Source organism: Legionella qingyii, from assembly GCF_003990155.1.
Lineage (GTDB): Bacteria > Pseudomonadota > Gammaproteobacteria > Legionellales > Legionellaceae > Legionella > Legionella qingyii.
Genome location: NZ_RZGX01000012.1, coordinates 57,672 through 115,342 on the forward strand (window position 1 = coordinate 57,672; position 57,671 = coordinate 115,342).

Genomic DNA, 57,671 nt, shown 5'->3' on the forward strand with positions numbered 1-57,671 from the left:
TTTGTATTCACTTAATCATAAATAAGCGGAGATATGAATGAGTCAAGATGCTGCTCTAGATGGGCATATATTAAATATTGTGCAAACAGAGAAAATTGCAGAACAAATCGATTTGCAAAATAGCTTAAAGGAACGCGGCTACACTATCCCCCAGGCAACTCTATCGCGAAGGTTGAAAAAACTTAAAATTGCAAAAATAGGCGGTACTTACCAAGTAGTAGATTTCAGTATGCCTAACCTACCTTTGGTATTGAACATGCAAGTATCAGATTATGGACTTATCGTGCTTCATACACACCCGGGGAATGCGAACAGCTTAGCATTTTTTATTGACAGAAAATTTGTTTCTTATTCACCTCAAGGTACCCAAAACTCAGGTATATTAGGTACCATTGCAGGTGATGATACTGTGCTTCTTATTGTAAAAAGTAAGGAACAATTACACCATGTAATTAATTTATTGCAAAATGAATTCCCTTATCTAAAAAAATAACAAACATTATCATTGTAGTCTGAGTGCAGCGTAGGCTACACATATAATTGTATTTATAAGTTATAACATCCTCGGTATAATGAGATGTTAACTCTTTGAGGTACCATTTTTATGACCATCTCGGTAAAAGAATTAGAGAAAATTTCTCAGCTGGCCTATCTGGATTCAGATATAGCGCACTCACCAAAACTCATTGAAGATATTAACGCGATAATGAATTTTGTCGATCAACTATGCTCGGTTAATACCCAAGATGTAGAACCACTTTTTCATCCCCTTGCTTTAAATCAACGTTTAAGAACCGATGTGGTTACTGAAGGAAAATGTCTGTCTGAACTAGAAGCCCTCGCACCACAATTTGAACAGGATCTTTATTTAGTACCTCAAGTTATAGACCAGAGTAAGTAATCATGGAAAATTTATCCTTAAAACAATTATCGCAAGCGTTGCATCAGGGCAAACTATCTAGCACTGAATTAACTCAGCACTACCTAATGCAAATCAAAAAGCATAATGATTTAAATGCTTTTATCAGTTTAGATGAAGAACATGCTCTACTTGAAGCTCAAAAAGCGGATCAAAAATTAAAAAAAGGCCATGGGAAAATTCTTACTGGAATACCTATGGCATTGAAAGATTTATTTTGTACCAAACGTATGCCGACTACCTGTGCATCAAAAATGCTGGAGCATTTCCAATCCCCATATGAAGCAACCTTGGCCAGTAAATTACTCGAACAAGGCTCCATTCTAATTGGTAAAACCAATATGGATGAATTTGCCATGGGATCTTCCAATGAGCACAGTTACTTTGGTGCTGTAAAAAATCCATGGGATAGAGAACGTGTTCCAGGGGGTTCCTCTGGAGGCTCAGCAGCCGCTGTAGCTGCTGGCTTAGTTCCTTTCGCCATAGGCTCCGACACTGGGGGCTCAATACGGCAACCTGCTGCCTTATGTGGAATTAGTGGAATTAAACCCACTTATGGACTCGTTTCACGCTACGGCATGATTGCCTATGCATCCAGTCTGGATCAAGCAGGACCGCTCGCTCGAAGTGCTGAAGATCTTGCATTAGTACTTCAAGCTATGGCAGGTTTTGATCCCCAAGATTCCACTTCAGTTGAGACAACAATTCCCGATTATTATACGGAACTCAATAACCCCCTGTCCAAACTAAAAATTGGTCTGCCTTCGTGCTTTTTTCAACCCCAGGTAGAACAAGAAATACAACAAGCGATTCACGAGGCAGTCAAGGTTTTTCAACAAATGGGCGCCGAAATTATCCATTTGAATTTGAATCTCCAACCTTTATGGGTACCCTGCTACTATGTAGTTGCTTGTGCTGAAGCCTCCTCTAACTTATCGCGTTATGACGGATTACGCTTTGGCTATCACAGTGACAATGCATCTACATTAACCGAACTGATTCGCAATACACGTAGTGAAGGTTTTGGTATTGAAGTAAAGCGTCGAATTCTGACAGGAACCCACGTACTTTCATCGGGTTATTTTGATGCGTATTATTTGCAAGCACAAAAAATCCGTCGTCTTATTCAGGAAGAGTTAGTTACAACACTGAAATCCGTTGATGTGATTCTCGGACCAACAACCCCAACATGTGCGTTTAAACTAGGTGAACAAGTTGCTGATCCAATTCAAAATTACCTGGCTGACGTTTTTACTGTCGCTGCTAATCTTGCTGGACTTCCCGCGATTTCGATACCCGCAGGCTTTGCTAATGGGTTACCTATAGGTATGCAACTGATGGGCAAACATTTTGGTGAAAACCGTTTGCTCCAGATTGCCCATCATTATCAACAACAAACCAGCTGGCATTTGACCAGTCCAAAGCAATAAAGGTGAATTATGGAATGGGATACAGTCATTGGCCTTGAAGTACATGCTCAGCTAAAAACAAAATCAAAACTTTTTTCTGGCGCATCTACTGCGTTCGGTTCCGCTCCTAACTCTCAAACCTGCTTTATTGACGCAGGATTTCCTGGAGTTTTACCGGTATTGAATCAGGAAGCAGTCATTATGGCAATTAAGTTTGGCTTGGCCATCCAAGCTGACATTAATGATCAATCCGTTTTTGAACGCAAAAATTATTTTTATCCGGATTTACCCAAAGGATATCAAATAAGTCAATTTCAAAAGCCTATAGTGAGCAATGGTAAATTGGCACTTACTTTGAATGATGGCAGTAAAAAAGATGTTTTGATTGTACGCGCACATTTAGAAGAGGATGCAGGTAAATCATTGCATGGAGTACATTCTGGGTACAGTGGTATTGACTTAAACCGTGCAGGAACACCCCTATTGGAAATAGTCACCGCTCCTTGTTTGTTTTCGAGCCATGAGGCAGTAAGCTACCTTAAAAAATTGCATCAGTTAGTCCAATTCTTGGGAATCTGTGATGGAAATATGCAAGAAGGCAGTTTCCGTTGTGATGTCAATTTATCATTAAAACCTAAAGGCTCTTCTGTTCTAGGAACACGAACTGAATTGAAGAATTTAAATTCATTTCGTTTTATTGAGAAAGCCATAGCTTATGAACAAGCGCGACATCAGGATCTCCTAGAACGTGGACAGCAAATAATTCAGGAAACACGCCTTTATAATCCTGATACGAATACAACCCATTCCATGCGCAGTAAAGAAAATGAAAACGATTACCGATACTTCCCTGATCCTGATTTACTGCCCATCCAAATCACTCGCTTCCTCATTGCGGAAGTAAAAAATAATTTACCTGATTTACCCGATAAAATTCATGCCGAATTAATAAACATACCGTCCCTGAATGAAGCAGACATTAATTTTATTCTTTCTTCACCTGCAGTTTATCAGTTTTTTAAATCGGTTAAAGCTCAATGTCGCGCTCCGGAAAAAGTAATTATTAACTGGTTAAAAGGTCAATATGCTGCTGCTTTAAACGAAGAGAACTTAACGTTTGATACCCCTCGTATATCCGCAGAGCTCATGGCGCATCTTCTTAATAAATTACATGACGCAGTCATTTCTTTAAACAATGCACGCGCCATTTTTGCTTTACTGTGGGCTGGTCAGAAGGATATTGAGGCAATTATCGAGCGTGAAGGATATCAACAAGTTGATGATACAGCGGCATGGGAAGAAATGATTATTAAATTGATTCAACAGTATCCTGAGCAAACAGCGGATTACAGAGCAGGAAAAGAGAAACTACTCGCATTCTTTGTAGGACAGATCATGAAGCAAACCAAAGGACAGGCGAATCCGGAACAAATCAATGCTCTACTAAAGAAACATTTAGCAGGAGATGGATAAGTTTGCATGAGAACAGTAATTTGCTCCTATCCAGCCCCACTACAATGATGTCAACTAAGAAAATCAGTGTAGCGTGGGTGAAGGCGCAAGCCGTAACCCGGGAAACTCTTTGCCAAGAAAACCCAGGTTTCGCTTCGTTACAACCAAGCTACAACCTTAAATCGATTTTACTTCAACTCGTTTAGTCGTTTATTGGTAGTGACTTCGGTAGGGAACGTTCTATTTTTTAGATCCTGAAATTCTACATCATTATCATCTATTGCCAGATAGAATTCCTTTATGGCCTTTTGTGCTTTCTCACCAACGACACCGGAGGTTTTGAGCCCATGAAAATCATCTCCAAAGAACTTGGAGCGTCCATTCTTCCAGGCTTCATCGATATCCAATAGTCGCTGTAAACTGAGCATGCGACTTGTACCAAAGTAACTACCCCCTTTAGTAATTTCCATTTTAGCGACATTGTTCTTGGTTGCGATTACGCTATTATGCGCCTTATTAATAATATCGTGTATGCTGCAGAGATCATCAATCGTTTTAATTTGATCAATCGTTGTAATTTCAAATTTGAGTTTACTTTCTAATGAAATGCAATAGTCAGACTTCGCATGATTTCGTGATTTATAGAAAAATAGAAAAGAACATGTTTTTTCCTCGGCTTCTAGTGTCTTTTTATATGTTTGTATTAATGAGATTGCTTCTTCCAGTCTATTTTTCAATCTCTTTTTCTTTTCTTCTGTGAGTGCTGCTTCTTCATTTCTTTTCTCTTTTTCTTTATGAGAACCTTGGCCTAGAAGATTTGCTCCATCATTTTTCTGCGCTTCACCGCCGAGATTACTCGATGCATCCTGTGACTCTTCGTCACTGGAATCTTTGCCTGAGGAGCTTTCTATTTTAGGTTGAGCTTCACTGCTTTTCGTTTTAATTTGCTGTAAACCAATTTCGACTTTTTCCTTTTTTTGCTGAAAGGCCTCTTCGAGCCTATCAATAGCCTGAACTGTTTGTTTATGCATATCTGAAGTGCCATGAATCTCTTTTTTGTACTTATGTAGTTTGCTTTTCTGTTCTTCAACAAATCGGATGAACTCTCGAAGCCCATGATCATCTGAAGGTATTGCTTTCTGTGTGACCTCGTTTTCAAGAGTTTTTATTTCTTCAAGCATTGTCCTTAAGCTCCTTAAATCTTTTGCTTGCTCCATAATTGACTTAAAGTTTACTTTAAGCTCGTTAAGTTTGGATTGTTCGCCCCTAATCTTTTTTTCAACAGAGGTTTCTTTGCCCCCCTCCAGGACTCCATCCATAATGAGATTTTTATCATTAAACCTCTCTTCTTCGAACGAAAGTACATTACTAAACAAAGGATTAAAATTCCGATCAAATTCCTCAAATGATTTTGGCGATTGATTTGAATTTAAAAGCGTACGATAATGGTTTTGCATTAACTCCAAGTTTTTCTGATTTGCAACCAAATCATCGGTTGCTGATTTTACTAAAGACTTAGCTTGGAGAACCAGTTCTTGATTTCGAGCGTCCTCTAACTCTCTCTGCAAAGATTCAGCTTGTTTCTTTTTTTCCTGAATGGATTGTTCAATTTCCCCAATAGCCTGACGAGTCTTTGTATGTATTTCTGAGGTACCATCAATCTTTTGTTTTATAAGCTTTATTTCTTCTTCTTTAGCTGCAATAAATTTGATAAGCTCTTGAAGTTTAGGAGCATCTGAAGATACTAATAACTCCTCAGCTTTTTTTGCGACCTCGGCTTCAATAGTTTTTATTTGTTTAAACTGAGTCGTTAAACTCATTAAATCTTCCGCTTGTTTCTTAATCGATTCAAAGTTCTCTCTTTGTTTAACGAGCTCAGATTGCTCCTTCCGAATCTCCTCTGCTGTAACAGAGCTTGCTTCACATTGCTTCATGATCTCACCCATGATACGTTTTTTTTCAGCAAAACTCTGTTCAAATTTTGAAATATATTGGCCACCAAACCAATTATTGAAGTTCCGATCAAACTCTTCAAATAATGCTTGTGAATAATCTGATTTTTTAAGCAACTCAAGGTACCGGTTTTGTATTGATTCCAAATTTTGCTGATTTTCAACCAATTCATCCGTTGCTGATTTTACTAAAGACTTAGCTTGGAGGAGCAGTTGTTGATTTCGAATAGACTCTAACTTTTCTCTAAATGCACCCAGTCGTTTGATAACGTTCAAACGGAGAGTCGAGTCAGCGGGAATTTCTTCAATTAACTTATAATCATTCTTAGTGGCTGGTTGTTTTGACTTAAAATTATGATCCGCACGTTTTCCTCGAATAGGCACTGTATCAATATCTTTTTCTTCTAATGACAAGACCCGAATCATAGAATTTAGGAAAGCCAAATAACTCTTGCTGTATTCAGAGGTATCAAATGTCATGTATAACTGAATTTTAGCTTTATTTGATTCAATTCGTTTCTTGAGTTTTTCATTAAACCCTATTTCAGAAAACTCGACAATTTGCTCTAGGAGCTCCTGTTTAGAAGATATTTCAGTGGGGTTGGTATAAATGAAAGGAATCTGCGGAATTTTCATATAAGCTTGGCAATTTAAAATCATTGTGATCATATTATAACCGATTTGGATTGTTTTTTGTATACCGATTGGTTTAATTGAAAGTTAAATATACATTAAAAGCAAAATTGAGGATTTTATTTGAGAAATTCGATATAAGGCCGGTGATCTACATAAATTTCGATCTATCAGCCTGGTTAAAAGGGATAATCATACTTTTTTGCTGTCTGAAAACATTTTTTAAGAACAAAACTTTGTGGGACATGGGTCAACACCCAAGTCTGACTTTAAAAATTATTGAAATTTAACGGATATGGGGATCAATCATCGAGCGCGTAATAAAGTAAAAAGAGTCGGTCGATAAGCCGGGTTCTGTCATGGACAATCATTCATCTGGGGCATGCGTCACCGCATGCCTCAAGCGACCTACCCGAGTCCCGTGCGGGTCACACGTCATGGCTTTTCAGCCAAATGGACTCCTATTTGGTCTTGCTCCGAGTGGGGTTTTCCCTGCCACGTCTGTTACCAGACGCGCGGTGCGCTCTTACCGCACCATTTCACCCTTACCTCAAAGAGGCGGTATATTTTCTGTGGCACTTTCCGTAGGTTCACACCTCCCAGGCGTTACCTGGCACTCTACCCTTTGGAGCCCGGACTTTCCTCCCTTTGTAAAACAAAGAGCGATTGTCTGACCAACTCTGTTATCAATGGTAGCAGAGTGCCTAGTCAAAGACTACTATATTGGAAAATTTAATATGAAAAAAACAGTGAAGATAGATTGCTTTAATCAATTAGAAGTCACGAGTCCCAATAAATTCATCATCGAAATAACGCTTTAATTTAGTACGCAAAGTACCACGGCTTACACCAAGAACACGCGCAGCTTTTGATTGGTTGTAACGAGTTAATTCCATAACAGTACGAAATAACGGCGCTTCAACCTCTTCAACGATTAATTGATATAAATTTAAGTTAGAATCTTTATTGCTAACACTGTTTAAATAACCCTTAACTGCATGAATTACTTGATGAGTAAGTGCTTCGCTGCTTTGCACCATTGTTTCTGTGCTCATTTAAGTCTCCTAGTACAAATTAATTAAATAAAATTATGCCCAGTACATACACTCACCGAACACTATGGACTATATAGTACCAAACATCTCAAAGAGTGTAAATATTGTTTTAATGATATTCATTTCTTAAGGAAATATTAAGAAAAAAAATTTTACCACTTTACAAGTTAAATGGACAAGGTGATTTTATTAATTAATTAGTGTATCTCAGCTATTTCTTGCCTGTTAGCGTAAAATAATCAGAAAATTCGCATATCTTCTTTTTTAAAAATTATAATTTTCTTTTTGTTTTTGAATTATTCCAATAAACTGAGGTATTTGATTTTCAAGGACAAGTATGACAAAAAAACATACAAGTGACTTGCATTGTCACCTCAATGGAAGTTTTAGTTTGGCGTATTTAGCGCAATTTTAACTGCATTAGAACAGTGGAACTCTCTACAACCTTGTGAAGACAAGAATCTATTGCATGGCAAAGTACGCTTAGGTCATTGTATTTTTCTTACCCAGGAACAAAAAGAACGTATTAACAAACTTGGAGTACCTATAGAAGTATGTCCCAGCTGTCACAGTAAATTGAATTGGCATCTCGAAAAGGAACCTCATCCAGCGACATTAATTTATCAGGATCTCAGCGAGCCTGTGGTTTTGGGTACCGATGATGAGCTAATTTTTGATGAGCCAATCAAAAATGAATTTAATCGATTGTTAAGTTTTTTTTCAAATAAAAAAGAATTGAGCAGGAAACAACTTAAAGAACATCAACCCAGTTTTCGTTTTTCCAATAATTAACTGAATAATTTCAGTCATCCCGGATGCACTTTGTTGCACCCAGGCTTTTTATTCTAGGCTCTGTTGACAATTGCCTCATTAGGCTAGGTTTCGCGCTTTATGCACGCAATCCAGTAAAGGCAGCATTAAAAATGCGGAATTAAATGAAATCTCAACAGACTCTAATCTACTGTAAAACTTTCTCCACATCCACATTGCCCTGTTTGATTGGGATTATTGAAAACAAACTTATAATTTAATCCCTGCTTTACATAATCAACACTCATATTTTTTAGAAAAGGATAACTGGATTTATCAATGCATACGCTGTAGTGTTCAGTCAAAGCAAGCACCAAATCACCTTCCTGAGGAGCGAGCACATAATCAACTACATAAGATAACCCCGAACATCCAGTTTTCTTAACTGATAAACGAATCCCAGTATATTCAGAATTTTTCTGCAAATATGACACCAAGTGCTTTATCGCTGCTTCAGTAAAACTGATTTCAGGCACTGTACTTTCTACATGATGTACTACTACACTCATTTGTTACCTCTCGATTCGATTTATCTTCTTCATTAAAAGCAATACTTCTTTATAAACGTCAACAATCCTTAATGCTATAGGATACTGAGCGACAGGGATATTTAATTCGTTCACAATGGACTGATAATCAATTTGTGGTGCAGTCATTATGGTCTTCCCTTCCAGCTGTCTACATAACCATTCCAGACTAGCAATTACATAAGGATTACCATTGGTTTTAAAACAAGCTCGTACAATTGTATCATCTGGATTGCACTGCATGTAGAGTTCAATAACTCCCTGACCTTTTTGGTTGTTTTTAACAACAACAGCAAAATGATCATTTAAATCGACAACACCGACATGTTTCGGTGAAAAAAAACAATCTCGTACAATTTTATTATACATCATGATGGTGACATTTCATGCAGCCGGGTTACTTGCGTACAAATAACGTTTATCGCATGCTCCACTTCTGCTTCCTTAGTAAAGCGCCCAAGAGACAATCGAATCGTGCTTTGTGCTAACTCATCACTTAATCCTAAAGACCTCAATACATACGAAGGTTGGATACTGGCGGAACTACAGGCTGACGTAGTAGAGACAGCTAAATCACTTAATGCCAGCAGTAAAGAATCCCCATCCAAACCGGAAAAACTTATATTCAGATTACCAGCGATTCGCTTTTGTTCATCCCCATTAATCTGAATGCCTGGCAAATGTTTAATGCCGTTCCATATTCGCTGGCGATACTTTAAAAGTCGTGCTTGCTCTTCATCTCGTAAGCGTTCGGCTAATGCGAATGCCTCTCCCATACCTACAATTTGATGTGTAGCCAAAGTTCCTGAGCGCAACCCCCCTTCATGCCCGCCGCCAAAACTTTGCGGCTGCAGACGAATGCGTGGTTTATGTCTCACATAAAGTGCACCTACACCTTTGGGGCCATAATTTTTATGTGCTGATAACGCCATCAAATCTACAGAAAGATGGGTGAGATCAATGGGAATTTTTCCGGCACTTTGCGCTGCGTCAACATGAAAAATAATTCCTTTATTACGTAATAAAGTCCCAATAGCCTCAATGTCTTGGACTACACCAATTTCGTTGTTCACATGCATGATGGATACCAAAATAGTATCAGGTCTTAAAGCTTGGTTCAGTTTTTCAACATCGAGTAAACCATTTGCTTCTGGTGGTAGATACGTTATTTCGAATCCGTCTTTTTCCAAGCGGCTAAAACTATCGAGTACTGCCTTATGTTCGGTACTCATGGTAATCAAATGCTTCCCTTTATTCTTATAAAAGTGAGCTGCACCTATAATTGCCAAATTATTCGCTTCAGTAGCACCTGAAGTAAATACGATATCTTGTGTCGACGCATGGATCGAATCCGCAATTTGTAAGCGTGCATGCTCTACTGCAAGAGATGCGACTCGACCGTATTCATGAGTTACTGAAGAAGGATTACCGTAATCCCCATCAGGTCCTAAATAACGGATCATGTGCTCCACTACACGCGGATCAACCGGTGTTGTTGCCATATAATCAAAATAGATTGGTATTTTAATTATCTCGCTCACTCCCACCCCTTTTGCTTGCCCATTCGAGAGATTTCTGTACCTGACTCAACATACCACGTAATAAATTAACTTCCATTTTTTCCAAATTGACGCGATTGAATAATCTTCGTACTCGTTGCATTAAACGACGAGGATTTGACGCTTTTAAAAATTGAATCTCAATAAAAACATCCCTTAAATGCTCATAAAATTGTTCAATTTCATCCGCTGTAGCATATTCATCCTGGCGTAATGCTACTTCGGCTTTCGGGGCCAATATCTTCATTCGCAACTCATAAGCAACAATCTGTACTGCTTGTGCCAGGTTCAGCGAACTATATTCAGGATTGCTTGGAATATGAATATGATAATGACATTTTAGGAGCTCTTCATTAGTAAGGCCCGCATGTTCTCGTCCAAAGACTATTGCAATTTGTGTATCTTCTGCTTGCTTACTTACCAAATCGGCACAAGATGCAGGAAGTAAGCCAGGTAACGATAGTCCTCTAGGTCTCGCACTAGTCCCTAAAATTAGCTGACAACCAATTAATGCTTCGTCTAAAGTCTCAGTAACTATAGCACTCTCCAAAAGATCATCGGCCCCAGCGGCCATTTCTTTTGCTTTATAATCGGGGAACGATTTGGGCTTAACCAGATATAATGAATTTAATCCCATAGTTTTCATTGCCCTGGCTGTCGAGCCTATATTACCTGGATGAGATGTAGCCAATAGAATAATGCGAATTGAACTTAACTTCATATACAAACTTTTATTAATGCATTGAGATCTCTATATCATATCATCGAACTTACTTTTTTACGATTTTTGCTTTTTTCATAATTAACTCTATTTGCGCAAAAAAAATATGATAGAATCACCGGTTTTGTAGATTAAAGAGTATATTCATGGAACCACTTTTAAATATAGCAATTAGCGCAGCACGACAAGCCGGTGATATTATAATTCGACACATGGAGCAAGTGGATCGTCTCAAAATTACTGCTAAAAATAACCATGAATATTTTAGCGAAGTAGACATCAAAGCAGAACAAGCTATCATTCATACAATTCATAAAGCGTATCCAGACCATGGAATCCTCGCTGAAGAAAGCGGTGTTCAAGACGGTGATAACGAGTCGATCTGGATTATTGATCCATTAGATGGAACATCTAACTATCTACATGGCTTCCCCTTCTTTTCCGTTTCAATAGCAGTGAAAGTTAAAGGAAGAATAGAGCATGGCGTTATTTATGATCCATTACGGCATGAATGTTTTGCTGCAAGCCGAGGACGTGGGGCACGTTTGAATGATCGAAGAATACGTGTTTCCAAACAAACTCAACTGATGTTCTCCCTTTTAGGAACAGGTTTCCCATCTCGTGACATCAACGTAGCACAAAGATACTTACCGACATTTGAAGCATTATTTGGCAAGTGTGCCGGAGTCAGAAGAACTGGATCTGCTGCACTTGATTTGGCCTATGTTGCTAGCGGACGCCTTGATGGATTTTGGGAGTTTGGTTTACGGCCCTGGGATATTGCAGCGGGATCTTTATTAATTAGAGAAGCGGGTGGCTTGATTAGCGATCTACAAGGTGGCGATGATTTCCTCAAACATGGAGACATTGTTGCTGGAACACCTAAAGTGTTTAAATCATTATTACAAACCATTTCTCCTGTTTTGAAATAAATCGAAGCGTACATACTTCGTAGCCTGGGTGAAGCGTAGCAGAACCCGGGCTACGAGATATCAAGATTACTCCTTATTTAAACCCCTGCTTCACTCCAAAACTTAAAGGAAGCTCATCAGCCAGAGCAGTGCCTAGATTTTTGGTCACTCGATCAAAAAGATTTTGCTTATGGGTATAATCAATAACATCAGAAATCTTAATTATTTCACGCGCTAGCTGCCCACTGCTCGCAAAACCATCAATTAACCCCATTGCTAAAGCTTGTTGCCCAGTCCAAAAAAGTCCAGAGAATGTATCATTATCAATATGTAAACGATCTCCGCGACCTTCTTTTACTCGATTAATAAATTGCTCATGAACCTGATCTAGCATGGCCTGTAGTTTTTGCTTCGCAAAATCTGTTTCAGGACTAAAAGGATCCAAAAATGACTTATTTACACCAGAAGTTTGTAATCTTCGTGTAATGCCAACTTTGTTAATTAAATCAACAAAGCCAAAACCATTATACAAAACACCTATAGAGCCAACCATACTTGCCGGGCTGGCATAAATATTTTCTGCAGCAACAGCAACGTAATAAGCAGCGGAAGCACATGCATCGACACAAACAGCATAAATTTTTATATCAGGATATTTTTTTTGATAAAACTTTATCATGTTATACATGTATTCAGCCTGGACAGGACTACCGCCAGGACTATTAATACGTACAATTACAGCCTTTAATCCAGAGTTTTTATAAGCTGAATCTAATCCCTTGGCGAAATCATCGGCATTGGCTTTCGCTTCAGCCATTTCTCCAGTAATATCGACTATACCAACATGAGGCTTAGTATTAGTGCCTATGTCTTCATTAGTACTCATTGATACTTGATATACAACGTAAGCAATGATAAGTAAATAAATAACACGCATAAACCACTTCCATCTCCGCTTCCTTTTTGCTTCTTTCATATAATCAATAATGATTTGATTCAGCAAAGCTTGAGAATCCGAAGTAGAGTTAGGGGAATGGTTGTTTGTCATAATCATCACTTGAAATAATTAAAATAATCCCCATTTTACGGTAGATACAAGAAAATTAACACACCCATTAACCCATTAGAAGGTTATATATCATGAGAATGGATAAGCTTACATCAAAGTTTCAAATTGCCCTGGCAGATGCCCAATCTCTCGCTTTAGGGAGAGATAATGGCTTTATCGAACCAGAGCACTTAATGAAAGCCCTTTTGGATCAACAAGGAGGCAGCTGCAGACCCCTGTTGAGTAAAGCCGGAGTCAATATCCCTTTATTAAGGACTCTCTTAGATCAAGCATTAGATAAACTTCCTAAAGTCTCTGGTATGGGTGGTGATATCCATATTTCCAACGGATTAAATCGTTTATTAAATCTTACAGATAAGCTGGCACAGCAAAAAAAGGATAATTTTATTTCCAGTGAACTTTTTGTTTTAGCGGCAATAAGCGAAGAAGGCAGTCTTTCTCGCATGCTTAAGCAAGCTGGCGGCGAAGCCAAAGCAATTGAAAATGCAATTATTGAGTTGCGAGGTGGAGAAAGCATTAATGACGCTAATGCCGAAGAACAGCGCCAAGCCCTGGAAAAATATACCCTTGATTTAACCGCCCGAGCAGAACAAGGTAAATTAGATCCGGTGATAGGACGCGATGATGAAATTCGTAGAACTGTTCAGGTGTTGCAAAGACGTACAAAAAACAACCCCGTTTTGATTGGTGAGCCCGGTGTAGGTAAAACTGCGATTGTTGAAGGACTGGCACAACGCATCATTAATGGTGAAGTTCCTGAAGGTTTAAAAAATAAGCGATTGCTTTCTTTAGATATGGGGGCATTGATTGCAGGGGCAAAATACCGCGGTGAGTTTGAAGAGCGCCTTAAAGCAGTTCTGAATGATTTAGCAAAACAAGAAGGTCAAATTATTCTCTTTATTGACGAACTTCATACTATGGTTGGTGCCGGAAAAGCAGAAGGTGCAATGGATGCAGGAAACATGCTAAAGCCAGCTTTAGCACGCGGTGAACTCCATTGCATCGGTGCAACCACTTTAGATGAATATCGACAATATATTGAAAAAGATGCCGCTTTGGAGCGACGCTTCCAAAAAGTTCTGGTTGATGAACCCAGTGTGGAAGACACTATTGCTATTCTGCGTGGTTTAAAGGAACGTTATGAAGTACATCATGGGGTTGAAATTACGGATCCGGCTATAGTCGCAGCAGCTACTCTATCACACCGCTATATTACAGACAGACAACTGCCTGATAAAGCAATTGACTTAATTGATGAAGCAGGAAGTTTGATTCGTATGGAAATAGATTCAAAACCTGAGAGCATGGATAAATTAGAGCGACGTTTGATTCAATTAAAAATCGAACGTGAAGCACTCAAAAAAGAGCATGATGAGGCCTCTAAAAAACGACTTGACGATCTACAACATACAATTGACGAATTAGAAAAAAGCTATTCTGATTTAGAAGAAGTATGGAAGGCAGAAAAAGCAACAATGCACGGAGCTACTCAAATTAAAGAAGCGCTTGAACAAGCAAAACTTGAAATGGAAACTGCACGTCGAGCTGGTGATTTGAGTCGAATGTCTGAATTACAATACGGACGCATTCCAGAACTTGAAAAGCGCTTAGCTCAAGTAGCCGAAGTAGAGTCGCATGAGAACAAATTAGTCCGTAACAAAGTGACTGAGGATGAGGTAGCAGAGGTCGTATCGAAGTGGACCGGCATACCTGTAGCGAAAATGATGGAAGGTGAAAAAGAAAAATTACTCCAAATGGAAGATGTGCTCCATCATCGACTTATAGGTCAAAATGAAGCAATAAATGCTGTATCCAATGCCATTCGTCGTTCACGTGCCGGTTTATCAGACCCTAACCGTCCTATAGGTTCGTTTTTATTTCTCGGTCCTACGGGTGTGGGTAAAACGGAATTATGTAAGGCCTTGGCCTCTTTTCTCTTTGATACTGAAGAAGCAATGGTACGCATTGATATGTCTGAATTTATGGAAAAACATTCTGTTGCCCGTCTGATTGGTGCCCCCCCTGGGTACGTAGGTTATGAAGAAGGCGGATATTTGACAGAAGCAGTCCGTCGCAGACCCTACTCCGTAATTTTACTTGATGAAGTAGAAAAAGCGCATACGGATGTGTTTAATATACTTTTGCAAGTTATGGATGATGGGCGCTTGACTGATGGCCAGGGACGTACCGTTGATTTTCGTAATACCATTATCGTCATGACTTCAAATCTTGGATCCAATCTGATTCAAGAAATGGGCAACAAATTTAAATACGACCAAGTTAAAGATGCTGTTATGGAAATGGTACGTCAACACTTTCGTCCTGAATTCATTAACCGGATTGATGATACAGTGGTCTTCCACGCCCTTGCTCAAGATCAAATTGCAAAAATTGCATCGATCCAAATTGGCTACTTGCAAAAGCGCTTGAATCAACAAGATATCCATCTTGATGTAACTCAAGAAGCTTTATCACACTTGGCAGAAGCAGGCTTTGACCCAGTATATGGTGCAAGACCTTTAAAACGCACTATTCAACAACAGCTGGAAAATCCTCTAGCTCAAAATATACTGACAGGAAAATTTAAGTCAGGAGAAACAATCAAGGTGACTTATAAAGATGGAGAGATGAAGTTTACGAGTCATTAATCTAATATTTGACCTGGGTGCACTGCACCCAGGCTACAATGCCCACAAACCACAAAACATTCTAACGATCCGCTCCTATCTGGTCTAATCGTTTGCATCATTAGCTGGATGACGCAAACTCTCATAATGACTTAAAGTAAGAGGTTCCACTTGAACGCTTTGACCAATAAGGTTCTCAGGCACAAACGCACTGACTTTTGTTTTATTTTTAGGCATAATAAGGGCGTCAGACCTTATCATTTCTCAATATAAAAACTATGATCAATAAATTATTTCATCGAATAAAACAACTGCATCAAACACCAGCAGGTAAAATTATTTCTAATGCATATCGGATTATTTCAGTTGATGAGAATTATCAAAATACCGCTCAAATTTACGTTAAAGTCCAAGTTACTGGTAAGGCGGCAAATTTTGATAAGCCAATAAGTGAACTGTATCAAAAAAAATGGCTGGATAATTTTTCGCATGAAGATGTAGTGCATATTGCGGCTTTATATTCTGCCGAACAAACCAATAATATGGATTTAATTAAAAGATTTCCCAAACAAACATCCGCAAACAAATCCAGTGTCATTAGTGTAGGTATATTGTTTACAACTTTTTTAATCTTATCGAACTTAGCTGCTTTTAAAATAGCTGCATTTGGTTCCATCAATTTTGCTGCTGGTTTAATTTTTTTCCCTTTAACCTATGTCTTTGATAATATTTTGACTGAAGTATATGGATTTAAAGTAAGTAGACGGATCATTTGGATGGCATTACTTGCGAATACTATTGTATTTTTGGGTACCTGGCTTACCATTTATCTGACTCCATCACCCTACTGGCCTCATCAAGAAGCTTATGCAACAATATATCAAGGAACATTAAGGGTTTTCACAGCTTCCGTCATTAGTTACTTCTTTGGTGAATTTGCCAATTCAATTATTTTAGCCAAACTCAAAGTGCTGACATCTGGAGAGCGGCTTTGGCTGCGCGCGATTACAAGCACGATGATCGGCGTTGGTATCGATACACTACTTTTTACTCATATTGCCTTTTTGTTCATAATCCCCTACGCAGGCATTTGGCAAATTATTGAAACGATGTATTTATTCAAAGTACTGTATGAAATATGTGCATTGCCGATTACATATCAAGTTTCAAATTATTTAAAAAGAAAAGATAATGTTGATCACTTCGATGTGAAAACCAATTTTAATCCGTTTTCATTAGAGCTTTGATAATGGATTCAACAATTTGTTTCGTTTTGATCTTGATTACAACCAGCAAGAAAATGATTTTTTAAAAACGAAACCATAAAATGTAGCCATGTACAGCACAGCGAAAGTTGGTTCTGAGCATGAATCAACTTCTTTATCAATGTTCCGCTGTACTGCCCATGCTACTGTTCAGTAACAATCAATGAGTGAGGACTAAACTTCCCTCTTTTTTCGGTGCATCTTGTATGGTTAACTCTTTCTCTGCTCTCGCGATGGCAGTAAGCATCTTATCTTTTCCATTAAAAAATGTGCAATCCAAAACAGCACCAGGCTCTGTTTCGAGGAATTGTTTGAGAAACTTCACCCCATCGAGCATGTCCTCTTTAGTCAATTCATCCAGACTTTTTTCCAAACCCAAAGCTTGTTGGAGGGTAAATAGCAGATCTGTATCGAGCATCTTGGATTGCTGTAATAACAATACATAACCACCAAAAAGCATATAGCTGCACGTAGAATCATAACAGGCTTTCATTTTTGTTAAAAAAGAACTGTGGTCCGTGGTCTCAAGATTCTCTTGAATTAATGGAGTATAAAATAAACTAAAAATTATATTTCTTGATGTGTCTGACTCAACATATTTAATAAGACTTACATTAATTGCCTCTTCGTCTAAATTTTTAAAGACGTTAAAATCTTTATAATCTTTTGCCACCCCTTTACACCATTTCTCTATATCTTTTTCAAGCTGTTGCCGTTCATTTTCAATTTGCTCTGCTAGAGTTTTAACAAATTCAATTGCTGTAAACCGATTTAGGATAGCTGAACCTCGTCGCGTATGCTCATCGATAATATCTTGTAAGTATGATTTGAAATTTCTATCTTCAGCAAAATGGGGGTATTTCATGAAGCGAGGAACTTTCTCTTTATCTTCAAGCAGCATGTTGTTACGAAAGACTTCTAATGCTTTGACAATAGTTACAACATCAAGAGTTTTTAAATCATCTGCTCTAAATGTCTTTTTTATCAAGTCTGAGTCTAATTCTTTAAATTTCAATGCTCTTCTTATCGCTTGGAATAACTTACAATCCGTTACATTACATTTGCCCCATATAGTCCAAGATGCATAGTAATTAAAATTATCATATTCCTTAATTAATCGAAAATAACGATGAATTAATGCTCCTAATAAAAACAAAGCCCCCTGCTCTGTATCTTTTTTATTTTCTTTTGGAATTTGACGTAATTCATTAACCAATTGATTAAACACCTCAATCTGAGGGGTTCGATCTGATTTACATTTAATTACTTCATTTGTTCTAGCAATTAATACATCAAGACTAGACTGTTGTAGTGCAGATGCTCCATCATTAACCTGGCCATCCACTACAGTATATCTGCCTAATATAGTGGAATATTTTGTTTCTAGGTTCAGCGTATTGACTCTAAATTTTGCAAACGTTGGCGGAATAAAAGTCATACATCCTCCTTAATACATACTCATTCCCAAAGAATTCATAATTCCCCTATAAAGTCCGTATACAGATGAAGAATTCTTGCTAGACGAAAAATATTTTGCTTCATGAATGTCCTTTTGAATTGTTGCTCCTAATCGCTTATTTAGCTCACTGTATGTTTCTTCTTCGCGTCGTTCAAATACAAATGTGCAATAGTAACTGAACTCGCTCAAACATGAATTAAAAAAATCCTTGTCCATTTCTTCAAGAGATTGGACTTCTAAATGACTACGAAATAAATCAATCAAAGATTGATAAAGATAATTACTTACTGAAGAACTGTATTGGAACCACTTAACCAAATAAATTCCAATAAGAACCTGTCTTCTAAATTCATTAAAATCATCTAGAGTTAGCGTAGGATCTCTCTTAACAACTTTAACATATTGGATTAACTCATATGTCTCATCTAAACTGTGAGCCAGCATACTTATTGTATCCGCATCATCGATGGCAACATGATTAGGAATGAATAAGGAGAAAAAATTCAAACATCCCACATGGTGTCCATAAGATCGCGCTAAACACGTTGCTAGTCTTTTCGCTTTTTGCTGAAATTCGGCAAACTTTGTCATTGCGTCCCTCCTGCAAATTTTGACCCGCAATAACTGCAACGCGTCATTGTCCAAAAATGTAAACGCCTTCATTTTTTATAGCAACCTATAAAAAATATTGCAACTATTAATTTAACTAATTGAACATAAAAAGAATTAAACGTCTTTTTTCTAGTTTTTTTATGCCCAATAAGTTCTAGGATAACTCAGCAAGTTAGATATGAAGAAGGAGTTATAAACTAAGAATGAAGCCCGAGTACAGCACAGTGGAATCGGAGAATACAGTATTATCGCTTCCGGATCCCACTACCCTGCGCTCAGACTACTAGATTATCTTGAAAACCGCTCGTCTATCGAATTGATTAACTGTTGATGAATCCCATTAAAACCTCGGTTACTCATAACCAAAACTGCATCTCCTGCTTGCACTGTATCGGTTACTTCTTTAATAATTTCATCATGGTTTTTACAGATCTTATAAGGACAAGTCCAGTTACTTACTGTTTCATGCAAGTTAAAATCGTGTGGTTCTAAAACATACGCTCCATGAACTGGTTTCAAAGCATGTGCCATTTCATCCGCGTGAACACCAGTGCGCATGGTATACGAAGCAAACTCTAACACTGCAAAAATACGTTGATGTCTATTACTTTGTTTTAAAGCATCAACCGTTCGCATAATGGCTGTAGGATGATGTGCAAAATCATCATAAACAGTTATATCATGTTTATTTGACCGAACCTCTAATCGACGTTTAACTGGTGTAAAACGTTCTAAAGCTTTCGCTGCAACTTTTGGCTCAACTCCAGCATTTACACTAGCAGCAAGAGCTGCTAAACCATTTTCCACATTAAAACGCCCAATTAATGGCCATTTGACTTCGGCTACTTCCTTTCCATGATGTAATACTTTAAATGCAGAACCATTTTCCTCAATCAATTGGGCTGACCATTGAGCATCTCCATCCAAAGCCAACTCTTCGATTCGTGAATATTGGCCACGTGCAATCACTTCATTCAATGCTTTATCATCTCGTGGTTTAATTGCGACACCGCTCGCTGGGATAGTTCTCATCAGATAATGAAATTGCAATTGAATCGCTGCTAAATCAGGATAAATATCCGCATGATCAAATTCCAGATTGTTTAAAATAGCAATTCTTGGACGATAATGCATGAACTTAGGGCGTTTATCAAAAAACGCACTATCATATTCATCTGCTTCAATTACAAACCATTTACCCGAACCAAGACAAGCACTCGTCTTGAAATCAGAAGAGACACCGCCAATTAAAAACCCAGGATTAAATCCTGCTTGATGTAGAATCCAGGCAATCATTGAAGTAGTCGTCGTTTTGCCATGCGTACCAGAAACAGCGATTACTTGATATTTGGATAAAATATTTTCAGCAAGCCATTGTGGTCCAGAAGTATATTGCTTACCTGATTCGATGACTGCTTCAAGTACAGGCATTCCTCTTTTCATCGCATTACCCACAATGACCAGATCTGCTTGCAACGCTAAAGTAGTATCATCATACCCTTCAGTCCAGATTATTCCTTTTGCTGCAAGCAAATCGCTCACTGGAGGATAACAATTAGCATCACTTCCAGTAACCTTATGTCCTGCATCACGCGCGAGTAAAGCCAGAGCGCTCATAAAAGTTCCGCTTATACCTAAAATATGTAAATGCATGATAATCCTAATTTCATTCTAATAAAGAAACAGTTAAAACATTAACCGCTATTAAACCAAATGCAGCTAAGACGGATTGAATCGCTGTTGTGTTTAAAGCGAACTTATATATATGTGCTATGATAACAAACTGCCAAACAGATAATCCTAAACTGAAAAATAAATAAAGAACACCAACAAATATTAATAAAGGATTTCTTAAATTAAGAGCAGACAGATAAGGAGCAAGAATCATCAAAGGAACCACCAATATATGAATAATAATATTGATACAGTATAACGAGGTGACCGTTTGCACCAATCGCGAAGTCAATCCCTTAAAATACAAAGTCAGGTAAGTATAAATAATATAAGAAATAACCAAGCATATTGAAATGAATGCATTATTGATTAGATCTTCAGAAGAATTGAAATAAGAATAATCCCATTCAATCGTCATAAGTAAAATCAACAAAATACTACTTAATACCATCCGGGAGATGGAGTAAGGTGTGTTTTCCGGGCTGTCCTTTAATAAACAAATATCCCAATAACGATCAAATATAAGATGTAACATTTAAGCTAAATCCCTCAGATTAGGATTCTTCCTTTCTCATTATTTTCTTAATAATATCGAGTTGTTGAACAACAGGTTCGTTCCAAGGTCCTGAAATTTTGTAACTGTATGCAGAAATTTTTTGCATACTTTGGTTAATAATTTTATTTGCAACCCAGGCTGCGACACCCGCTACAGGACCACCAGCAATAGTCGCAACAACAGGCAAACTTGCAGTTATATGTGGGGATATTTTCAAGTTCAGATCATAAGTATGTTTGACTAAATCAAGATCTCCTTTCATGCTTGCATAAGCAACAGGACCATCAAGATAACTGTCTTGAGTACCCATAATTCCCTTATTCACTAGGAAGTTTCCTTGAAAAATATCGAAACTATATCCTTGATGTGCCAAATCACTAAAATCTAATTGTAAGCGGCGTGGAATGGTTTGCAAACTTAGGATACTTAATAATTTACCGAGACCTAACTTTTCTTCAGTCTCCTTACTGAGATGCGTAATTCTTCCATTTTTAAGTTGTAAATACATCGATCCTTTCAACGAAGCAAGAGAGAATTGATACAAACTTTTATTCCAACCACCATGAAATTCCATATATCCCTTTTTTGCATGTACCGTTGGGGTTATATGCCAACGCTCCAAAGTTTTAGCCAAATTTGTGATATTCAGTTTTACATCAAGATTAGTTTGATTTAGATTCTCTTTCTCAATCCATTCTCCCTGAACATTAAACTGATATACTGGAGATGTGATCTGGCAATAGTCCATTTTCCATTTTCCAGCAGTGGATTGGCTTTTTAAAGTTACATCACCCACTTGCACTTTTCCTACAGACAAATTATCAACTCGTAAATTAAGATTCGGTATTTGGTTTGGATGCACCTGGTTAGCCTCAGTAAGTTCCTCTCCTACTGAATCAATCTTATCTAAATTTAAATGGTAGATATGACCACTTAATTCATTTGCAGGTGTTCGATAGATTAAATCCGCCGCAATGTTTTTCTGCTGTAAATTAAAAGACCAATCTTTACTAGGCAATATTTTTGCTTTGACTATCATTTTATTAAATTGCTGCTTCAAAAGGCTCAATTTATCTACAGTTACATTGATAATGCGCAGATTGTTTAATAAGGATGTTCCTGCTTTTGGTGAAGAAAATTGATTATATACATCCTTCCATTCTTGTAGATCAAATCCTTTTAAAACACCAACAATAGATAGTCCAGGTAATTTTTGATTTACAGCATTGGCGCTACCTAATCGTACTTGTCCTGAATCAAAAGCATATGCTTCTTTCGCGTTTTTAAACAGCAGATCTGCACTTAAACGATTGTCGTAATTTCCTCGTAAACGCATTAATTTTTTCGCATTGAGCTCAAGATTTAATGCCAGAGGGGCCTTGGTATCCGATTTTTTACCTAAAGGCTCCGGCAAATTAACATCCAATCCTTCTAAAGAACTATTAAAACTGATGCTGTCTGCTTCAGAGGGTTTATCACTTAACCTCAATACCGTGTTCATATCGAATGAACCATCAACTACAGAAAGAAACGGTAATTTAAATTGGTTTTTCAAGGAATCAACCGTACATTTTCCATCAATTGCGATCGTTGTAGCAGGCCTGGGTACTTTAACTGATTGAATTTTGATATTCATTGGATGTCCCAAGATACTGGCAAACAGGTAACTATCGATTATCCCTGTTTCATTAAACATCAACCCACCTGATACATTTCGTACAGCAAATTGACCTAATTCATGATTGACTGTGATCGTATTATTTTTAAAGGTCACATTCCCTTTAGCAAGCACTTCATCATTTTCTGGATATAGAGGCACCTGTACACTCAAATCAAGTAAAGCTGAGCCCTTGACAGACAACATTTTTAAAAGCGATAGCTTTTTCCTTAACGGAGACGCCATAACATAATTCATCATTTTTTGTACTGATGCATCAATTTTCCCTGTCACCAATAAACTCTCTTTATTTTTTCCTATGTCATTAATGCGCAAAAACAATTGCTTTGCAGGTACACCCTGGAAATTAGCATGGACTATATCAATATTCAGATTACGATTTTTTAGATGAATATATCCATCAATCTCCTTTACAACCGGCCATTTGGAATTAATTGCAAGCTCTCCCCCGCTTGCATAACTTTCTACAGTGAACTCGCCTGTATTGTTATCAAAGGGGAAATCTTTTGCCAAACCATTCACTCTTACTCTTCCACTCGCGACTGCGATACGTTTTAAGTCATTCTTAAGCCAAAGATATAATTTGGGTTTCATGTGCTTTTTAGGTAAAAACGCAACCCATTGCTGCCAATTTTTTCCAGAAAACTCAGCGCCTAGACGAATATTACCTACAGATTGTCGAGTCGCCTGATCGATTGCTCCTTGCATACTTAATGTGAGTTCGGGCTGGTTTATGACAAGTCGTTCCATACTTATTCGCAAACCATCACTTAACTCTTTCCAATCAAAAGCTCCATTAATTAAGGTTAATGTTTGTTCTGGATAACCTTTAACTTTTATTGAGGTATTTTCAGAGTCAAGTTCTAAACGTCCTTGTTCCGGCTGCCAATTTATGACACCTGAAAAATTTTTTACTTGAGGAATATTGTCCTTGGCATTCCACCCTAATTGCTCAAAACGTGTTAAAACATAATTTATTGAATAGTCATTTATGGAAAAATCATTTCCTCTTATGTGTAATGTGTCATTGGCATTCTGAGATGCGCCAAGAGATGACGAGGATTGTGATGTTAATTGTTCATTCACAGTAAAGGTGTTAAAAACAGGGATTGGGGGAATAACTGAAACATTCGTATTTAAGGCGACAAGAATCTGGGTATCTTGCAAGATTCCTTGAGGCTTCATGCTCAATATATTTTGGATGCTTTTGGGCCAGTTAATCGCATTAGAAAACAGCGATTCAATAATGATTGATTTTACAAATAATTGGTAACTTTGTTGTTCTCTATTGTATTTAAGCAATAATTTGTTCTCAGGCCATGTCACACCACCCACCCGCAATTTAATCGGATCGGCTTGAAACTGCCACCCCAAATTGTCGGGCTTCCAAGAGAGATTGGCAAAGAATGATTGAATAAGCTGACTCTGCTGATTGTTCAATAGTCTCCAAGCCAGTCGCTTAAATGTTACCTGCGCTTGTATTGAAGAAATCGCCCCATGATGCACATCAAGCCATAAATTAATATAACCCTTACCACCTTCCAAATGTTCTGTTGCTTTAGGAAATAAACTTTGCCATTGAGCAGGTACAACATTTTTGGCTGAAAAATAAAACTTTCCTTCGATATCCTCAAAATGATCCGGATCAAAATATCCATCGCCTAGCAGCTGAAAATTAGTACTACTGGTTTGTGCAAGCCGCGCTTCGCCCTTAAATTTATAATGCCCACCCCGATTAATAACCGAAACATTTAAACCATTAACAGGAATCAATCCTCCATCACTAAAATGGAAATATGCTGAAACCTGCTTAATAATTAAGTGTTCTTGTTGCGATAGCCAAATCAAAATCTGCTTGGTTTTCTCGGGAGTCATATCGCTGCTATTCAGCGAGTCGGTTGCAACACCATCAATAGTCCAGTGATGATCCTTCTCTCTCAAATTTAAATGCATGTCATCAATATAGAGGACCCCGGGTTGGATCTGCCAATTCCATAACGATTTAAAGAGGTTAATACCGACTAACAATTTATTGATACGAAATGCATGCTCAGAATCATTACCTAAAGTAACCTGATTTAATTTAAGCACTGGTTGGAACCAATACCATCCTGTTTCCATCGCTTGTATAGTTACGGGTTGCCCTATAAGAATTGAGAGATGATGTTCAACCTCCCCCTTATATTCTTTCGCCCAGGGTGTCAAAGATCGGAAGATGCTGGATAAAACAGCCATAAAAATAATCAGGATGGCTAAAAGCATCCAAATTCTTTTTACTACTTTGCTCACGCTTAGTGTTCGATTACTCATTGATTTTTTTACTATACCATTGCTTTTGCGCATACTCATCATTTTCTTTTTGTTCGATGCGCTGGAGTTTGAGTTGTTCACTCTTATTAACCCGGTCAACCAATTGGTTGACCCCTTCTTCAGAAATCTTTGCCTGTTTGTAATTTAGTTCGGCCTTAGACCTTACTTTCCCTAAATAAGCTAAATGTGCATTCAATTGTATTAAAGCTGTGTCCAAATGGCTAATAAAATCGATTCGATTACGTAGTCGAGCAACTACAGTACCTTGTTCACCAATTTTCTCAACTTGTTTTAAATAATCCTGTCGATAAGACACCAATTGCTCATGCTTTAACTTATTATGTTTGAATTGTTCCTGTGCTTTTAAAAGATCTTGATATGCGGCATATGTCGCTTCCTTTTTGATCTGCAAAAGTTGTTTTAAACGCTCCAATCGCTGACTCATCAATTAGCTCCAAAAGATGATACTAATTGGGATAACATAGCCACACTTTCTTTATAGGTGAACCGTTCGTTGATACCTTGCTCCATATATTCCCGAATTTTATCTCGAGCATGAATCGCTTTATCAAGATTAGGATCACTTCCCTTAGCATATGCACCGAGCAGAATGAAATCTTTGTTTTTCTCATATAGTGATAAATATTTTTTGAATAATAACATATCACTTATTTGTTGTTCAGGAACTATAGTTTGCATTACTCGGCTTATCGATGCCTCTAAATCAATAGCAGGATATTGTCCTTCTTCAGCAATAGACCTGTTTAGAACAATATGCCCGTCCAAAATAGCTCGTGCTGCATCAGCAATCGGATCTTGCAAGTCATCCCCTTCAGTTAAAACTGTATAAAATGCAGTGATCGAACCGCTGCCTGGTTCACCATTACCTGCCCGTTCTACAAGTTTCGGTAATTTCGCAAATACCGAAGGAGGGTAACCTTTCGTTGCTGGTGCTTCACCAATAGATAGAGCAATTTCTCTTTGTGCTTGTGCAAAACGTGTTAATGAATCCATAAGCAGTAGCACATGTTTACCTTGATCGCGGAAATACTCAGCAATACTTGTAGCTACTTTAGCCCCATGCAAACGCATTAGGGGGCTTTCATCTGCGGGAGCTGCCACTATTATGGCGCGCTTTAAACCTTCCTCACCTAAATTCAATTCAATAAATTCTTTGACCTCTCTGCCACGCTCACCAATCAAGCCAACAACAACTACGTCCGCTTGGGTAAAACGAGTCATCATTCCTAATAAAACAGATTTTCCTACCCCTGATCCCGCAAACAATCCAATTCGCTGTCCGCGCCCAACAGTAAGTAATCCATTAATTGCACGAATGCCTACATCCAAAGGTGTATCTATGACTGCCCTTTTTAAAGGATTAACTGCTGGGCTAATTAAAGGATATGCATCCTTCATCTCAAGAGGTGGACCATCATCTATAAGAACCCCAGATCCATTGACAACTCGCCCTAGTAATTGAGTCCCCACTTCTACCTGTGCAACGCGTCCAGTTGGCGTAATGATCATTCCTGGGGCGAGTCCCTGAATCGCCCCTATAGACATCAAATAAACTCGATCGTGGCTAAAGCCAACTACTTCCGCTTCTATTGTGCGTGATTCATCAATAGTAATAAAACAACGTGCACCAACAGGTTGATTAAACCCTTTGGCTTCTAAAGTAAGACCAACTGCCCGGCTTATACGGCCGCAATGTAATAACCCTGAATGTTCTTTTTCTCGAATTTCAGACAATACCTTAACCAGATGAGACTCGTAAATTTTCATCGGTTAACCCTGATCTTTTAAGGGGGCAATTAGATTATCTTGAGTAATATACTTTGTAAACAAAGTCGCTAGACGGGTATATACTCGGCCATCCAATTCACTGTGTTCGCCCTTTAAATAGAAATCGCCACGGCTCAATAAAGGATCTGCTACCAGAATCTCTTGTAAACCTGGTATTTCTTTTTCACCAAATTCACTTTTAATCCAAGCTACATCATCTGGATGCATAGCAAAGATTTTGTTAGCTTGTAAAGAAGGCAACTCTAATTTGATGGCATTGAGTATGTTTTTTAACAGATTAGGATGAACGGATAACTCAATCCCAATACAATGCTGGCTTAACCAAATTACAGTTTGTATAAACTCTTGCGTAACTTGTTCGTCTATTAGCTTTACTGGATTTTGTAATAGATCAAACCATCGTAAAAACTGCTTTCTTTTTTCCTCAATTTCGGCTTGTGCTTGTTGCATGCCTTCGGTATAGCCCTTTTTTATAGCCTCTTGTTTTAGGCGTTCACACTCAGCGAGAAAAAGTTCCTCTTCATTAATTTCTACTTTTGCTTCATTATGAGTTATTGACTCATATTCCCAAGCGCTAAACCCACTATTACTTTCTCTTTTCTTAAGGTAAGGCTCAAATTCATTCGACATATACTTATCATCCTGAAAATCATATCCAATCATAAACGCAGCCTCGTGGGATGAAACTAAAAAATAATTCTAGCTTGTTGCGCTTCAAACCCTTAAATCATATCATCGCCACCTTTGGAACCCAGAGCAATCTTACCGTCTTCAGCAAGGCTTTTTGCTATACCCAGAATATCTCGTTGAGCACGCTCTACATCAACAACTTTCACAGGACCTTGTAGCTCAATATCTTCACGCAATAAATCAGCAGCGCGTTTAGACATATTGGAGAATATTTTTTCCTTGGTCGGTTCAGTTGTACCTTTTAAAGCCAGCTTTAATTGCTCAGGCGTCACATCACGCAATAAAGTTTGCATGCTCCGATCATCCATATCCACTAAATTCTCAAAAACAAACATTTTGTCTCTGATTTTTTCACTTAATTCTTCGTCCCAATCTTTAATTTTATTTAATACCTCTTCTTCCATAGAGCCATCGAAATAGTTAATTACATCAGCAACACTCTTAATGCCTCCTACAGAGGCGGTTTTACTTACTTTCTGCCCACTAAGTTGTTTTTCTATAACTTGTCCCAGCTCTGATATCGCTTCTGGTTTTACTGTATCAATATTGCACATACGCAATAATACTTCCGAGCGTTTATCGACACTAAAATAACGCACTACTTCTGCTGCTTGCTCACTATCCAAATGAATTAATATAGTAGCAATAATTTGTGGATGTTCGTTACGAATTACATCAGCAATTAATCGACCATCCAACCATTTTAAACGATTGAGTCCGCTGTCTTTATCTGAAACCAAAATTCGGTCAATGAATGGAGTCGCTTTTTCAAGACCTAAAGCTTCAATGAGTACTGTACGTAAATAATGCTCCGTGTCTACTGTTAAACTCGTTTGCTCTCCAATTGCATGGGTAAATTCAACCAATACATTTTCCATTTTTGCCTTGGTAACATTGCTCAGCGTCGACATTGCAACACCCACCTTTTGTACTTGCCTCGGCTCCAGATGTCTTAATACTTCAGCAGCATTTTTTTCGCCCATACTCAATAGTAAAATGGCCGCACGCTCTATTCCATCCATAGTTACCCCCGATCAACCCAATTTTTAACTACTTGTGCAACACGTTTGGGCTCCTTATCCACAACCTGCCGTAATAAATTTAATTGTGACTCATAATCATTTGCATCTTTGATTGAGATTGTTCCGTCGTAAGTCAAGTCTCCTATAGGCGGTTCATCACTCTCAACTTTACCCTCATTTCGATTACTGGCAAGTGTTTTAAGCATTGGTCTAAGTACACCAAAGATTAAAGCCAAAACAAATAACGCAGCTACTGCCTGCTTGACTATCGACCAGAAAATATCCTTCTGCCAAAAACGCTCCTCAGGAATAGCCGCGACAGGATCGGGTTTAACAAAACCTGTATTGATCACATTCAAACTATCACCACGCTGTATATTTAACCCAATTGCATCTGCAACAAGCAATTTGATTTGATCAATTTCCTTTTGAGTCAACGGGGCTTTGGTCATTTTTTTAGTTTTCTCATCCATTACCGCTCGATTATCTACTAAAACTGCGACTGAGAGACGTTTAATTGTCCCCGGTTGATTTTTAGTATGACTAACCGTTTTATCCAACTCGAAATTTTTGGTGCTTTGCTTACGCAAATCTGTGGATTGATTTGTATCCGATGCTGTTTGCGTTTGTGGCGGTGGGCCATTTTTAGGAGGAGTATTCTTGGCTGCAAGAGCAGGATTGGTTTGTGGTGTATTAGATAAAGTGCCTGGAACTCCAACAGCATCACTTGAGGAACTACGTTTTTCCTCCATTGTTTGTTCGCTACGCAAAGAAGGTAGTTCAGGATTAAACATTTCTTGTGTTTGTTCATAACTTGTAAAGTCAATATCCGCAGAAACTTTCGCCCTAACTCGACCATAACCAAGTATTGGCGTTAAAATATCCTGAATTTTTTGAGCATATTGATGTTCCAAATTTTGTCTGTAATCTAAATATCGTTCTGTATCTGTAAAAAAGGTTTGCCCCCCACCTTCATTTAGCAATTGCCCATCCTGATCGACAACAGTCACCCGACTTGCAGATAAATTTGGAATACTGGATGCAACCAAATTCACAATTGCTGCAATTGTATGTTTTTTAAGCTCTAAACCAGAATAGACATCAAGGAAAACTGAAGCGCTGGGTTCATGTGCATCACGAACAAAAGCTGATTCGCGTGGAATTGCTAAATGAACTCGAGCTGATTTGATATCATTAAACTTACTTATAGTACGAGCCAGCTCAGCTTCCAGAGCTTGCTTATAACGCGCATTCTCCATAAATTGGCTGCTATTAAATGCATTAGCATTTGAAAAAAGTTCTTCTGAACCAACGGGATCACGAGGCAATCCTTCCATTGCCAATTTAAGCCGTGCATTTTGGAGATTATCAGCCGCAACCATAATCATGCTGTTGTTATTATCAATCTTAAAATCAATTCCATTACGTTCAAGAGCAGATACTACCTCAGCAGCGTCACGTGCATTCATTTGCGTATATAAGGGAACATAATTCGGATCGCGAGACCATAAAACAACAGCTAAACCAATTGCAATACTGGCAGCCACACCTACTAATAAACCAATTTGTCGAGCAATAGAGAGATTCGCAAATTTTGCTGCGACTGTTGATGCACTATCAGCCAATGCCATATTAAACTCCTAATTATACTGGCATATTCATAATGTCTTGATATGCTTGTACCACTTTGTTACGAACTCGAACCGTAGCTTCAAGCCCCAAATTGGATTTTTGAGCTGCTATCATAACTTCCCCTAGGCTTACATTAGGATCCCCCATTTCAAAACGTGCTTTTAAAGAATCAGCAGATTGATTTAATTCATTGACTTGATTCATAGCTTGTTGAAATACAGAGCCAAAAGGAGATTGATTTGCTTCTGTCTCAATAACTGAGCCTTCAGCTTTAGCAGACATTGTCTTGATCTGATTTAGTAAGTTAACTGTATTAATTTCACTCATATCCCTATTTACCTCATTAATCGGTGTTTTATCCATTTTATCTGTTACCCGTGGATTCTCGATGTGAATAGAATCGCTTAATCCGCAGATATGGCTTTGCCTTGCAGGCCCACCAAATACCCATGCTGGAAAATTTTTTTATACTGTATAACCCTCTTCGCGCATTTTTGCTAATTTATAGCGTAGAGTACGCTCACTTACCCCCAATAAAGCAGCTACTTTTTGTCTATTTCCTTCATTCTCCAGTAAAGTTTTTTCGATTAATTCAAATTCATGAATTTGTAAATTTTTACTGTTGGCATTTGAAGTAGTTTCAGGAACCAATGTAGCATTTAATGACAATTGTAAATGCTCCGCTTCTATAATACCTTGAGTTTGTAAAACTAAAGCGCGTTGAATCACATTATCTAATTCACGCGCATTTCCTGGCCAAGGATATGCCAACATCAGTTTCTGAGCAGCTGGACAAATCACTGGAACGACACGCTGTTTATGGTGACAGTGTTTACGAATCAGATAATTAGCTAATGGAATGATGTCATTCTTTCTTTCACGTAAAGGATGCCACTGTAAAGGGAAAACATTCAAACGATAAAATAAATCTTCCCTAAAACGACCAGCCTTTACTTCATCTTTAAGTTGTCTATTCGTAGTAGCTAAAATGCGAACATCTAAACTAATTGTTTTATTAGCACCAATTCGCTCTACTTCTTTCTCTTGTAAAACACGAAGTAATTTAGCTTGCAGGCTTAAAGGCATTTCGCTTACTTCATCAAGAAGCAAAGTTCCTCCCTGCGCTTGTTCAAATTTTCCGGGAGTGGATTTGTAAGCACCAGTAAATGAACCCTTTTCGTAACCAAACAAAGTCGCCTCAAGCATTTGTTCAGGAATTGCAGCACAATTAATAGCAATGAAAGGTTGTTTTTTTCGAGATGAATGATCATGTATAAAATGAGCCAACACCTCTTTACCTGTTCCGCTCTCACCACTAATCATCACACCAACATCTGATTGAGCTACTTTTAATGCCATAGTTAATAAGGCCTGACTTTTAGGATCCTTTGCAATGGGCTCACCAGTATCTTCATCAAACTCTACTTTAATGTATTGGTTGATTTTTTCAGTCAATACTTGAGCGCTGAATGGCTTTTGTAAATAGTCTACCGCGCCATGATGAAGTGCATTCACTGCATCCTGTACTGAGCCATAGGCAGTCATCAAAATCACAGGCAATCCAAGTCTTCTTTTTTGGATCTCTGCGAGCAATTGATTTCCATCCAGTTCATCCATACGAATATCCGTTAATACTACTGATGGATTATGGATTTCTAGAAGGGCTAAAGCTTCCTTGCCATCTTTAGCGGTAATATATGTATGGCCAGCAATAGTCATTGTTTCAGCCAGCGCTTCTCTTAATACTGGATCATCTTCAACGATTAAAACATGACTCATAGAAAAGTCCTTTTTCTAAGTGTTATAAAAAGGATATCATCCTAAGCCTGCCAGAGCACTTCATGAATTTTAATCTAAGTTAAATCAGAAGTGCTTTGCCATATTCAGGATGACAACTCAACATATTTACGGCAAAAACAAATTAACTTGTGTACCGACTCCCTCAGTAGATTCTAAACTGAGTCGACCTCCATGTGCTTTTACTACCGCATAAACAACTGCCAAGCCCAAGCCATTACCTTGGGCTTTTGTAGTATAAAAAGGAGAAAACGCTTGGTTTCTCACCTCTTCTGTCATTCCTTTACCATTGTCCTCTACTGATATTTGTATACCTGAATTATCTATAGATGCAAGTGTTAAATTAATTTCTGTTGCATCTGATTGTAATGAATTGATCACCAAGTTTAAAACAGCACCAATTAATGATTCTGCATGAATTAATGATTCACGAGTGGACAGTTGATTATTCACATTGAAGGTAACATTTTTAGCCAAAACATAGGGCTGTGCACGTTGCACTAGCAGGGAACACCAATAATTCATATCCATGCGCCTTGGCTCTATTGTAGTACCTCGTGCAAATAGTAATAAGTCCTGGATTTGTTGCTCAATGCTGGTATGACATTCTTGCAATCGATGAATCCAATTTTGAGTACGCACTTCTAAATCGGGAAGATTATTCAGATGTTCCGTATATAACATCGCCGAAGCCAATGGTGTTCTGATCTGATGTGCGAGTTGTGCAGTCATTGTACCAATTGAGACCAAACGCTTTTCATTTTCTTTGGCTTTCTCATAATCTCGAGTAGCAGTTATATCAGTTAAACTGACTAATATACCTGGCAAACTATCCAAAGTCGCGATTGCTACGTGGACTCGACGCCCATCTGCCAGAGAAACTTCATGCCCATCGTCGGCACGAGGAACAAAAGCACGTAAAATCACATCCAACCACAGAGAATCGAGTAATCCATATCCCAACATTGCTTCAGCGGGTGGATTTAACCAAACAATTCTTCCTTGAGAATTGATAATTACCAAAGCAGTTGGCAAGCTGGATAAGATATCCCATTCAGAAAGAGGTATTTGAGGCCTTACGGCACATGTTTGGTAATTAGAATAATGCATACTGGATGAAATTATTATAATTAATTAGAGGACTTTAGCAAATTTAGAATAAAATGAAAATACATTTAAAATCATGTAATTAATTACTTGAAAAAGTATATTGCATCTTTTATTGACAGAAAGTATAATCCATGATAAAAATATTGTTATTAAATTAGACAAAATAAGTAATTTTATGACAATAATGCGCCCCAATATGAATATGTGCATGAGCTGCCTGAACATTGTTTTTCAGGTTGGGCATGTGCAGTTGAATTTGGCGCTATAACTTCCCCACAAACCCAATACCAATGTTCAGGATATAGTTTCATAAAAGCGCCCTTAAAAAAATAGAGGGCTTATCCATGAGCATATGCATTTTAAAAGGGATAAACAGCGAATCCATTGATGAAATAAGTTATCCGATCATCAAGGGATGTTATCAAGAGTTAATTGACGCTTTAGTCAAAAAAGGTTTTTCACTCGAAAGCATCAAAATTTATTTTGATGACGAGCAGCGACAAATTCATTTTGACTACTATCCAGATGAAATGGAGGTTCTAATCACATATACGGATTTTGATGAAAAACTACAACTTAATCTAACCCAAAAACCTTTTGCATCGAGTTGGGATGGTAATCGCTACCGTCTTTGGCATAATAAATCGGCGGATGAATATGTATCTGAAATTAAATCGTTATGCCAGTTGTCCGTTGATTTGGCCCACCAAACAAATTATTCTCATTCCAACTGGAGTTTTTCACAAGCTTCACACTCTTATTTCTCAGTACCACAAAGAAAAGAAGCATTGAAAAAATCCTTTGAAGAGTTAAAAAGTAAAAAAACACTCCCGAAAGGAATCTACTTAGGTGAAATTCATCATCACAAATTTCCAAAAATATTTCTTGTTGAAAATCTGGAATACTTTAAAAAATTAGGAATAAAAACCTTATTTTTTGAATTTCTTTTTTATGATCGTCATCAAACATTACTGGATACATATTTTAATAGCTCTAGCGAAGATCTTCCTCCCGAGCTAGCTGCCTATCTATATTTCAAAGATGTAGCAAGTGGATGCGGGTTTTCCGGTTACACTAATATAGTCAAAGCAGCCAAAAAAGTTGGAATTCGTGTAGTAGCCCTAGACTCTTATCCAGCAATTTTATCCTGTATTAAAAGTTTTCAAATTAAACACTTGGATGGAGATGATCATTTCAGAATTCATAGTTTCAATGGCAATGCAGCGAAAATTATTGAAAAAGAAAATAATGAGGAACCCTATCTGGCGTTTTTAGGCTTTGATCACAGTTACGTTAGTGGAAATTCTCGTTATAAAAACATTAAAAGTGTTGCGGAATTGTTACCCAATACATGTTCGGTATTTCTTACAGATGGTCAAATAGCTTATAAAAATTTTTATGCACCTTTTTTTAGTAATGATAAACCATTGGTATTTAATTACAGTCGACTTGATGAGGCAGGAGCCGATATTATTGAGTCGAGTTGGAATATTCCGGATTGTAAATTATAAGAGAAAAGATATATGGAGTCGAAGGAACACTTAATACTGAAACTTGATTTGTGGGCGTCTAGCCTGGAGAAGCATAGCGACAATCATGCAGGCTACGATCCTCGCTTTTTCTCATCGAGTGATTTTAGAAATGCCAGCTTCTCTGCAATTTTAATTTCTAATCCACGAGGAACTGGTTTATACCAGCCAGGTTCTTGCATATCATCCGGTAAATAATGTTCTCCAGCAGCGTAAGCATGTGGTTCATCATGAGCATAGCGATACGCTTTTCCATGTCCTAGTTTTTTCATTAAACGAGTAGGAGCGTTGCGCAAATGAACAGGCACTTCTCGAGATTTATCTCGTTTTACAAAGTCCATCGCTTGATTAAAAGCAACATATGCTGCGTTACTTTTTGCAGCAATTGACAAATAAATAACCGCCTCCCCTAGAGCAAGTTCTCCCTCCGGAGAGCCTAGCCTTTCATAAGTTATTGCAGCATCGTTTGCAATTTGGACAGCTCGTGGATCAGCTAAACCAATATCTTCCCATGCCATCCTAACAATTCGCCGTGCCAAATAACGTGGATCCACCCCTCCATCCAACATACGGCATAACCAATATAATGATGCATCAGGATTAGAGCCACGTACAGATTTGTGTAATGCAGAAATTTGATCGTAAAAATTATCACCACTTTTATCAAAACGTCTGACCTGCTCTGCCAATGAATTCATAACAAATTCTTTAGTCACTTGTTTATTATTCATTGCAGTACATGCCGTGTGTAATTGTTCCAGACTATTTAATAATCGTCTTGCATCACCATCAGCAAATCCGATAAGCATTTCTATCGCATCGTCATCAAATTGAATATGGGACAAAACAGTCTGATTCGCCTTTTGAAATAATCGTTTTAACTCTTCATCTGTCAAGGATTTTAAAACATAAACTTGGGCACGTGATAATAAAGCTGAGTTTACTTCGAAAGAAGGATTTTCTGTAGTAGCGCCTATGAAGGTTACTAAACCAGATTCCGTATAGGGCAATAATGCATCTTGTTGAGCTTTGTTAAAACGATGAATTTCATCAATAAACAATATGGTATGTTTACCTAAGTTTAGATTTTCCTGTGCTTTTTCAATTGCTGCGCGAATGTCCTTAACCCCTGAAAATACAGCAGAAAGTGCTATCCATTCGCAATCAAAAGCTTCTGCAGTAATTCGAGCAATTGTTGTCTTGCCAACACCTGGTGGTCCCCATAAAATCATCGAATGAAGTTTTTTAGCTGCAAAACTGAGCCGTAAAGACTTCCCTTCTCCCAATAAATGGCTCTGACCAATCACTTCATCCAGGCTTCGGGGTCTTAGAAGCTCCGCTAGCGGTGGCGTAGGCATTGTCTCAAACAAACTCATTGCTGTACCACATCAACCCCTTTTGGCGTTTTGAACTGAAACAAACCAGTAGCCAATTTAGGGTTTAATTTAATTTGTGATAATTGAACCGTAGTCACTTGGCCTAATTGATCGTATAACTCCAATCCCGTTAGGCTATTTTGCCGAAACACTAATTTTATTCGTTGGAAATTCGCTTTAGGTGATTTTGATTTTAAATCAAAAACAATTTCATTACCCATATTACTCTGAGTTACAGTAAAATCTCGGGTAACAGTATTGTCATAGCCGCTTAAGAATAAAGCAGCGGTTCCCCCTAAACCTTTTTTTTGTGTTTTAACAGTGACTTGCTCTAAGTCCTTGTCATAAACCCAAATTTTTTGTCCATCTGCTACCATTAATTGCGCCATTGGCTGCAAAGTTTGCCAACGAAATCGACCAGGTCTTTGTAATGCCATAGTTCCTGATGAACGAGACACTACTCTATGTTTTGCTTTTACAGATTGCTTAAAAACAGCCGTCATTGAACGTATGCTGTTTAATTTGTTCTGTAGCAACACATCAGGAGTTTCACAAAACCCTACGGTAGAAACACTTAAGAGCAATGCTATTAATATTTTTTTCATAATTAATCCTCCGTTACGGATGATACTAAGACATCTCGATAACCACCATCTAATGGACCCACAATCCCCGTCCGCTCCATTTCCTCAACCATTCGTGCTGCACGGTTGTAACCTATTTTTAGACGTCGTTGAACTGCAGAAATACTCGCTTTACGTGTCTGAATAACAAATTCGACTGCTTGATCATAAAGAGGATCATCATCTTCTGCTGATTGACCATCTTCATCAGCCCCACCTTCATTGCCATCACCAGTCAACTTTAAAATATCATCAATATAATCAGGCTCACCGCGAGCACGCCAGTCATCAGCAATACGATGTACCTCTTTGTCATCAACAAATGCACCATGAACTCGTAACGGTGCGCCGCTTCCAGGGGCCAAATACAGCATATCGCCATGTCCTAATAATTGTTCTGCACCCTGTTGATCTAATATAGTACGAGAATCAATTTTTGACGAAACTTGAAACGAAATTCGTGTTGGAATATTTGATTTAATCAATCCAGTCAAAACATCCACAGAAGGTCTTTGAGTAGCAAGAATCATATGAATACCTGCCGCTCGGGCTTTTTGAGCAATACGTGCAATTAACTGCTCTACTTTCTTACCCACGACCATCATCATGTCAGCGAGCTCATCAATCACAACGACAATATAAGGCAGAGACTCCAACGCTGGAGCAGTTTCATCCATTGAGTCAACGGGCTTCCATAAAGGATTAACGAAAGGTTGGCCATTGGCGATTCCTTCAGCGACCTTAGTGTTAAATCCAGCCAAATTCCTTACACCCATAGCTGCCATCAATTTATAACGTCGTTCCATCTCTTCAACGCACCAACGCAAGGCACTAGCAGCTTCTTTCATATCAGTAACAACAGGAGTTAACAGATGAGGAATGCCATCGTAAACCGATAACTCCAGCATCTTAGGATCAACCATGATCAAACGTACCTGTTCTGGAGTCGCTTTAAACAAGATACTTAGAATCATTGCGTTGATACCAACTGATTTTCCGGAGCCTGTTGTCCCGGCTACTAATAAATGAGGCATTTTTGCTAAATCAACTACTACAGGATGACCTGCGATATCTACACCTAAAGATAAAGAAATAGGTGAGTGAGCGTGTTGGTATACATCTGCCAATAAAACATCTGATAGCCGAACCATTTCTCGTGAATGATTTGGTAACTCCAATCCAACTACGGTTTTGCCTGGAATTACTTCGACAACACGAACTGAGATTACAGATAAAGAGCGAGCCAAATCTTTAGCCAAAGCAGTCAATTTACTTACTTTAACACCTGCAGCCAGTTGTAACTCAAAACGTGTTACTACAGGTCCCGGGTGTACAGCAACTACCCCTGCCTGAATACCAAAATCTAATAAATGCTGCTCTACTTCCCGTGATAAATTCTCTAACTCTTGATGGGTATATCCACCCATGGGCTTACCTGGTTCTCCTTTATCCAATAAACTTAGAGAAGGTAATTCACCTGAAATACTAACTTTGGGTATACGAATTTCTTTTACTTCTTTTGCAGGTTTAACAATTTCCGGTTTAACAATTTCAGTTTTATTAGATTCTGGTTTAACAACTTCAGCTTTTATATCACTGCTAACTAAAGAAGGAGGAGTAATAACCTCTTTTTCTTTCTCTATTTTTGGCTTAAATAATTTTGGAGCAGGTTTTTCACGAGGTATTTTGGTAGTTTCATTTGACTTGGAGCGCGCAACTTTATTATTAAAAAACTGCATCGTCTTTTGTACTGTCTTAGAAACATAATTTGTAGTGAATAAGGTATAAAATCCAATGAGCTCGACCGCCCTTATCCAGGATAGGCCGGTTAACCATGTAGTTCCCACCAAAAGCATGGCTAATAAAACCAGGCTTGCTCCATGTAAATTCAGCATTTGATACCAACCACCACCTACAACTTGCCCTATAAATCCTCCGGGGCCATGAATTAAGTCTATTTGACCCATTTCCGCCTCAAGGCTTAATAAACCGCACCCTCCAGCAAACATAAGCATCAAGCCAATAGAACGAAGCAATAAGACTCGCTTATCAAGAGTTTTTAGGGTATGAACATCATGTAACAATGCCCATGAAATATATGCAAAAGCAATGGGTACCAAATAAGCAAAATACCCGAATGTAAAATAAAGAGCATCAGCTATGTAAGCCCCTACTTGTCCACCTGAATTTGCGACAACAGACCCTGCACGTGAAACATGAGAAAACCCTGGGTCACTGTTCTTATAAGACAGCAAAGACAGGAGCACAAAGAAAGCACTTGTTAAAATTAATATAAAACTACCTTCGCTAAGTCGCTTTACAACATAGTTAGGCAAGTGTTTTTTAGAAAGACCAGATTTTTTTCCCGAATGTTGTTTTTCCATAGGTATTTTCATATCTTTGTTTTTGTCATAATATTCGCCATCTTAACACAAAATATCAAAATATTAAGGAAGGCAGAGAGAATGAGCTCAAGCAATCATCACCGCTTAATCATATTAGGTTCAGGACCAGCAGGTTACACTGCTGCAGTCTATGCTGCAAGAGCCAATCTTCATCCCGTTCTAATCACTGGCATGCAGCCAGGAGGTCAATTAACGACCACAACAGATGTAGATAACTGGCCTGGCGATATTGAAGGATTACAAGGGCCCGCTCTGATGGAGCGCATGCAAAAACATGCTGAACGCTTTGAAACAAAAATTATTTTTGATCATATTGTTAAAGCAAATTTGTCACAAGCACCGTTTACCCTTCATGGTGATAGTGACACTTATACTTGCGATGCCCTCATCATTGCTACTGGAGCATCAGCACGTTATTTGGGATTAGAATCGGAATCAGCTTATCAAGGCCGCGGAGTTTCTGCCTGTGCTACTTGCGATGGCTTTTTTTACCGCAACAAAACAGTTTGTGTCATTGGTGGAGGAAATACTGCGGTTGAAGAAGCACTGTATTTATCTAACCTGGCCTCTTCAGTAACGTTGATACATCGACGCGATAGTCTACGTGCTGAAAAAATTCTTCAGGATAAACTTTTTGAAAAAACGCGTACTGGCAATATCAAAATAATATGGAACTCTACTCTTGATGAAGTCGTAGGTGATGGTAAAAAAGTAACTGGTGCCTTAATTCGCAATGTACAAAATAACTCAAAGGAGTTATTAAATGTTGACGGCGTATTTATTGCTATAGGACATACGCCCAATACAGATTTATTTAAAGATCAACTCGTTATGAAGAATGGTTATATTGTCATTAAATCAGGGCTGGAAGGCATGGCCACGAGTACGTCCATTCCCGGGGTATTTGCCTGCGGAGATGTAGCTGACCATGTGTACCGACAAGCCATTACCTCTGCTGGTTTTGGTTGTATGGCAGCTCTTGATGTAGAGCAATATCTGGATTTGAATTTTAAAAATTAGGGTCTGATTAAAATTTGGTGCAGTGAAGTTAGCGCTTAAAATATAACCCTGCTTCACTGCTACTGAATTAGAACATCACTCATAATACCTTTGATGCTTTGTTTTGATTAAGCATTTTCAATATAATATCTTTCCCCATAGCCTCTACCATCTTCATAAATAATGGGGGTTTATTTGCTTGCAAGCGATGCAAATCGGAATAACTCCAGTATAAATAATCCACAGGCTCTCGTGCGTATATGGTAGTACTGGCCTTTCCATCTCTAAAATAACTCATCTCCCCAATAAAATGATATGGACCTACCTCAATAATCGCTTCATCTACCTCAATATAAACCAATCCTTTTGTAATCAACATTAAATTTTCTACAGGTTCTCCCTTGATTAATATTTTCTTATTTCTGGAAGTACCTCGTTCACTTAATTTAATCAGGCGAATAAAATCACTGGTTTGCATACTTACAAAAAACAAATCTTTTACTTGTTGTAAATCATAAGGCAAATCTTGAGGCATCAAATCTCTTAACAAAATACCTATCTGTACAAAATTAATAATTAATGATGCAATAGCCCAATATGCAACCGGGGGCACATCAGCTAATGCTCCATAAAGCAAAAATGATAAATCAGATAATATGAAGATGGTGCGGATAAAGAGTACTTTTCTGAAACAAAGGCTGAGAAGCATTAAAATGTTACCCAAACTATACAGATGATCCAATTGCTTCCTCCAATTCTCGCTTATAATAAGTGTAGAATAAAAAATGATTTATAAGAGAAAAATTCCTGATAAATTGAGGAGTTCAAGTTGAATTATAATGAAATCCACTTCTTTCCAAATCCAGAAACAAGTGATGACCAAGGTTTATTATTCATTGGGGGTGATTTATCCCCTCAACGCATTCTTCAAGCTTACAGACAAGGAATCTTTCCCTGGTATGAACCAGGAACACCAATTCTCTGGTGGTCGCCAAATCCAAGACTCATATTGATTCCTAATGAATTTAAATTGTCTCGCAGTTTGCAAAAATCATTAAAGAAAGCCTTCAGATTCACGATAGATACCGCTTTTAAACAGGTAATTACAGCATGTGCTACGAGTGTTAATCGAATCAATAATACCTGGATAACTAAAGAGATGATCGCAGCCTATACTCAATTACACACTATGGGTTATGCTCATTCCTTTGAAATATGGTACGAAAACGAACTTGTCGGAGGCTTATATGGACTCAGTTTAGGTCATGCCTTTTTTGGTGAATCTATGTTCCATAAAATGACAGATGCTTCGAAAATTGCCTTCTACTACTTATGCAGAACGATGAGTGAATGGAACTATGATTTTATTGATTGCCAAATTCCGACCAATCATTTACAAAGTTTAGGTGCCAAAATTATTGATCGAAGAGAATTTCTTCACATGCTCTATCAGTCTTTAGAGCATCCTACAAAAAAAGGTTCATGGCGCGTCAATTAAGATTTCAAATAGCAACAATCGTGTACTATTATTATACCATATAGGCAATTAATTACCATTTTGTCTCGTTATAGCGTTAGTAATTGATAATTAATTTTATTAAGGAACTCGGAGTATTGCCCTATGGAGTCAAAACAAAATAATGAACCAGGGCCTAAAGTGCCTGTTATTTTTCGACCACTTAGCTGTAACCAATTACATGATATTTTGGAACACAATGGTGCGACAAAGAATGAAACAAAGTCTGTCTTTTTAATAAGGGACAACTCAGGAGGGTTTATAACTGTTTCATATTACTCTCTAGAACATGAAATGGTAAAGAATCTTCGATTTGGGTTAACAAGTGATGGATGGAAAACAGTACCTAAACCTCCTAAAGAGCCTTCATTTACAGATACACTTGAGGTAAAAACAAAATATATCATTGAAAAAGCAAAATTTGATGAAGAAATGCAGAGCTTTATTAATACCGCAAAAGTATTATTTGAACAAAATGTTAGGCCTGAGCAGATTAAAGCACTCAGTTATGAATTACAAAAAAACGAGTTTAATATGCACGGTCTTATTAGGCCCAATCGTGAACAAGCCAGCAAAGAAAGACACTATATTGATTACGTTAAGGATGCATTCTTAATTGAAAATCCTCTTAACTTAGCAATAAAGTAGACTGGCACAAATTATCTTTGAGTTTGGCACTCCTCAGAGTTGGGCACAAAAGCCAATAATAGAGCGATAAATAGTTAAATTTTGCTGGGCTTTGATTGCCATTTTCTTTATTTTAGTGCAGTATACACGCTGTAAGTATATAATCACACATAATAAACTTTATAAATTTGGTACATCACTGAGAGACCTATGGCAAAAGAAGATCATATAGAAATGGCTGGTACGGTTATTGATACCTTACCCAACACCATGTTTCGTGTTGAATTAGAAAATGGACATGTTATCACTGCTCACATTTCTGGTCGTATGCGTAAGAATTACATTAGAATTTTGACTGGCGATAAAGTTAAGGTCGAATTAACACCTTATGACTTAACTAAAGGCCGCATTATATTCCGCGATAAAAACTAAGTAACAACTTATTTAAAAAATCCCTTCTTTAACAGTAGCCTGAGATACGGCAAAACGTAACTCGGGTTTTACTTTTATAGTGATTCCTAAAATTATCGCACTATAGCCTGGGTCATGGCTTGCGCCTTAACCCAGGCTACAGAAATTAGAAACTATAAAGCTTCAAATATTGCAGCAGCGCCCATGCCTGTACCTATACACATGGTTACCATACCATATCGCCCTTTAGTTCTTCTTAATCCATGCAATAAAGTAGCTGTTCTTATTGCACCTGTAGCACCTAAAGGATGGCCTAAAGCAATTGCTCCTCCTAAAGGATTCACCTTGGTTCGAGGAAGATCAAGCTCTTTGATTACCGCCAAAGCTTGAGCGGCAAACGCCTCATTAAGTTCTATCCAATCCAGTTGCTCTAAAGTAATACCTGCTCGCTTTAAAGCAATAGGAATTGCCTCGATAGGACCAATTCCCATAATTTCAGGAGGGACACCAGCTACAGCATAACTTAGTAATCGCCCAATTGGTTTTAAATCATATTGATGTAAGGCCTGTTCACTGGCTAAAAGAGCAATACCAGCACCATCACTGGTCTGTGAACTGTTTCCTGCCGTTACTGTTCCTTTTGTTGCAAAAACGGGTTTTAATTTAGAAATAACATCATATGAAGTATCAGCTCTCGGTCCTTCATCATCATTCACCCATTGATTTTTTATTATTGCTGTATCAGTTCCTAAATCAGCCTGTCGTATGGTAATTTCTACCGGACTGATTTCAGCTTTAAAGTCACCACGTTGCTGTGCTGCTACCGCTTTTTTATGGCTTTCAGCAGCAAATTCATCTTGCTGCTCTCGAGAAATTTGCCAGCGCTTTGCAACATTCTCAGCTGTAATGCCCATCCCATATGCAATTGCAACATCTTCATTATTGAAGATAACAGGATTTGCTGTGTATTTATTTCCGCCTAAAGGTACCATAGACATGCTTTCAACACCGCCCGCAAGAGCCAAATGCATATCACCACTGCGTATAGACCCTGCAGCGGTAGCAATACTTTGTACTCCAGATGAACAAAAGCGATTGATTGTCATTGCAGGAATAGACTGAGGTAGATCAGCAAGTAATGATGCAATACGTGCCACATTCATACCTTGCTCAGCCTCAGGCATAGCACATCCTATTACAATATCCCCTATTTGTTGATGATCCACTGATGGATTGCGCTTCATTAAATCTCTGATCACATGAGCCAATAAATCATCTGGTAATGTATTTTTAAATACACCACGTGGTGCTTTACCTACTGGAGTACGTAATGCGTCAACTATATATACATTAGTCATTTCAAATCTCCCTTAGTTGCGTAATGGCTTGCCAGTTTCAAGTAAATGACTAATCCGCGCTTGGGTTAATGGTGTTGCGGCAAGAGTTAAAAAGGCTTCACGCTCTAACTTAAGCATCCAACTCTCATCAACAAACGTATTTTGATTGAGGTTACCACCGCACAGTACGGTTGCTAACTCCGTAGCAATGAAATAATCATGCTGAGAAATAAATCCTCCCTCCAACCAATTAACCAAACCGGCTTGCAATCGAGCTTTACCTTCTATACCTGCAACTTGAAACTGTTTCTTTAAAGGAGGTTGGTAGTTCTCTGCATGCATGAAATTTACCTTAGCCAATGCTACATAGAGTACTTCATCAGCATTCATGACATAGCTGTCCATACTTCGCAAATACCCCATTTGCTTTGCCTCGATCGCGGAACCTGCAACTTGCGCTGTTGCAATTTGTTGGTAGTAGCTTTGAATTATTGTCATTAAATCGCCTTTAGGTGACAGATTTGCCGCCCGCATTGCCATTTCCTTACATCCACCTCCTGCTGGTATTACTCCAACACCAAATTCAACAAGACCTGGGTAGGCTTCAAAAGCAGATGCCACAGCATCACAATGCATCATTAACTCACAACCACCGCCAAGAGCGCGTCCTCTTACTGCTGCAACTGTTGGAATAGAACTGTATTTCAAACGTAAAGCGACGCGTTGAAATTGTGCGATCATAGCGTCCAAAGCCTGCATTTTGTTTTCCTTAATTAAATTAAGGACACCGCGTAAATCAGCACCTGAACAGAAATTATTCGCATCTTGTTGATAAATAATTAACCCACGACATTGCTTCTCTGCAATTTCTACAGCAGCTTCCAGTCCATCAAGAACTGACTGTCCCACAGTATTCGCTTTGCTTTTGAAATTCACTACAGCGACATCATCTTGTAAATGCCATAAACGGACACCCTCATTTTCATAAATCACAGGTGTAGGATGCACTGACTCTTTAATGACTCGATCAGTGAAGAATTGACGTTGATAAACTGGCAATTGACTTCGAGGTTGATAATCATTCATCTGAGGAGAATAAGCTCCCTGTTCAGTATAGAATGCATTGATTTCAAAAAGCCATCCAGGCAGTTGAGCCGAACTAAGAGATGATTGTTCCTTTATTGCTTGATTAATGTATTGAGCCATGGTTGCCAAATCAGCTAATTGCCACGTTTCAAATGGTCCTTGTGCCCAGCCAAACCCCCAGCGAATTGCCAAATCAACGTCTCTGACATTATCGGCAATTGTCTCAAGATGATACGCGCAGTAGTGAAATAAATCCTTGAAGCAGGCTGCTAAGAACTGTGCTTGCTTGTTATTGGAAGTCATTAGATTTTGCATGCGCGTAGCAGGATCAGGATTACCCATAATCGCTTTTAACTCATCGCTGACAACCGGTTGAGCTAGACGATAATGTGCTGATTTAACATCATATACTTCAATAATCTTGCCATTCTTTCTATAAATCCCTTGGCCTGTTTTCTGCCCTAAATGCCCATCCTTAATTAGATTAGTGAGCCATTCGGGTAGTTTAAAACTGTGATGCCATGGATCATTTTGTAACTGTTGTTGCATTGTATAGATTACATGCTGCATAGTGTCTAGACCAACAACGTCCATGGTGCGAAAAGTGGCAGATTTTGGTCTTCCTAACAAAGGACCAGTTAATGCATCAACTTCATCCAATCCCATATCCATGGCAAAAGCATGGTGCAATGTAGCTAAGAGAGAAAATACACCAATGCGATTAGCAATAAAATTAGGCGTATCTTTGGCACGCACAACTCCTTTACCTAAATAACGAGTTAGCCAAGCCTCCAGATTATCTACTAATTCCTTATTAGTTGTTTTAGCAGGAATAAGTTCAGCAAGATGCATGTAACGTGGAGGATTAAAAAAATGAACGCCACAAAAATTTTTTCTATGTGCCTCAGGTAAAACTGAACATAATGAATTAATACTCAAACCGGAGGTATTACTCACCAAAATAGAATGTTCTGTTAAAAATGGGGAAATACGCTTGTATAAATCTTCTTTCCAGTCCAAGCGCTCAGCAATTGCTTCAATAACTAAATCGCATGAAGTCAAATCAGCAAGATGTTGATCATAATTTCGCGATTGTAACAATGTTGCAGTTTGGGCTGTCGCAAGAGGAGCAGGTTTTAGCTTTCCTAAATTAGCTATTGCCTTATCAATCAACGCATTAGCATTTCCTTCTTTAGATGCCAAATCATAGAGTAACGTTTCTATACCAGCATTAACACAGTGCGCTGCAATTTGCGCGCCCATAACACCAGCTCCCAGAACTGCGACTTTTTTTATAAAAAAAGATCCCTGCATTCTTTTTTCCTCGTTAAAGTAGCCTGGGTGAAGCGAAGCATAACCCGGGTTCATGGAACATGATAATTACCTGGGTTATGCTTCGCTTCACCCAGGTTATACTTGCTACTTAAATCAAGCCAAATCAAACCGAATACCTTGAGCTAACGGTAATTCATTTCCCCAATTTATTGTATTGGTCTGTCGACGCATATACGCTTTCCAAGAATCAGAACCAGACTCGCGCCCACCTCCTGTTTCTTTTTCTCCACCAAATGCTCCGCCAATTTCAGCACCTGAAGTACCGATATTAATATTAGCTATACCGCAATCACTTCCCCAGGCACTTAAAAAGTGTTCTGCATTTTTTAAATTTTGGGTAAACATAGCAGAAGACAATCCTTGTGGTACATGATTTTGTAAAGCAATTGCTTCATCGATTGTCTGAAAAGACATAACATATAAAATCGGTGCAAATGTTTCCTCTTGAACAATCTCCCAATGATTTTTTACATCACACACTAACGTAGGTTCCACAAAGAAGCCTGGTCTATGCACTGGTTCACCACCAAATATAATTCGACCACCCGCTTCTTTAATGCGAGCTATTGCACGATTAAATTGTTCAACAGCTTGTTTATCAATCAGTGGGCCCATTAAATTTTTCTTATCTAAAGGATCACCAATTGTTATTTGCTCATAGGCAAAACGTAAACGCTCAACAACATAATCGTACTTGGAGTGATGAATAAATAAACGTCGCGTAGAAGTGCATCGTTGACCCGCCGTGCCTACTGCCCCAAAAACAATAGCCGGAATTGCTAAATGAAGATCAGCAGTCTCATCGACAATAATTGCGTTATTACCACCTAATTCTAGAATAGTCTTACCTAATCGAGCAGCAACTTTAGCTGCAACCTCTTTACCTACTGCTGTTGAACCTGTAAATGAAATTAGTGGTATTCGTTTATCATTTACCATTGCCTCAACCACATCGTGACTCTCTGGAATAACTAAACTGAATATTTCCGGACAACCATTTGCTCTTAATACATCATTGCAAATATGCTGAACAGCTACAGCGCATAGAGGAGTCTTTGCTGATGGCTTCCACAATGTCACATTTCCACAGATAGCAGCCAGAAAAGCATTCCAGGACCAAACAGCAACCGGAAAGTTAAACGCAGAAATAACGCCAACAATACCGTATGGGTGCCACTGTTCATACATTCTATGTTGTGGACGTTCAGAATGCATGGAATTACCATATAACATCCGTGATTGACCTACTGCGAAATCAGCTATATCAATCATTTCCTGGACTTCACCGTCCCCTTCTTGTTTGGACTTACCCATTTCTAAGGAAACTAAACTACCTAACGCATCTTTATGATCACGTAATGCTTGACCAATCTGTCTGATGATCTCCCCTCTTTTAGGAGCAGGAACTTTTCTCCATTCATGGGCAGCAAATTCAGCACGGGTCATTATCTCTTCGTAATCACTCATAGTGCACGTTGCTATTTCTGCAAGCTTTTCACTATTGGCTGGATTATAAGAGATTAACTTATGCTCATGAATTCCACTTTGCCAACCTTGCCCACTAAAGGCTCCAGGATTAACTGCATGAATTTTCAAGCGTTTTAATATATCCATTAATTATCTCCATAGTAACCCGGGTACAATAAGACAGAACCCGGGAACAATAACCACAATACTCTCAGGTTATGCGTAATAGCGGCCAAAACGATTTTCCAGCACCGCAGACAAATGGAATTTTTCTTGTAGAACTAATCCCTTATATTCATTTTCTTGTCCGAGCACCAAATCAACTACTGAGCAAACACCAGAAGCGGTACTTATTTGAATTGCTGACCATTCCAGGCCACAAATTTCTTCCGGATAAATCTTCTTCACATAATTTTTTTCTGTCAGCTCACCTCGTTTCATTCCTTCAACAGAAACATAAACAATCACCAGATCTTGGTAAGTTTTAGGAATCGCATTTTCCAGAATACGTTTTAACGTAGGCCTATCTTGGTTTAATCGCAAGTCATTCATTAATAAACGCATCTTTGAGCAATGGCCAGGATAACGCATTGTTTTATAATTCATGGTTTGTACTTTGCCAGCGTGCATCTCGGCCAAACTTCCTAGTCCGCCAGAGGTATTAAACGCTTCATACTCGCACCCGTCGATTTGAATGGTTTCTAATCCTTCTAAAGGTGCCAAGGTTACTGCTTTTCCATATTTAATTGCATAACATGGATTGCCATACTCATTGATTACTCCATCAGTGGACCAGGTTAATGAATATTGCAGTGCGTTGTTTGCATTTTGTGGAAGAGCTCCTACACGTAATTTCACATGATGACACTCTTCAAACTCCTGCATGAGGCTATTTGCAGCAATGCTTATAAATCCAGGAGCTAATCCGCATTGAGGAACAAACGCCGTTTCTGCATCAAGCGCTATCGCTTTTACTGCTTCGGTAACGGCTGTATCTTCCGTAAGATCAAAGTAATGTGCTTTGGCAGCTTTTGCAGCTTCAGCAACATAAGTATTTAAAAAATATGGAAGACTAGAAATAACAGCCACGATATCATTCTTTTCCATATATGCTTGAGTTGACTGTTTATCTTGAACATCTAATGCGACTGTTTTAATTTTGGGTACTGCTTCCAACAGTCTTTTAACATCCGATCCATTAAAATCAATATCAACTAAATGGATCTGGTAAGAACCGCTTTCTGATAATAAACAAGCGATTAAGCTACCAATTTTCCCTGCACCAGTAATCATTACATTATACATTTAATCCCTCTCCCATTATAAAACGCAATCATCCTACACAAAATCTTGGGAGTTGAATAGTATTCCCTAAACTATATCCAAACAAATAACAATTTTTAAGAATCGTGTTATTTCATTTTTTGATGCATAATGTTTAAAAAGGACTATAGTAAAAAAATCTTGAATTCTCAAAGGGAGTTGTCATGAATAAATCAAAAAGGAAGTCTCCAAAATCCAACCATAAAACTCAAGACTCCTTATTAACCGAATCAGAAAAAACTGACTATGAAGGACTGAATTTCGATAAACTATTCCACACTACAATCAGCCAATTTTGCAACTGGTTATCACCAGGAGCGCTGATGATGTCTTTTGCAGACTGGCTAATTTATTTGCTTTTTTCTCCGGCACAACGAATTGATTTAAACAAAAATGCACTCAAAAAACTGGGGCAGTTACTATTATACATTCAACAACAAAGCCAGGGTAAATGCGAACCTTGTATCGAAGTCCGCCAAACCGATCATCGTTTCAAAAATGAATCTTGGTCTCAATTTCCATTCAATATATACAGTCAATCTTTTTTATTAACTGAAGAATGGTGGGATAATGCAACAACTCAACTTCGAGGAGTTTCCAAGCATCATGAGAATATTGTTAATTTTGTAACACGCCAAATTTTGGACATTTTTGCTCCGTCGAATATTCCCGGAATGAATCCAGAAATCATTGCTACCGCAATAAATGAACAGGGCATGAATTTTATCAAAGGATGGAATAATTTTATTGATGACATCAACCGATATCTGAATAACAAACCGCCAGCAGGTAGTGAGCAATATAAGGTAGGAACGAACTTAGCAGTAACACCTGGTAAAGTTATTTATAGAAATCATTTAATAGAACTTATCCAATATGAACCAACAACAGCAACAGTTCATCCTGAACCGATCTTAATCATTCCAGCTTGGATTATGAAGTACTACATACTCGATCTATCGCCTAATAACTCCATGGTGAAATTTTTAGTGGATAGAGGACACACTGTATTTATGATTTCCTGGAAAAATCCAACCTCTGAAGATAGAGACTTAGATTTTTCCGATTACGCAATACATGGAGTGATGGATGCATTAAAAGCAATTAATCAAATTATTCCGGAAGAAAAAATTCATACGGTTGGTTATTGTATCGGAGGCACTTTATTAACTATGGTTGCTGCAAAAATGGCAGCTAGTAATGACGACCGATTAAAAACGATGACTTTGTTTGCAGCACAAACCGATTTTCAGGATGCGGGCGAACTGCAATTATTTATTGATGAAAACCAACTCACTTACATTGAAGATATCATGTGGGAAAAAGGTTATTTGGAAGGTTCGCAGATGGCTGGTGCGTTTAGCATGTTAAGGTCAATAGATCTCATTTGGTCTCGTGTAGTTTATGATTATTTATTAGGTAAACGACAGAAAGTAAGTGACTTAATGGCATGGGATTACGATACTACTAGAATGCCGTACAAAATGCATAGCGAGTATCTACGTCGTTTGTTTTTAAATAATGACTTAGTTGAAGGACGTTTTAAAATTCTTAATGATAATATTAATCTTGCTGACATCACCGTGCCAATTTTTTCAGTAAGTACTATCAAAGATCATATAGCACCTTGGAAATCCGTTTATAAAATTCATTACTTCACAGATAGTGATATTACCTTTGTATTGACTAATGCAGGACATAACACAGGGATTATTAATGAACCGGGAAATCCTGGGCGCAGTTATCAAATGCTCACTCATAAATTAGATGATAAACATTTAGCACCTGAAGTTTGGTTAGAGAGAGCCCCGCATTTTAAAGATTCCTGGTGGCCAGCTTGGGAAAAATGGCTTAAAGAGCATTCCGGTACAAAAAAGAAACCACCAGCTCTAGGTAATCCTCAAAAGGATTTAAGACCGATTTGTGATGCACCTGGAACTTATGTTCTGAAAAAATAATAGAGTAAATTCTAGCTGGGTTAAAGCGAGGCGGAAACCAGAAAATATATGCTACATTACCCCTGGTTTCTGCTCCGTTTCCGCCAAGCTACAACAGGTGACAAGATTAAAATATTCCACTAATTCTTGACCTGAATAACGGACTCAATTATCTTATCATTTTATAATTTTTTAACAGCCATGAAGCAAACTGCTTTAGCCAATTCTATTCCATTAAATTCTTCAATGCATCTTGGCTATGTTAAATATTTCTTTGTATTTATAGCAGGCCTGCTTGCGCCTTTTGGTTTTGCCCCATTTCATATACCAGGATTGACCTTATTAAGTTTGGCATTTCTCTATTCGAGCCTGCAAAATTGCTCCATAAAGCAAGGCTTTTATCTAGGTTTTCTTTATGGAACCGGCTATTTCGGTTTTGGAGTTTCCTGGGTCATAGTCAGTATTCATGACTATGGGCAGCTCAATTATTTCTTTGCAGGGTTAGTAACTTTAATTTTCATTACATATCTTTCACTCTTCCCTGCCCTGGTTGCTTATCTGTATAAATCACTTGAACTAAACAATCGAAAACTGCTGTCCTTAACTCTATTCTGCGTTTTATGGTGTTTAAGTGAATATTGTCGTGCTACTTTATTTACCGGATTTCCCTGGTTACTAGTAGGTACCATCCTCATTGATACCCCAATTAAATACATCGCGCCTATTTTAGGCGTCTATGGACTAAGTTTGGTATGCACCTTTATTTCTACATTACTCACTTTAGCTGTTTCACAAAATTCTCAAAAACGTTATCACTATCTAATCGTAATTGTATTAATTATTATAAGTCCAATGTTGTGCAAAAATATTTCATGGTCTCATATCAAAAAAGAACCCGTGAGTATTGGCGCTATACAAGCGAATTTATCAATGCGCGATAAATGGGATGAAACTTTATTTTGGAATTTATTAAAGTACTATGAGAATGCAATTAATAAGCTCTTGGGAAAACAATTAATTATTTTGCCGGAGTCAGCCATACCACTTCCTGCAAGTTATTTGGATAAATATTTGCAAAAATTGAACAATAAGGCACTGAAAGCCAACAGCGCACTTATGGTAGGCATTTTACAGCCAACAGATGATAACGAAACGAATTATTACAATTCAGTAATTACGCTTGGGCAAGCTAAAGGAAAAAAACTTAAGCGTCAACTTGTTCCCTTCGGAGAGTACATTCCCAAACCCCTTGTTGCAATTAATCATTGGCTGAATTTACCCGAACCCAATTTATTACCAGGAAGAAGAAAACAGTCTCTAATTCGCATTGAAAATCATCCAATAGCAAGTCTTATTTGTTATGAGATTGCCTATCCGAACATTTTACGTGAACAAATGCCCAAAGCCCAATGGATCGTTTCAATTAGCGATAATGGCTGGTTTGGACACTCATTGGCTAGTTATCAACAATTACAAATGGCTCAAATACTTTCTTTGCTTACCGGTCGATATCAAGTAGTCGTCAATAACGATGGCTTATCGTCAGTAATTGATTCAAATGGGGATATAGTAGAAAGTCTTCCTCCATTTAGCTCAGGACTACTACAAAGTAATATATTTCCAGCAGAAGGTTTTACTCCTTGGATTATTTGGCATGAGTATCCATCTCTAATTTTTTGTTCAGTTTTTCTTATTTTTATACTATTTATTCAACTTCGTCGCTTATTCCAGCAATAATCTATTGCTGGCAGAGACAAGAGGAGTTATCCTTAGCGATTTAGAGTCACTTAAAAATTCGGACTATGGATAATACCTATATACCACAAGAAGTTGAGGAACAAGCTCAACAGTATTGGCATAAAAAACAATCATTTAATGTTTCAGAAGATTTAAACAGAGAGAAATTTTATTGCTTATCCATGTTCCCCTACCCGAGTGGAACATTGCACATGGGGCATGTTCGTAACTACACTATTGGCGACGTTATTGCTCGTTATCAGCGTGCATTGGGTAAAAATGTTCTGCAACCGATAGGATGGGATGCATTTGGTTTACCTGCTGAAAATGCAGCCATCAAAAATGGAATCCCCCCTGCTGAATGGACTAAAAAAAACATAGAGTCCATGAAAAAGCAGTTTTTACGTCTTGGGAATGCCTATGATTGGCGACGTGAAATTTGTACTTGCACACCTGAATATTATCGATGGGAACAATGGTTTTTTATTCGTCTATTTGAAAAAGGTTTAGTTTACAAGAAAAACGCTGTAGTAAATTGGGATCCAGTAGATCAAACCGTTTTAGCCAATGAACAAGTTGTTGATGGACGCGGTTGGCGATCGGGTGCACTTGTCGAGCGAAAAGAAATTTCACAATGGTTTATTAAAATTACAGCTTATGCTGATGAACTGCTCAGCTCTCTTGATACATTGGATGAATGGCCTGCACAAGTAAAACAAATGCAGCGCAATTGGATAGGTCGCTCCACTGGGACAGAGATTCATTTTAACGTCACTAATTATCCTAAACGCCTAAAAATCTATACTACTCGTCCTGATACTTTAATGGGTGCAACCTATCTTGCAGTCGCAACAGATCACCCTATCGCCAAAGAGGCAGCAACAACTCGTAAAGAAGTCAAAGAGTTCATCGATAGCTGCCAGGGCACTAAAATGGCTGAAGCAGAACTTGCTACCATGGAAAAACGAGGTGTGGACACAGGTATGACCGCAATCCATCCCATAACTGGTGAAGAACTACCAATATGGGTGGCAAATTTTGTACTCATGCAATACGGTTCTGGCGCAGTAATGTCAGTTCCAGCACATGATCAAAGAGATTGGGAATTTGCACAAAAATATCAATTACCTATAAAAGAAGTCATACATCCTACAAATGGAACAAAACATGATCTAAGCAAATCTGCTTATACTGGGGAAGGAACATTGATTCATTCTGGTCAGTTTGATGGATTAAGCTCTTCTCAGGCAGTTGAGACCATAACTGCTTTCCTTGAGGAACATGATACAGGAAAAGCAACAATCAACTATAGATTGCGTGATTGGGGTGTATCAAGACAAAGATACTGGGGTACCCCTATTCCCATGATTTTATGCGAACAATGCGGTACCGTTCCAGTTCCAGATGAAGATCTTCCTGTTGTTTTACCAGAAAATGTAACATTTACAGGTACAGGCTCACCACTTGCTCAATGCCCAGAATTCGTGAATGTAAGTTGCCCCAAGTGCGGCCAAGATGCCTCTCGTGAAACAGATACTTTTGATACGTTTGTTGAATCGTCCTGGTATTATGCGCGTTTTGCATGTAAAGGCCAGGAAAATGCCATGCTTGATGACCGAGCGAAATATTGGACTCCTGTAGATCAATATGTTGGTGGTATTGAACATGCTGTGATGCATTTACTTTATGCTCGGTTTTTTCACAAGTTAATGCGAGATGAAGGCTTAGTTAATTCAGATGAACCATTTAAGGCGCTGTTAACTCAAGGAATGGTTTTAAAAGATGGGCATAAAATGTCTAAATCTGTGGGTAATGTCGTCGACCCCAACCATCTGATTGACACCTATGGTGCGGATACAGCACGTTTATTCGTTATGTTTGCTGCGCCTCCAGAGCAATCGTTGGAATGGTCAGATGCTGCTGTAGAAGGTGCGCATCGTTTTCTAAAACGAATTTGGACCTTTGCCTATCAGCATCAAAATATGTTTATTGAAGTCAATGATATCATTCTAAGTGGCAATGGACATGTTAATTGGCAGCAAGCAGAAAGCCGTTTAAAGAAATCACGCCATGTTGTGCATCAAATTCTCGCACAAGCAACTCATGATTATGATCGTAATCAATTCAATACCGTTGTTTCAGGTTGTATGAAGCTATTTAATGAACTATCCAGTTACTCCATAGAAACTGAAGAAGATAAGTTCTTTATTCATTCAAGCATGAGTATACTGTTGCGATTGCTGGCTCCTATAACGCCTCATATTACACATCATATATGGCAACAATTAGGTTTTGAAAAAGCAATTATTGATGCTAATTGGCCAAGAGTAGATAAAGGCGCCCTAAAAACCGATGAGGTAGATTACGTAGTTCAGGTTAATGGAAAACTGCGAGCTCAATTTACCGCTGGTGTGGATACAGCAGAAGAGCTATTAATTGCTACAGCAAAAGAACATGTAAAAGATTTTCTGGCCGATAAAACAGTCAAAAAAGCTATCGTTGTTGCACACAGGCAATTAATTAACTTGGTTGTTAGCTAATGAAATTCAATTACTCTGATATGTCTAATGTTCCGCATCGGCTTCATGGACAGCCTGCGGGACGGTCACAATATCAATTTGTGACGTTACGTTGTATGTTGCCTATGCTACTGATGTTGTTGCTTTCAGCTTGTGGCTTTCATCTACGTGGCATTAGTAATGTACCTAATTGGCTTAATAACGTAGCCATTATTTCTGAAAATAATGACAAACAGTTTGTCTCGATATTGCAATCCCGACTTGAGGGATCCAAAATTGATGTGAATCCTGATCCCGCTCAAGCCAAGTATTGGCTTATTATTGACGAAGTGAATTTAAATCAACAAATTATCAGTATTGGTGCAAGTACAAATCCTAGACAGTATACGATAACATTGACTGTATCATTCGTATTGAAAGCTCGCTCAGGTCAAATTTCAGATACACCAGAACAAATAAATGTTTCTAGAGAGCTTACACTAAATAATGACCGAATTTTAGGTTCTAAAGATGAAGAAAGCATTTTAATTGGAGAAATGAAGCAAGATGCGGTAACCCAAATAATTTATCGACTTAGCCATCTACAAAAACCTCCACTTAGCTAAGAAAGGGAGTGTCTTGAGTAAGGAAAAAGCTACACGTACACATTACACACTCAAGTTAAAATGATCATGCAAATCAGACAACAAATGCTTGCCCAGCAAATACAAAAAAAGATTGCACCGCTCTATATGATTATCGGGCAAGATAATTACTTGTTGGAAGATTCGTTAGCTACCATAAAATCAACCATTAAAAAGAATTATAATTGTGATGAAAAAATTATATCCATTCAGTCAGCAGAAGATTGGAATGGAGTCAAAGAAGAGGCAAACAGTTATTCTTTATTTTCGGAGATTGTATTTTTAAATATTTTTTATGATAAGAAGTCAATTGATGCCACCGGAAAGAAAATTTTAACTGAATACCTCAACTCGATTAATTCACGTTGCTTTATCGCTATTAGAGCACCCAATGTACCCGCAAAACAATTGCAATGGTTATCTTCTCACGAACATGTCGTGCTTATCCTGGCTTATCCACTTAATTCAGAAGCAGTAAAAAGCTGGATAGCCATGCAGTTAAAGAAAAACTCTATGAATTATGATCCTCAGGTTCCCGATTTAATTCATCAATACACTCAGGGAAATATGTTAGCTTGTTCCCAAGTCATTGAAAAAATTGCCTTGTCCAGTATCCCCAATTGCAAAATTGAGACACAACATGTACTGGAACACTTATCCGATCAATGTGACCATGATCTATTTGAATTAGTAGATGCTTGCTTGCTTGGTCAAGGTGACAAAGCAATTCAGATTTTACGACATGCCGCCAATAACAAAACAGAGGCAACTTTAGTCTTATGGTTACTAAGCCAAGAAATAAGATTAATCATGCAGCTGACTTATTTAATAGAACAAAAAATTGATATTCAAAGTGCTTGCAGCCAATTAAAGATTTGGCCTCAACGCATCAATCTCTATAAGGCATGTTGTAATCGCCTCAATAAAACCATGTTGCAACAGCTCCATCGATACTGCTATTTAATCGATGAACGAATTAAATCCACCAACCAATCTACTCAGGTATGGAGCTCCCTCGAAAACACTACTCTTTCACTTTGTTTAGGTAAATTAATAGGTGATACATGCATAGCATAGCTATTTTTGGTGGTACATTTGATCCCATACATAATGGCCACTTGCAAGCCAGTATCACCATACAGAACTATTTTAAATTTGATTCCTATATTTTTCTCCCTTGCAAAATACCAACTATAAAACCACCATCTCTGGCTAATAATGCTCAAAGAATAGAGATGATAAACCTGGCAATAAAAGATATACCAGACTTTAAGCTTGATTTACGCGAGATAAAACGTGATACCCCATCATATATGGTTGAAACTTTGCTGAGTTTCAGGTTGGAATATCCTAATGCATCCATAACATTAATTATCGGGCATGATGCTTTTCTATCATTACCTCATTGGTATCAATGGGAGAAAATCATTACGCTGGCTAATTTGTTAGTCATCAATAGAGTTGAGTTTGCTGATCAGCCTACCCCAGAGATCATGCGAAAATTTTTGAAAAAACATCAAAGTAAAAGCAAAAAGGAACTTCTGAGGACTCAAGCTGGAATCG

Annotated in this window: 48 protein-coding genes and 1 other RNA gene (1 of these 49 only partly in view); 19 read left to right on the forward strand and 30 right to left on the reverse strand. The window is 38.1% G+C overall.

The window, feature by feature from the left end; genetic code table 11:
• Nucleotides 1–37 precede the first annotated feature (37 nt).
• The 4 genes from ELY20_RS10060 (at nt 38) to gatB (ending at nt 3,801) form a co-directional block, all read left to right on the forward strand.
• Nucleotides 38–493 (forward strand): arginine repressor, encoded by a 456-nt coding sequence (locus ELY20_RS10060; RefSeq protein WP_110142156.1) that lies wholly within the window; start codon nt 38–40, stop codon nt 491–493.
• Nucleotides 494–604: 111 nt separating this feature from the next.
• Entirely contained in the window at nt 605–901 is a 297-nt protein-coding gene (gene gatC / locus ELY20_RS10065) for an Asp-tRNA(Asn)/Glu-tRNA(Gln) amidotransferase subunit GatC (RefSeq protein ID WP_110142157.1), read from the forward strand.
• Nucleotides 902–903: 2 nt separating this feature from the next.
• Complete coding sequence (gene gatA / locus ELY20_RS10070) at nt 904–2,349, forward strand: Asp-tRNA(Asn)/Glu-tRNA(Gln) amidotransferase subunit GatA (protein ID WP_110142158.1); 1,446 nt, start codon at nt 904–906, stop codon at nt 2,347–2,349.
• 9 nt (nt 2,350–2,358) lie between these two features.
• Nucleotides 2,359–3,801: an Asp-tRNA(Asn)/Glu-tRNA(Gln) amidotransferase subunit GatB gene (gatB, locus tag ELY20_RS10075; RefSeq protein ID WP_110142159.1), complete on the forward strand. Its 1,443-nt coding sequence runs from the start codon at nt 2,359–2,361 to the stop codon at nt 3,799–3,801.
• 167 nt (nt 3,802–3,968) lie between these two features.
• Here the strand turns inward: gatB and ELY20_RS10080 are convergent, their stop codons facing one another.
• The 3 genes from ELY20_RS10080 to ELY20_RS10090 form a co-directional block, all read right to left on the reverse strand.
• Nucleotides 3,969–6,401 (reverse strand): hypothetical protein, encoded by a 2,433-nt coding sequence (locus ELY20_RS10080; RefSeq protein ID WP_126955510.1) that lies wholly within the window; start codon nt 6,399–6,401, stop codon nt 3,969–3,971.
• Between the two features lie 291 nt (nt 6,402–6,692).
• An RNA gene (rnpB, locus tag ELY20_RS10085) (RNase P RNA component class A) lies at nt 6,693–7,047 on the reverse strand.
• A gap of 91 nt (nt 7,048–7,138) precedes the next feature.
• Nucleotides 7,139–7,420 (reverse strand): helix-turn-helix domain-containing protein, encoded by a 282-nt coding sequence (locus tag ELY20_RS10090; RefSeq protein WP_058468001.1) that lies wholly within the window; start codon nt 7,418–7,420, stop codon nt 7,139–7,141.
• Nucleotides 7,421–7,885: 465 nt separating this feature from the next.
• On the opposite strand from ELY20_RS10090, the gene ELY20_RS10095 reads away from it, so the two are divergent.
• Nucleotides 7,886–8,212 (forward strand): amidohydrolase family protein, encoded by a 327-nt coding sequence (locus ELY20_RS10095; RefSeq protein WP_158618873.1) that lies wholly within the window; start codon nt 7,886–7,888, stop codon nt 8,210–8,212.
• A 161-nt stretch (nt 8,213–8,373) separates the two neighbouring features.
• On the opposite strand, the gene ELY20_RS10100 is transcribed toward ELY20_RS10095, so the two are convergent.
• Genes ELY20_RS10100 through trmJ form a run of 4 tightly spaced genes read right to left on the reverse strand, consistent with a single transcriptional unit; the run spans nt 8,374 to nt 11,037 of the window.
• A complete protein-coding gene (locus tag ELY20_RS10100; RefSeq protein ID WP_110142162.1) occupies nt 8,374–8,739 on the reverse strand; it encodes a HesB/IscA family protein in 366 nt (121 codons plus the stop codon).
• A gap of 3 nt (nt 8,740–8,742) precedes the next feature.
• A complete protein-coding gene (locus ELY20_RS10105; RefSeq protein ID WP_110142163.1) occupies nt 8,743–9,129 on the reverse strand; it encodes an iron-sulfur cluster assembly scaffold protein in 387 nt (128 codons plus the stop codon).
• Nucleotides 9,126–10,298, reverse strand: a complete 1,173-nt coding sequence (locus ELY20_RS10110) for an IscS subfamily cysteine desulfurase (RefSeq protein WP_110142164.1) — start codon at nt 10,296–10,298, stop codon at nt 9,126–9,128. The genes ELY20_RS10105 and ELY20_RS10110 overlap by 4 nt, the downstream gene beginning before the upstream one ends.
• Entirely contained in the window at nt 10,282–11,037 is a 756-nt protein-coding gene (gene trmJ, locus ELY20_RS10115) for a tRNA (cytosine(32)/uridine(32)-2'-O)-methyltransferase TrmJ (protein ID WP_110142165.1), read from the reverse strand. Before trmJ ends, ELY20_RS10110 begins: the two co-directional genes overlap by 17 nt.
• Before the next feature lie 146 nt (nt 11,038–11,183).
• Between trmJ and ELY20_RS10120 the strand changes: the two genes are divergently transcribed.
• On the forward strand, nt 11,184–11,969 hold the full coding sequence (locus ELY20_RS10120; RefSeq protein ID WP_110142166.1) for an inositol monophosphatase family protein: 786 nt from the start codon (nt 11,184–11,186) through the stop codon (nt 11,967–11,969).
• 73 nt (nt 11,970–12,042) lie between these two features.
• Here the strand turns inward: ELY20_RS10120 and ELY20_RS10125 are convergent, their stop codons facing one another.
• Nucleotides 12,043–12,996, reverse strand: coding sequence for a S49 family peptidase (locus ELY20_RS10125; RefSeq protein WP_110142167.1), 954 nt, complete (start codon nt 12,994–12,996; stop codon nt 12,043–12,045).
• A 92-nt stretch (nt 12,997–13,088) separates the two neighbouring features.
• On the opposite strand from ELY20_RS10125, the gene clpB reads away from it, so the two are divergent.
• On the forward strand, nt 13,089–15,665 hold the full coding sequence (clpB, locus tag ELY20_RS10130) for an ATP-dependent chaperone ClpB (protein ID WP_110142168.1): 2,577 nt from the start codon (nt 13,089–13,091) through the stop codon (nt 15,663–15,665).
• A gap of 84 nt (nt 15,666–15,749) precedes the next feature.
• Here clpB and ELY20_RS10135 read toward each other — a convergent pair whose 3' ends face one another.
• The gene (locus ELY20_RS10135; RefSeq protein WP_199739225.1) at nt 15,750–15,905 is read right to left on the reverse strand and encodes a hypothetical protein; all 156 of its coding nucleotides are present in this window, start codon (nt 15,903–15,905) and stop codon (nt 15,750–15,752) included.
• Nucleotides 15,906–15,922: 17 nt separating this feature from the next.
• Between ELY20_RS10135 and ELY20_RS10140 the strand changes: the two genes are divergently transcribed.
• Entirely contained in the window at nt 15,923–16,891 is a 969-nt protein-coding gene (locus ELY20_RS10140; protein ID WP_110142169.1) for a queuosine precursor transporter, read from the forward strand.
• 178 nt (nt 16,892–17,069) lie between these two features.
• Here ELY20_RS10140 and ELY20_RS10145 read toward each other — a convergent pair whose 3' ends face one another.
• The 13 genes from ELY20_RS10145 to ELY20_RS10205 all read right to left on the reverse strand — a co-directional run bounded on the left by ELY20_RS10145 (nt 17,070) and on the right by ELY20_RS10205 (nt 33,258).
• Nucleotides 17,070–18,347, reverse strand: coding sequence for a hypothetical protein (locus ELY20_RS10145; RefSeq protein WP_110142170.1), 1,278 nt, complete (start codon nt 18,345–18,347; stop codon nt 17,070–17,072).
• 9 nt (nt 18,348–18,356) lie between these two features.
• The gene (locus ELY20_RS10150) at nt 18,357–18,959 is read right to left on the reverse strand and encodes a hypothetical protein (RefSeq protein WP_110142171.1); all 603 of its coding nucleotides are present in this window, start codon (nt 18,957–18,959) and stop codon (nt 18,357–18,359) included.
• Between the two features lie 309 nt (nt 18,960–19,268).
• On the reverse strand, nt 19,269–20,633 hold the full coding sequence (mpl, locus tag ELY20_RS10155; RefSeq protein WP_165831589.1) for a UDP-N-acetylmuramate:L-alanyl-gamma-D-glutamyl-meso-diaminopimelate ligase: 1,365 nt from the start codon (nt 20,631–20,633) through the stop codon (nt 19,269–19,271).
• Between the two features lie 13 nt (nt 20,634–20,646).
• A complete protein-coding gene (locus ELY20_RS10160) occupies nt 20,647–21,189 on the reverse strand; it encodes a hypothetical protein (RefSeq protein ID WP_110142173.1) in 543 nt (180 codons plus the stop codon).
• 19 nt (nt 21,190–21,208) lie between these two features.
• Nucleotides 21,209–25,198 (reverse strand): YhdP family protein, encoded by a 3,990-nt coding sequence (locus ELY20_RS10165; protein ID WP_110142214.1) that lies wholly within the window; start codon nt 25,196–25,198, stop codon nt 21,209–21,211.
• Entirely contained in the window at nt 25,191–25,643 is a 453-nt protein-coding gene (fliJ, locus tag ELY20_RS10170; protein ID WP_058467987.1) for a flagellar export protein FliJ, read from the reverse strand. Before fliJ ends, ELY20_RS10165 begins: the two co-directional genes overlap by 8 nt.
• Complete coding sequence (fliI, locus tag ELY20_RS10175) at nt 25,643–26,986, reverse strand: flagellar protein export ATPase FliI (protein WP_110142174.1); 1,344 nt, start codon at nt 26,984–26,986, stop codon at nt 25,643–25,645. Before fliI ends, fliJ begins: the two co-directional genes overlap by 1 nt.
• 3 nt (nt 26,987–26,989) lie before the next feature.
• Nucleotides 26,990–27,637: a flagellar assembly protein FliH gene (locus ELY20_RS10180; RefSeq protein ID WP_110142215.1), complete on the reverse strand. Its 648-nt coding sequence runs from the start codon at nt 27,635–27,637 to the stop codon at nt 26,990–26,992.
• A 92-nt stretch (nt 27,638–27,729) separates the two neighbouring features.
• Complete coding sequence (gene fliG / locus ELY20_RS10185; RefSeq protein ID WP_110142175.1) at nt 27,730–28,719, reverse strand: flagellar motor switch protein FliG; 990 nt, start codon at nt 28,717–28,719, stop codon at nt 27,730–27,732.
• A 2-nt stretch (nt 28,720–28,721) separates the two neighbouring features.
• The gene (fliF, locus tag ELY20_RS10190; RefSeq protein WP_110142176.1) at nt 28,722–30,350 is read right to left on the reverse strand and encodes a flagellar basal-body MS-ring/collar protein FliF; all 1,629 of its coding nucleotides are present in this window, start codon (nt 30,348–30,350) and stop codon (nt 28,722–28,724) included.
• A 13-nt stretch (nt 30,351–30,363) separates the two neighbouring features.
• Nucleotides 30,364–30,678 (reverse strand): flagellar hook-basal body complex protein FliE, encoded by a 315-nt coding sequence (gene fliE, locus ELY20_RS10195; protein WP_110142177.1) that lies wholly within the window; start codon nt 30,676–30,678, stop codon nt 30,364–30,366.
• Between the two features lie 138 nt (nt 30,679–30,816).
• Complete coding sequence (locus ELY20_RS10200) at nt 30,817–32,130, reverse strand: sigma-54-dependent transcriptional regulator (RefSeq protein ID WP_110142178.1); 1,314 nt, start codon at nt 32,128–32,130, stop codon at nt 30,817–30,819.
• 126 nt (nt 32,131–32,256) lie between these two features.
• Entirely contained in the window at nt 32,257–33,258 is a 1,002-nt protein-coding gene (locus tag ELY20_RS10205) for a sensor histidine kinase (RefSeq protein WP_110142179.1), read from the reverse strand.
• Nucleotides 33,259–33,602: 344 nt separating this feature from the next.
• On the opposite strand from ELY20_RS10205, the gene ELY20_RS10210 reads away from it, so the two are divergent.
• The gene (locus ELY20_RS10210; RefSeq protein ID WP_110142180.1) at nt 33,603–34,769 is read left to right on the forward strand and encodes a TraB/GumN family protein; all 1,167 of its coding nucleotides are present in this window, start codon (nt 33,603–33,605) and stop codon (nt 34,767–34,769) included.
• 92 nt (nt 34,770–34,861) lie between these two features.
• Here the strand turns inward: ELY20_RS10210 and ELY20_RS10215 are convergent, their stop codons facing one another.
• From ELY20_RS10215 to ELY20_RS10225, 3 genes are read right to left on the reverse strand one after another with little or no spacing between them, the layout of a single operon-like run.
• Complete coding sequence (locus ELY20_RS10215; protein WP_110142181.1) at nt 34,862–36,163, reverse strand: replication-associated recombination protein A; 1,302 nt, start codon at nt 36,161–36,163, stop codon at nt 34,862–34,864.
• The gene (lolA, locus tag ELY20_RS10220) at nt 36,160–36,768 is read right to left on the reverse strand and encodes an outer membrane lipoprotein chaperone LolA (protein WP_110142182.1); all 609 of its coding nucleotides are present in this window, start codon (nt 36,766–36,768) and stop codon (nt 36,160–36,162) included. The genes ELY20_RS10215 and lolA overlap by 4 nt, the downstream gene beginning before the upstream one ends.
• A gap of 2 nt (nt 36,769–36,770) precedes the next feature.
• Nucleotides 36,771–39,170, reverse strand: coding sequence for a DNA translocase FtsK (locus tag ELY20_RS10225; RefSeq protein ID WP_110142183.1), 2,400 nt, complete (start codon nt 39,168–39,170; stop codon nt 36,771–36,773).
• A gap of 81 nt (nt 39,171–39,251) precedes the next feature.
• Here ELY20_RS10225 and trxB point away from each other — a divergent pair, with 81 nt between their 5' ends.
• Nucleotides 39,252–40,211, forward strand: coding sequence for a thioredoxin-disulfide reductase (gene trxB / locus ELY20_RS10230; RefSeq protein WP_110142184.1), 960 nt, complete (start codon nt 39,252–39,254; stop codon nt 40,209–40,211).
• Nucleotides 40,212–40,290: 79 nt separating this feature from the next.
• Here trxB and ELY20_RS10235 read toward each other — a convergent pair whose 3' ends face one another.
• Nucleotides 40,291–40,932, reverse strand: a complete 642-nt coding sequence (locus tag ELY20_RS10235; RefSeq protein WP_110142185.1) for a cyclic nucleotide-binding domain-containing protein — start codon at nt 40,930–40,932, stop codon at nt 40,291–40,293.
• Between the two features lie 87 nt (nt 40,933–41,019).
• On the opposite strand from ELY20_RS10235, the gene aat reads away from it, so the two are divergent.
• The 3 genes from aat (at nt 41,020) to infA (ending at nt 42,765) form a co-directional block, all read left to right on the forward strand.
• Nucleotides 41,020–41,688 (forward strand): leucyl/phenylalanyl-tRNA--protein transferase, encoded by a 669-nt coding sequence (gene aat / locus ELY20_RS10240; protein WP_110142186.1) that lies wholly within the window; start codon nt 41,020–41,022, stop codon nt 41,686–41,688.
• Nucleotides 41,689–41,811: 123 nt separating this feature from the next.
• Nucleotides 41,812–42,354 (forward strand): hypothetical protein, encoded by a 543-nt coding sequence (locus ELY20_RS10245; protein WP_110142187.1) that lies wholly within the window; start codon nt 41,812–41,814, stop codon nt 42,352–42,354.
• Nucleotides 42,355–42,543: 189 nt separating this feature from the next.
• Entirely contained in the window at nt 42,544–42,765 is a 222-nt protein-coding gene (gene infA, locus ELY20_RS10250) for a translation initiation factor IF-1 (protein WP_019233117.1), read from the forward strand.
• A gap of 152 nt (nt 42,766–42,917) precedes the next feature.
• Here infA and ELY20_RS10255 read toward each other — a convergent pair whose 3' ends face one another.
• From ELY20_RS10255 to ELY20_RS10270, 4 genes are all read right to left on the reverse strand, one after another.
• The gene (locus tag ELY20_RS10255) at nt 42,918–44,102 is read right to left on the reverse strand and encodes an acetyl-CoA C-acyltransferase (protein ID WP_110142188.1); all 1,185 of its coding nucleotides are present in this window, start codon (nt 44,100–44,102) and stop codon (nt 42,918–42,920) included.
• Between the two features lie 12 nt (nt 44,103–44,114).
• The gene (locus tag ELY20_RS10260) at nt 44,115–46,481 is read right to left on the reverse strand and encodes a 3-hydroxyacyl-CoA dehydrogenase/enoyl-CoA hydratase family protein (protein WP_110142189.1); all 2,367 of its coding nucleotides are present in this window, start codon (nt 46,479–46,481) and stop codon (nt 44,115–44,117) included.
• 114 nt (nt 46,482–46,595) lie between these two features.
• Complete coding sequence (amaB, locus tag ELY20_RS10265) at nt 46,596–48,116, reverse strand: L-piperidine-6-carboxylate dehydrogenase (RefSeq protein WP_110142190.1); 1,521 nt, start codon at nt 48,114–48,116, stop codon at nt 46,596–46,598.
• A gap of 69 nt (nt 48,117–48,185) precedes the next feature.
• Complete coding sequence (locus ELY20_RS10270; protein WP_110142191.1) at nt 48,186–49,274, reverse strand: saccharopine dehydrogenase family protein; 1,089 nt, start codon at nt 49,272–49,274, stop codon at nt 48,186–48,188.
• A 182-nt stretch (nt 49,275–49,456) separates the two neighbouring features.
• Here ELY20_RS10270 and ELY20_RS10275 point away from each other — a divergent pair, with 182 nt between their 5' ends.
• The 6 genes from ELY20_RS10275 to nadD form a co-directional block, all read left to right on the forward strand.
• Entirely contained in the window at nt 49,457–51,250 is a 1,794-nt protein-coding gene (locus ELY20_RS10275; RefSeq protein ID WP_110142192.1) for a PHA/PHB synthase family protein, read from the forward strand.
• 180 nt (nt 51,251–51,430) lie between these two features.
• Nucleotides 51,431–52,966, forward strand: a complete 1,536-nt coding sequence (gene lnt / locus ELY20_RS10280; protein WP_110142193.1) for an apolipoprotein N-acyltransferase — start codon at nt 51,431–51,433, stop codon at nt 52,964–52,966.
• A gap of 65 nt (nt 52,967–53,031) precedes the next feature.
• Nucleotides 53,032–55,506, forward strand: a complete 2,475-nt coding sequence (gene leuS, locus ELY20_RS10285; protein ID WP_110142194.1) for a leucine--tRNA ligase — start codon at nt 53,032–53,034, stop codon at nt 55,504–55,506.
• Nucleotides 55,506–56,090 carry an LPS-assembly lipoprotein LptE gene (locus tag ELY20_RS10290; RefSeq protein WP_110142195.1) on the forward strand — a complete coding sequence of 195 codons (585 nt, stop codon included), beginning with the start codon at nt 55,506–55,508 and terminating at the stop codon, nt 56,088–56,090. The genes leuS and ELY20_RS10290 overlap by 1 nt, the downstream gene beginning before the upstream one ends.
• Nucleotides 56,091–56,156: 66 nt before the next feature.
• Entirely contained in the window at nt 56,157–57,185 is a 1,029-nt protein-coding gene (holA, locus tag ELY20_RS10295) for a DNA polymerase III subunit delta (RefSeq protein WP_110142216.1), read from the forward strand.
• Nucleotides 57,173–57,671: the 5' portion of a nicotinate-nucleotide adenylyltransferase gene (nadD, locus tag ELY20_RS10300; RefSeq protein WP_110142196.1), read on the forward strand. It continues 137 nt past the right edge of the window; the window shows 499 of its 636 coding nt (coding positions 1–499); it begins with the start codon at nt 57,173–57,175; its stop codon lies beyond the right edge, outside the window. Before holA ends, nadD begins: the two co-directional genes overlap by 13 nt.

Excerpts from the sequence above, each read along its gene's own strand:
- mpl (WP_165831589.1), bottom strand. The coding sequence starts at position 20,633 with ATGCATTTACATATTTTAGGTATAAGCGGAACTTTTATGAGCGCTCTG.
- ELY20_RS10165 (WP_110142214.1), bottom strand. The coding sequence starts at position 25,198 with ATGAGTAATCGAACACTAAGCGTGAGCAAAGTAGTAAAAAGAATTTGG.
- leuS (WP_110142194.1), top strand. The coding sequence starts at position 53,032 with ATGGATAATACCTATATACCACAAGAAGTTGAGGAACAAGCTCAACAG.
- fliE (WP_110142177.1), bottom strand. The coding sequence starts at position 30,678 with ATGAGTGAAATTAATACAGTTAACTTACTAAATCAGATCAAGACAATG.
- ELY20_RS10140 (WP_110142169.1), top strand. The coding sequence starts at position 15,923 with ATGATCAATAAATTATTTCATCGAATAAAACAACTGCATCAAACACCA.
- ELY20_RS10160 (WP_110142173.1), bottom strand. The coding sequence starts at position 21,189 with ATGTTACATCTTATATTTGATCGTTATTGGGATATTTGTTTATTAAAG.
- ELY20_RS10270 (WP_110142191.1), bottom strand. The coding sequence starts at position 49,274 with ATGTATAATGTAATGATTACTGGTGCAGGGAAAATTGGTAGCTTAATC.
- ELY20_RS10090 (WP_058468001.1), bottom strand. The coding sequence starts at position 7,420 with ATGAGCACAGAAACAATGGTGCAAAGCAGCGAAGCACTTACTCATCAA.
- ELY20_RS10125 (WP_110142167.1), bottom strand. The coding sequence starts at position 12,996 with ATGACAAACAACCATTCCCCTAACTCTACTTCGGATTCTCAAGCTTTG.
- ELY20_RS10225 (WP_110142183.1), bottom strand. The coding sequence starts at position 39,170 with ATGGAAAAACAACATTCGGGAAAAAAATCTGGTCTTTCTAAAAAACAC.
- ELY20_RS10255 (WP_110142188.1), bottom strand. The coding sequence starts at position 44,102 with ATGACTAATGTATATATAGTTGACGCATTACGTACTCCAGTAGGTAAA.
- ELY20_RS10260 (WP_110142189.1), bottom strand. The coding sequence starts at position 46,481 with ATGCAGGGATCTTTTTTTATAAAAAAAGTCGCAGTTCTGGGAGCTGGT.
- fliF (WP_110142176.1), bottom strand. The coding sequence starts at position 30,350 with ATGGCATTGGCTGATAGTGCATCAACAGTCGCAGCAAAATTTGCGAAT.
- amaB (WP_110142190.1), bottom strand. The coding sequence starts at position 48,116 with ATGGATATATTAAAACGCTTGAAAATTCATGCAGTTAATCCTGGAGCC.
- ELY20_RS10105 (WP_110142163.1), bottom strand. The coding sequence starts at position 9,129 with ATGATGTATAATAAAATTGTACGAGATTGTTTTTTTTCACCGAAACAT.
- fliI (WP_110142174.1), bottom strand. The coding sequence starts at position 26,986 with ATGAAAATTTACGAGTCTCATCTGGTTAAGGTATTGTCTGAAATTCGA.
- infA (WP_019233117.1), top strand. The coding sequence starts at position 42,544 with ATGGCAAAAGAAGATCATATAGAAATGGCTGGTACGGTTATTGATACC.
- fliJ (WP_058467987.1), bottom strand. The coding sequence starts at position 25,643 with ATGAGTCAGCGATTGGAGCGTTTAAAACAACTTTTGCAGATCAAAAAG.
- ELY20_RS10200 (WP_110142178.1), bottom strand. The coding sequence starts at position 32,130 with ATGAGTCATGTTTTAATCGTTGAAGATGATCCAGTATTAAGAGAAGCG.
- ELY20_RS10145 (WP_110142170.1), bottom strand. The coding sequence starts at position 18,347 with ATGACTTTTATTCCGCCAACGTTTGCAAAATTTAGAGTCAATACGCTG.
- ELY20_RS10215 (WP_110142181.1), bottom strand. The coding sequence starts at position 36,163 with ATGAGTTTGTTTGAGACAATGCCTACGCCACCGCTAGCGGAGCTTCTA.
- lnt (WP_110142193.1), top strand. The coding sequence starts at position 51,431 with ATGAAGCAAACTGCTTTAGCCAATTCTATTCCATTAAATTCTTCAATG.
- ELY20_RS10180 (WP_110142215.1), bottom strand. The coding sequence starts at position 27,637 with ATGTCGAATGAATTTGAGCCTTACCTTAAGAAAAGAGAAAGTAATAGT.
- ELY20_RS10080 (WP_126955510.1), bottom strand. The coding sequence starts at position 6,401 with ATGATCACAATGATTTTAAATTGCCAAGCTTATATGAAAATTCCGCAG.
- fliG (WP_110142175.1), bottom strand. The coding sequence starts at position 28,719 with ATGGATGGAATAGAGCGTGCGGCCATTTTACTATTGAGTATGGGCGAA.
- clpB (WP_110142168.1), top strand. The coding sequence starts at position 13,089 with ATGAGAATGGATAAGCTTACATCAAAGTTTCAAATTGCCCTGGCAGAT.
- trxB (WP_110142184.1), top strand. The coding sequence starts at position 39,252 with ATGAGCTCAAGCAATCATCACCGCTTAATCATATTAGGTTCAGGACCA.
- lolA (WP_110142182.1), bottom strand. The coding sequence starts at position 36,768 with ATGAAAAAAATATTAATAGCATTGCTCTTAAGTGTTTCTACCGTAGGG.
- ELY20_RS10100 (WP_110142162.1), bottom strand. The coding sequence starts at position 8,739 with ATGAGTGTAGTAGTACATCATGTAGAAAGTACAGTGCCTGAAATCAGT.
- gatC (WP_110142157.1), top strand. The coding sequence starts at position 605 with ATGACCATCTCGGTAAAAGAATTAGAGAAAATTTCTCAGCTGGCCTAT.
- ELY20_RS10290 (WP_110142195.1), top strand. The coding sequence starts at position 55,506 with ATGAAATTCAATTACTCTGATATGTCTAATGTTCCGCATCGGCTTCAT.
- gatA (WP_110142158.1), top strand. The coding sequence starts at position 904 with ATGGAAAATTTATCCTTAAAACAATTATCGCAAGCGTTGCATCAGGGC.
- ELY20_RS10210 (WP_110142180.1), top strand. The coding sequence starts at position 33,603 with ATGAGCATATGCATTTTAAAAGGGATAAACAGCGAATCCATTGATGAA.
- ELY20_RS10275 (WP_110142192.1), top strand. The coding sequence starts at position 49,457 with ATGAATAAATCAAAAAGGAAGTCTCCAAAATCCAACCATAAAACTCAA.
- trmJ (WP_110142165.1), bottom strand. The coding sequence starts at position 11,037 with ATGAAGTTAAGTTCAATTCGCATTATTCTATTGGCTACATCTCATCCA.
- ELY20_RS10245 (WP_110142187.1), top strand. The coding sequence starts at position 41,812 with ATGGAGTCAAAACAAAATAATGAACCAGGGCCTAAAGTGCCTGTTATT.
- ELY20_RS10150 (WP_110142171.1), bottom strand. The coding sequence starts at position 18,959 with ATGACAAAGTTTGCCGAATTTCAGCAAAAAGCGAAAAGACTAGCAACG.
- ELY20_RS10060 (WP_110142156.1), top strand. The coding sequence starts at position 38 with ATGAGTCAAGATGCTGCTCTAGATGGGCATATATTAAATATTGTGCAA.
- ELY20_RS10135 (WP_199739225.1), bottom strand. The coding sequence starts at position 15,905 with ATGATAAGGTCTGACGCCCTTATTATGCCTAAAAATAAAACAAAAGTC.
- gatB (WP_110142159.1), top strand. The coding sequence starts at position 2,359 with ATGGAATGGGATACAGTCATTGGCCTTGAAGTACATGCTCAGCTAAAA.
- ELY20_RS10120 (WP_110142166.1), top strand. The coding sequence starts at position 11,184 with ATGGAACCACTTTTAAATATAGCAATTAGCGCAGCACGACAAGCCGGT.
- holA (WP_110142216.1), top strand. The coding sequence starts at position 56,157 with ATGCAAATCAGACAACAAATGCTTGCCCAGCAAATACAAAAAAAGATT.
- ELY20_RS10205 (WP_110142179.1), bottom strand. The coding sequence starts at position 33,258 with ATGCATTATTCTAATTACCAAACATGTGCCGTAAGGCCTCAAATACCT.